We start from the raw sequence: 57,671 nt of genomic DNA, 5'->3' as shown, positions 1-57,671 counted from the left end.
AGAAATTTAATCTCGTAGCTAGGCCCCAGATGCGTGTAAGTATTGCAGATAATTTATTGATAGGTATTGTAACAGGTGTTCCATTAATGAAAGAAGAAGAAAAGTTAAGCAGCTTTTTGCGGCTCATATGGGAACCAGGGCACCGTCATTGACATATCTTTCTTCTCGTCGTACGGAAAATCACACTATATATCATTTTCGAGTACATTTTTTAATTTGTCGAGACTCGTTTGTAGATCATCTCCAATGATCTCATCCATATCCATAAACAATAACATCACATTCATCGGATAGGGCATTTTACCATTAAAACCCCATTTTATCAGGGTTTGGTTGTTTGTTGCAGATGTTGTTGTCATGTATACCGGGGCTGATGATTCCATAGGCTCTTTAAAACGGATCTCACAATCAACCCGCTCTCCTTCTACGATCTTTTTAATTTCCTGCTCTCCTTTTCCGGCACCTTGATCGTCACTTTCCCAAGCATAAATAAAACCTTCAGTTCCATCTGTGCCTTGATATGTTTTTTTCATATCCGGATCCATCTGGTTCCATTTACTATAGTTATCTTGATTTTTTATGTACTTAATATAATCAAAGACCTCCTGTCGAGGTTTATTGACCACTACTTCACGTTCAACAGCATACTCCTTCTTAACAAATAATGCTGTAATAAGTACAACTACGACAATCCCTAAGATTGTAAATAGGATAAATTTTAGTATTTTCATCTTGATGGCTATTTTCGATACGGCTTGCATTTACCATACTCCGCATCATTAATTACGCTGCTTTTCTTGTTTTCGTCAGTTAAATGCATTTCTAGTTGCTGTTAGGAAAACAAGTTTTTATTATAATTGGTTTTTACGTTAGTTTAATACCTTATGCTAACTTTACATTATTACTTTGGGTTAAATTTACAAAAAGCGCTGCAAAAATTTTAATAAAAAATATCTAGGCTTTTAAATTCAGAAGTTATGAACATTTCACTAAAAGAAAAAAATGCCATCATTTGCGGCAGTACTCAAGGGATTGGACTTGCAACTGCCCTTGAGCTAGCTAGCATGGGCGCTAATTGTTTATTAATTGCACGAAACGAGCAAAGGTTGAAAGAAATTATCAACCAACTGCCAAATGACCTTTCACAACAACACGATTACGCCGTAGCAGATTTCACCGACTTGATGGCTGTTAATGGTGTTATCCAAACGATCGTACAAGATACAAACATCAGTATACTAGTTAACAACACGGGCGGCCCTGCTCCAAGCGAAATGTCCAATACACCGTTTATGGCATTTGAAGAAGCATTTAAACAGCATCTATTATGTAATCATATTTTAGCCACTGCCGTACTTCCGGGCATGAAAAAACTAAATTATGGCCGAATTATTAATGTTATCTCTACATCTGTCAAAACACCATTGCCAAATCTCGGCGTGTCTAACACCATTAGGGCAGCCGTTGCATCGTGGGCGAAAAGTCTTTCGAATGAAGTGGGGAAATACAATATTACTGTAAATAATGTACTTCCCGGATCAATTGATACAACCCGCTTACATAGTCTTATTCAGGCGTCGGCCACCGCTCAGGGAACAGATGTTACAGAGATACAAAAGGAAATGACCAATATCATACCGATGAGGCGATTTGGATCAGCAGCAGAAATAGCTAATGTAATTGCTTTTTTAGCTTCCCCTGCAGCTTCTTATATGAACGGAGTAAGCATACCGGTAGATGGTGGAAGAACTCCCGCTATTTAATGAAGTGCGCCGCTAGTTGAGTGTATAATACCTCACATAATCTATTTGCATGGTAGCAGGAAAGACATCCTCGTCTATCCCTTGTTGACCTCCCCAGTTCCCGCCAACGGCAATATTCATCAATAGATGAAAGGATTGATCAAAAGGCCACTCCGCATAGCCCATATTACTGTTTTCAAATCGGTAAAATTGCTGACCATCTAACAGAAAGTCAATAAATCGCTCGTTCCACACGATGGTATAGACATGAAAAATATTGTAAGGATCTTCTACAGCAATTCCACAGGTTTTTTCCGTACCGATTATATGATTGAATCGGTCGGTATGTACACTACCATATACGGTATCCGGTTTAAACCCCACATGTTCCATGATATCAATTTCTCCGCTCTTAGGCCATCCACCATACTTCCGATCAGTAGGCAACATCCAGATGGCGGGCCACAACCCTCTTCCCTTTGGTAACTTTGCACGCACCTCAAGCTTTCCATATTTCATATCCACTTTGTTTTTGGTAACCAGCCTGGCCGAGGTATAGGGACGATTCTCCAGCTTTTTCTTTTGCGCTCGTAGTAACAACACACCGTCTTGTATCTTCGCATTAAATGTATCGGCTGCGGTATAATGCTGTAATTCATTGTTTCCCCAACCATGCCCACCAATATCGTAAGACCAAAAGTTACTGTCTGGTAAACCGTTAACATTAAACTCATCTGCCCATTGCAGCTTCCATATTGGCGCTTTCTGTTTCGACACGAGTGGTACGTAAGGTTTTTCAGCCATTAGCCAAAAACCGCCACATAATAATAACATAAATATTATAAGCGTATATCTCTTTTTCATTGGCTTCCTTTTATGACAGGACAGAATAATTTATAAAACCTGTTCGTTAAACAATTTTATAAGCGTATTTTCGGGATGCACACATAAACCAGGATGTACCTTAGACGTTTGCACAATCGTACTTCTAGTAGCCGTTAGCCAGCGAAAGCGATCGGCTAAGGGCAGCAGACCAATCGGTTCGGCAGTTTTCCCACCTTCGCAAATACGCTGAAAAGCATGTAGATGTTCTTTTATTTCGGATACATCTAAATCCTTACTGAAAATTTTCAGACGCGCTTCATCCAGCTCGAAAGATACTTTTAGGAATTTAAGTTTGCGGCAATAAAGAACCACTCCAACATTTAGAAACTCTTCTCGTTCTACACGCGGTACCACACGAATAACAGCATATTCAAATACACTATTCGTTTGCATCTCGCACTCCTTTCATCAAAACTTCTACATGCAATATACGCGTTGTCAGGAAGCTAATATATGCCTTCCGGTGCTCAGCTGCCGATTCAAACGGCGAATCGTGCATTAACCATTCATCTGGAATAAGCTGAACGATATCGTTGATAATTGCTTCACTCAACATTTCCTTACAGCTTTTATCTGCTGCTTCTACCTGAGTTGCCCACGGTAATAGTACGTGATCTTTAATTTGTACAAATTTTTTGTTTGCCTGTGTTTCCCAGTTTTGCCACGAATGATGAAAATACAGAGAGGCGCCATGATCAATAAGCCACAACTCCTTATGCCATAATAACATATTGGTATTTCGTGCTGTACGATCCACATTCATCAATAGATAGTCTAACCAAACAATCTTGGAAGCAATCAAAGGGTCTATAGAAACCACCAAGGGATCGAAAGTAATTGCACCCGATAAATAGTGAAGCCCAAGATTTAGCCCTACACTACCTTTCAACAGGTCCTGAATCTCCTCATCGGGTTCTGTCTGACCGAATTCATTCTCGAGGTTAGCAAATACAATTTCGGGAACTTTTAAACCCAAGGCACGGGCTAACTCGCCTCCTAACAATTCAGCAATCAACGCTTTCACTCCTTGCCCGGCTCCTCTGAACTTCAATACATATAAAAAATCATCATCCCCCTCTACAATGGCGGGCATAGACCCGCCTTCACGCAGAGGGGTAATATAACGGATAACATTTATTTTCCTTAACGGCATATTTATTGGTTTACTACGTTATCTATAGTCTGAAGCAGCCCTTCTTTTGGCGTGTCCAGAGTCAATTCCCAAAACATAATACCTCCTAATTTTTTATCCAACGCATATTTCGCCTTTTCTTCAACAGACTTGGGATCGTCACCCGTAGCGAACTGATTTAGCTTTTTATTGTACCAATAGGGTGCCTGCCCTTTATCATCCCAAAAATATTCCCATCCATTAGCTGATGTAAGGTTAGCGGTGTAAGAGCGAAAGTTATATCCTTTTGTATGCTCCCCTTTCTGATATAAGCCATTATTCGTAGCCGGAACATCTTTCCATACACGTGTGTAGAAAGCAGCACCTATTACTAATTTCTCTGACGGGATGCCAAGATTTAACAAGTAATTTACTGCTCTATCTGTTGATTCATCTTCAGGCCTTGTACCATACAAGGGAGTATGGTGCCCGGTAACCGTTGCGTACCCGTTCACCAAATCATAACTCATAATATTTACACGGTCCAGCAAAGGCATGATTTTCTCCCATTCTACCGACTCATCCAGGAACTTTTGAAACCCACCTGCTGCAAAACTCAGTTCATTTTCATCTCCGAGAACATGGCGAAGCTCACTTACCAAAGAGGTAAAATTCTGTTTATCCTGCGGTTGATAAAGGTGCCCAGGATGCCCTTCTATAGTTGGATATTCCCAGTCGAGATCAATGCCATCTGTGCCGAAATAGCTATTTATGTCTTTTACTGACTGTGCGAATATCTTCCTCCCCTCAGGGGTGGAAAAAGCCTCCGAACAAGGAGCGCAGCCACCCCATCCACCAAGTGACAGCATCACTTTCAACCTTGGATGTTGTTGCTTTAAAGCTACTAACTTTTCAATGGTTGCCGTATCCCTCGCATTATCAACATACAATTTATTGTCTTTTAGATGGCAGAAGCTAAAGATGATGTGTGTAAGTTTGTCGACTTCATATTCATTAATCTGTTCTCCATCGCCCATGTAATAAGCTATCACAGAAAAATTCTCGGCCTGCGCAATGGAATTGTGCTTCAAAAAGAGAATAAAAAGTAGCGTAAATGTAAGTTTTAGTGATTTCATTTTATTTATTTGTACGGTTTGTAAGCCTTTAAAGGTAGTAATTATCTCGAATTTATTGACAGCTATGCAGACTATTCTGTATTGCGTGTATCGCCAAGGACAGGCGCTGGCTTATCGTCGCGTTATACGAAAACAAAAAGATGTTACTTATTGGCAAACTAGTCAAGCCCCAACTTTGTTAAGGATTTAAGCAGATATTTAAAGCTAAACTGGCTTCAATAAACGTATGCCTTTCACCTGTGGGGCTGGGTCAGGTTATTGTAGAATGGAAGTCTTAGCATTTTGGTTTCATCAATTAAACCTTTAAATTGCATATACATTTGAAAAGCTTTTAACACACCTTCAGCATCTGATTAAATCGTCATGAAAGAAGAATTTAAGCCATTAAAACTCATGAAGAACGAAGCTAAACATCGTTTTGAAATGGAGGTCGATAACCTACAAACCTTTATTGACTATAAAGAGCGAAACGATAAAATTTTTCTAATACATACTGAGGATCCCGAAGAGCTAGAAGGACGAGGGGTTGCAACTGCGATTATTGAAAAAGCGCTCACCCATATTGAAGATAAGGGGTATAAACTAGTGGCGCTATGCCCGATGGTTGTTGCTTACATTAGACGTCATCCAGAATGGAAACGTATATTGGCTCTTCAACAGAATGATATCATATAAAAATAATTATTATTTCAAACGTAGAAAAGATCATCGAAGAAAGACCTGCTGATATTGGCAATTTTTTAGTAGGACGACTACAGCCCTTTACCTTTAAAGGCAAAAGGATAGTTGGACCGAACGGGCTATAAAGCAATCAGTGCCGCGGGAATTTGATCAAAATCTGTTATTTGAATATCGGCAGCTGTTGTTTCCGCTTCATTGAAGTCTTCTTCAATCCCTTCTACATTTATCCAAATTGTTTGACAACCTATTGCCTTACCCGGAACGATATCTTTTTTAAAAGAATCACCAACCACCACACAATCTTGTGCTAAAAGGCCTATGCGTTCGACGCCCAGTTGATAGATTTCTGGGTTAGGTTTACGTACGCCTACCACAGCAGATTCTACAATATCACTAAAATAGTGTATGATATTTAAATCATTTAGTACAGCATGGATATTTCCATAAAAATTAGAGACAAGTACAAGGGGGTATCGTTCGGCAAGTACTTCTAAAATAGGCTTTGCATGATTTATTGTTTTAAGTACTAACTCCATACAAATAGAAGCAATTTCGTCTATTTTATCCTGGTATTGCTCATCCAGTTTCAAAAAATCGAACTGTTTCGCTATTTTTAACCGCAGTACGTCGTCAAATGTATGAAAAGGCTTAATAATAGGCTGAATAGCTAGTGATCTTTCGCCATGTGCGTAGGCAAGTAAAAACTGTTCTTTTTCAACGTCCAATTTAGTGTTCTTATACGCTTCCCATATCACATTTGCCCAATGCCTCCCATTAGTATCTATTGTTCCACCGTAATCAATTAAAACACCTTTTACCATATTCTTTATTAAATCTCTGTATTCGTTTCAATTTTTTCCACCTGTTCTGCAGTTTTTAAAGCAGGCTTAGCTAGTTTCATTAAAAAAAGTCCGATAATAATCCAGACCAATTCCCTTATCCGCATAATAATACCAATGAAAATCCCTGCAGCACCTGGCATCCCAACGCTCTTTAAAGCTAAAGCAAGCCCTCCTTCCCGTGTGCCTAACTGCATCGGAAAGAAAAAAATCAGATTGGCAAATAAAGAGGAGCCGGAACTTACAATAAGCGACTGTACAACGGACATATTTAAATCAATGGCTCTTGCCGTACAGTATATTTCAATACATCCCACCACACGTGCTATAAATTCAAAACTGAGTGATTGCCAAAAGCGACCCCTGCGTTTTGCATAAAGTTCAGTAATCTGGTGATCAATTTCGCGTAAGCTATCCTGTCTTTCTGCAACAAAAGACCCAACTTTCTTTTTTAATCCGGGAATTTTCGCCAGCGCTTTAAATATACTTAAAGTAAAACCTTTTTTGTAAATCCTACCAAACCAATAACATAAAACAACGCCGGTAATAAACATGACGGAGCATCCTGTTATCATTATGGTATTAGCAGGAACATAAAGCAATATCAGGATAATGGAGGCTAACCAAAAAATCACATGGGAGAACATGTGCATGAGGCTATACAGGAGTACCGAGGAACTTGCCTTCTGAACACCTAAACGGGGTTTGAGTTCCATAATCCTGTAAGGTTCTCCGCCCAAGGCTACAAACGGAGTAATATAATTGATGACATACCCCGTTATCGTCAGCTTCAGCACCGACAGGAAAGGTAAATTGCTCGCCGGAATGGTCGGCTCTTGAATAATCGCTTTAAAAGCAATGGCATTTAATATATAAATTATGAGCCAGCTGCCGATAACCGGTAAAAACCACCAACCGGTTTTTTTTATATTCTCCCAGATGACATCCACGCCCAAGGCATACACCATGTAACACAATGTGGTCATGCCTATGACAAAAAAAAGAACCTTATATATTTTGCTTGCCATCTAAGCTTTATATTCGTTGATACGATTATAAAAATGAGTACTAACTTTCTCCTGTCTATTACACATGTATATAAGAATGGGATTCAGAATAAACAAATCAAAGAAGAAGTATATCCAAGCATAATCAATGATCAACCATAGAAAAAGAAAAATTACCCGTGTGTTAAATTGAACGATATTGGTGTATTTCATTAAGGGCTTGTTCTGCTCTCTAAAGTCTTTTATGAGACTGGCCGGTAAGCCATTGCTAAAATCGGCGCGGATAACCTCCAAAAGCCGCTGTAATTTTGGAGAAAAACGCTCCTGCATTTTTGTATAATTCAGATAACCTTTCAAGACAAACTTCATCCAAGCATTGTTTGACCAAGTTAACCGATCGTACTCTGCCTGCAAATCTTTACTATTGTCGAGCTCACTACCGCTGGTACCCTTAATAAAAAACAAATGCACATTTCGGTAGTAGTCAGCCATGGCAGATTGTACCATATGTGAAACTCCCGCAAGTATACCTAATACCCATATTGCTGCAGACCAACCTTCGTTCATAGAACGCAAACAGATAGCAATATGGATAGATGCAAACCAAAAATCGCCTGCAAAACCATCTAAAATTCTACCGAATCTACTCTTATTATTTGTTAAACGTGCCAGCTGCCCATCTGCGCTATCCAAAGAATTGGCAAACATCAACGAAAGCATTCCTATAAAGTTAATAGATAATGAAGGGTAATAGAAGAGAATACCTGCCGCCACGCCAAAGAAAATGCTGATGATGGTAACTGCATTGGGTGTCAACCCAACTTTCTGGCAAAATAAAGCTATGCGAAGCCCTATCGGACGATAAAAATATATATCGATCTTTTCTTCAGTGTCGTTGGATTTTAGAGAATTTTCAAAAACAGTTTTATCAGCTGCTTTACTGTTTTTCGCGTGCAATGATTCCATCAGTCTTATACTCAAATTTCTTTAATAGTAATTGTGCTATATACGGAGCCGCTGTATCTCTACAGGGAGCAAAACTAGGCCAATCATTCAGATCAATAATGTGTATGTTGCCTGCTTTATCGACGATGGCATCTCCACCAAACACATAAACATCTAAAACCTCCGCAGCATTTAAAGCAACCTGCCTCAAATATGCTTCATCAAAATTATTGTAAACTAAATTACCGTTGAACTGCTCATAATGCTCATATTTATGATGATTGTGCTCATATGGATAAAACCAATAGAAGAAATCCGTATCTCGCACACCATAAAATTTAACGAGGTCGCCGATCAAATGTTCGGAAAGAACTGCATCTGGAATTTCTCTCAGTGCATATTCTCTCAAAATTTCTTTCCCTTCCTGTCTAGAAGAAGCAAAAGTTACATCTTCTTTATGAATAGCATGAAAATCACCTCGTTTAATCCACACCCCTAACTCAGAAAATCCATCAAATAAATTATCCTCAACTTTATCTGTAGATACAATCTTGCTTTTAGGGTATGGTATCTGGTGTTGAATCAACAAACTAGTCATATTTGTACGGAAACAATTCTCCACCCCAAAACCAGAATTAACTACAGGCACTCCGTCCCGTTCTAGTTGTTGAAGTTTCTTGACGGCATCTTTATTACGTGCCATGGAAACAATACCCATGCTTTTGGTGACATCGGCTCCAGATAAAAACGTTTCCTCGTTTAAAATAGTCACTTTGCAGCCCTCTTCCCTGAGTGCCTGCATAGTTAACTGAAATATAGCTTCATCATTGCCAATGTGGTTCGGAGAAAAAGTTTTTCCCCTTTGGATTCCTATAATCTCTATATTTTTCACGTTGTTTGGTTAAGACATTTTCAACTCATTCAGCCATGCTTCAGCCGTATGCAGGTCGGTCAGATGATCAATGTCTATTATTTTTTCAAATGTAAATGCTTCAACCTTTAGCTGTTCTTCTAACAATAGCCGCTGATAATTACGCATACGCTCTATATTACTGGCGATAGCTTTTTCAACACAAAGCAATGCTCTTTTACGCAATGCATAAACCCCTCCGGAAACCAAGATATTTTCACTTCCCTCTTGATTTTGCTTATCAGTAAAAGCAGTAATTTCCCCTTTATGGTTTATTTGCACATAAAGTGGGCTTTCATCTTCTACAAATGGTGTAACGGCCATTAATGCATCTAAATCTTGACGCTCGTTAAAAAATTTCAAATATGCGGCAAAATCCTCTTTTTTAAAAATAGTGTCTACTGTAGTGACACAAAGTTCGTCAAACGAGGGGATTTCTTTTAGCAGTTCATGAAAACTATGCAAGGAGCTCGCTGTTGTCTTTTTAATAATTCGTATACGCCTCTCGGAACAAAAACTGTACAGGTAATCGGCTAATGCTTCTGAGTCTTCATTTATAATGATATTAACGGCATTTGCACCATAGCTATCAAATATATCCATTAATCTTTCGATCAAGGTCTCCCCTTGAAGCCTCGCCAAGGGTTTTGGAAAAGGATAGCCACTTTTAGCCAAACGCGACCCCTCCCCCGCAGCTATTATTGCAAAATCCATTATTTCTTATAAAATTATTAAACCGCACAAATCTAGAAAAAAAAGATGAAGGTACACCTGTGTTGGTATGCCTTAAACATAATCATGTTTGTTTTTTCACAAACTATCCACTAATTCTTGATAGTAATCAAGGCCTAAATGTGTAATCAGATCTTCGCCCATAATATGTCTCAACGTGTTCTGCAATTTGATCAGCTGCTTAAAGATGTCGTGCTCCGCCTTTAATCCGGGAGCTGTTTGCGGAGATTTTAAGTAAAACGACAACCACTCCTGGATACCCGACATACCGGCACGGTGAGCTAAGTCTAAAAACAAAGCTAAATCTAACACAATAGGTGCTGCCAATATAGAATCTCTACAAAGAAAATTGATTTTTATCTGCATAGGATATCCCAGCCAGCCAAATATATCGATGTTATCCCAGCTCTCTTTATTGTCGCCATGTGGCGGATAATAATTAATTCTGACCTTATGGTATAGATCACCATACAGTTCTGGATTAATTTCAGGATTTAATATCTCTTCCAACACGCTCAATTTGGACACTTCCTTTGTTTTAAAATTTTCGGGATCATCCAGTACCAAACCGTCTCTATTTCCTAAGATATTGGAAGAAAACCATCCTTTTACACCTAATGCACGAGCCTGCAAACCGGGTGCAAGAATAGTTTTCATTAGGGTTTGTCCCGTTTTAAAATCCTTGCCAGCAATTGGCACCTCCATGAGTTGTGCTAATTCAATCATCGCCGGGATATCACAAGTTAAATTTGGTGCTCCATTGGCAAATGGCACATGCGACTTGATAGCAGCATACGCATAAAGCATACTAGGAGAAATACGTTGGTCGTTATTGTCCAAAGCCAGTTCAAAAGCATCTAACGTTTGAAAAATATCGCAGTCGTCAATATATTTCTCCGTTGAACCGCACCATATCATCACCAAACGGCTACAGTCATTATGTAACTTAAATTCTTCAATATCTGCTAAGAGTGCATCAGCCAACTCCCGACGGTGTGTCTGTTCCTTCACGTGCACGCCATCTAAATTCTTAACAAAATTCTTATCGAACACCGCCTTCATAGGTTTAATTGCCTCCAGCTCATCTTTCACTGCATGCAACAACAAAGGTTCCAACACCTTAGCGTTAGTTGCAGCTTCAAAAACATTATCTTTATAAATATCCCATCCTCCAAAAACAACATCTTTCAGGCCAGCCAACGGCACGAAATCCTTAATCAATGGATACCGATTTTCTGTTCGTTTCCCCAAACGAATATTACCCATCTGAGTAAGCGATCCGACAGGCTTTGACAAGCCTTTATTAATAGCTGCAACACCTGCAATGAAGGTCGTAGCAACAGCTCCCAAACCAGGAATCAATATACCCAGTTTGCCTTCGGATGGTTTAATAGTATACGCCATGTTTTGATAATGAGAATTTAGAATGAATAATAGTTGCTGCGGTTAATTGAATATTGATACCACTTAACAACGTGTTAACAGAACAAATTACCGATTAAATCAACATTTAAGCAAGTAATAACTTTATAAAAAGGGTCAAAAAGTCAAAAATAGAGTATTTTGACATAAAATAAACAATAGCTTGTATTCATTAATACTTACGAAAAGCATTTACCTTACACAAGAATACGCATTACTTCTGTTTAACAACAAAAAGAGATCAGTTACAAAAGTCAGCTAAAGTTTGATCATTTAAAACCAATAAGGCACACTCCCTTATTAGTCTGCATTTTTTATGATGGGATTCGTGCACCGATATGGCATCATTAATTAAGAAAAACATTGCTTTAACTTCCTTTCCCTATTGTAAAGGCACCTTTATTGGACATGCCACTATTACTCCCGGAGTACGTTCGCCGGGCTGGGTTTCTCCATTTGGAATTACTATATTACCCCTCCACAACACAGCTGTAGTTGTAACCGGGAAACTTGAATTTGAAGCTGTAGATATCGTGTCGACGCTGCTCCAGGCATCTGTGACTGTATTGTATGCCAAGACTTGGTTAGAAAAGCCCGGATGTACGCTTCCTAATGATTCCGTATTTGTGGCCAACGCTCCATCGTCGCCGCCGAAAACAAGCAGAAGACTTTCTCCTGCAGGATAGGCAGGACCAGGAGCCGCTGCAACCGGTACCGGCGAAGAAGCTCTTCGTTCCCAACCTTTTGTAGGTATGTAACGGTAAGTATCCTGTAGATAAGTTCGTTGTATTTCTCCTACTGCATTTTTTTTAAGTGAAACCCCACTGAATACATAAAAAGCGCCGTCTCGGGCACCGGCAACAGCCAGCATACGACCTACTCCGGGTAGCGGATCTAAGGTTTTCCATTTCAATTCGTTACCGGGGGCCTTTAAATCCAATACATATAAATCGTTTACTGCCTCAAACACATCCGGCCCTACTGTGCCTCCGCATACATACAATTTATCACCAAGCAATGCACCACAGGCGTTGGCTAAAGGTTTTGGTAGATCTGGTAAAGTTTTTTCTTCAATTATACCCTTTTTATAACGAAGTAAAAAAACATTAGCCGAATGCACTTGTTCATTACCACCACCTATACAAATTAGTGCTCCATCATAATCCACAGAAACTCCATATCCCAGTGGCCGTTCAAGCTTACCAACCTTCTTCCATTTGCCGGTAGGTCCTTCCAACACGTAGATCTTTTGGTGCCACTTTTTTGCACCTCCCCCAGTAATTCCTCCGTCTGGAAAGTTTGCACCACCGGCCAATAGCAGACAATTATTCGATACACCAGCAAAGGCGCCCGCAAAGCCATGCTTATCTGGAACGGCTGGTAATTCCGACCACTGAAAATAGTTACGGCTAGATTTCTCCTGTGCTAATAAATTCATCCCTCCAACGATGAGCATAAATATTAGTGTATAAGGTTTTAGGTACCGCATATTCTTCAACTTATTGGTTTCCGTTTAAATTCGAAGACCTGTTTTTAGTAAATGAAAAAAACCTAGGTTGTCTAACTCATTCTTCAGTGTTTCTTTTTGTTCGTCTCTTAACCCCTGAAGTGGCAATCGACACCCCCCCATATCTAAATCAAACATCTGCATAATAGCTTTCTGTGCAGGTATTGGCGAATACTTAACAAATGCACGTATCATCTGTACTAGATGATATTGCAATTCCTGGGCTTTCTCCAATTGCCCGTACTTATAAAGATCCATCATTCTCAAATAAAGAGGCGCAGCAAAATTATATGTGCTACCAACAGCTCCTTTAGCTCCCAATGCCAATGCAGGCAACAGCATTTCATCGTAACCAAACAGCATGTCGTACTTCCCCCCTTTATAGTTCAAGCATGCTTGATATTCATATAGCGTAGAAGCGGTATATTTTATACCAGCTAGATTAGGAATTTTCTCTTCTGCCAATTCCAAAAATTTGACCATATCCATTCCTACGCCAGTTAGCGTGGGGATATGATAATAATAAAAAGGAAGTGTAGGTGCTGCATTCGCTATTTGGGCCATGCAATCCACTAAATTTTGTGTATCCACGGGCCTAAAATAGAAGGCTGCAACGGCGGAAATAGCATCTGCACCGATCTGCTCAGCATGTATTGCGAGCTCCCTTGCTTCAGCGATAGCGCTATGACCTACGTGCACAAAAACCTTCAATTTATTTTTTGCTGCATTAACGTATCTTTCGGCAACCAACATCCGTTCTGCTAAGGTTAAATTTGGCCCTTCACCATTTGTTCCACAAACAAAAACACCCTTCAAGCCATCTCTATATAATTTATCGACAAGGCTAGGAATATCTGAAAGTTTTAGACTTCCTTTGCTGTCAAAATTAGAGAATGTTGCGGCAACTAAGCCTTCCATTTTTTCTATCTTCATATGTGTGCTATAAAATTTAGTGAGACGTTAGTGATATCCAGCTGGGTTTCACCATCGAATTCACAGTGTAATGCATAAACCCGAAAATATGCTGTGCTGCGTAACACACCTTTTGCTTTTCGGTATAGCGAATTAATTAACCATAAAATAGAAAAGTATTTCTTCATTCAGTTATATAAATATTGGTTAATATTGTAGTTATGTACTACATAACAAAGGTAAACACAATTTCAAGAAATACAAGGATATAGGCTTATATTTTTCAATACGTTCTACAATGAATTGTTTTTAATATGCGCCAACCAAGCGAAGTGAGGTTCTAAATGAATCCGCATGCCTTTTCTAAAATCATCGACCGTACCATTAATTAAAAGCTGTACCAAATCTGCATGAGACACACCTCCGGGTTTATAATGGTTTGCTTCAAATGCAACAACATAATCAAACAGCGGCAACAACATATTTTGAAATCGCTTTAAAGTGTCGTTGTTTGTCATAGCATATAGCTTGCCATGGAAAGCTATTTCCGTCTTAATCCTAAATTTCTCACTGGTGGACTTTTCTTTTGCAACTATTCGTTTTAACTCATCAATATCTTTCTCCGTCTTGTACATAAATAACATATCCGCCAAGCCCATTTCCAACACCAGTCGTAAGCCGAATATATCATATAGAATACTATCGCCCATAATCAATGGGTCGAGCACCTTTTCAAAGGAACCCAAAATATCTGGTTCTGCCAATACCATTCCTCTTTTCTTCTTTGTTTCGATGAGTCCCAGTGCTTTTAGCCGACTAAGTGCTTCGCGAACAATATTGCGACTAACCCCCAAAGAAGCAGCTATCTCTAACTCTTTTGGCAACAGATCTCCCGGTTTAAAAGCCTTTTTCTTAAAATATTCTCTTAATTTGAGTTCGACCTGATCAGCCATGGTTATATTGGTCAGTTTGGGTAGGTCAAAATTCAGACCTCTAGCATTTGTTTTTGAGTTGTCCATGTTGCAAGATGCAAATTTTAACAAACATTATGTAGAACAAAAGAATTTTCTTTACCTATTTCTTTGCTTTAATCGCCAAATGGTTATACCTAAAATAGCATAGATCCTGAAGTATCCTCAACAGAACGCCTTATCACGTGTATCTATACCTTCCAAGCACTGCTGAAAAACAACGTTCCTTAGTTGTGAAGAAAATTCAAATCATCAAGAAAATTCGAAACGTCTTCATATTTCCAAAAGATTTATTGAAAATCGGCCAACACTTTCACTCAGACGCTTCTAAGTAGGGTTAAAAAATTTTTATTATTATAATGTACACAGCGCCATTTTATATGATTAGGCCACCTTATTATGAACTTGAGAAGAGCTGCTTTGTTGAAATCTGTTCTTTTTCCTAAAAATGTGTTTATTTTTAGGAAAAACATAGATAAGAGCAAATAAATGAGTAATACCGAACTCCAATATTTCTGCATTTTTCCCTGAAGGGATAAAGGATATCGAAATAAACAATACTAAACAAGCTATTATTTGATACGTACGTGGTAAAGGTATTCCAGCATAATCAATAAACTGTTGCCACTTTGGTTTTTTATGATATAGCCATGGCAGCAAGATAAGATAAAAAGCTAGGCATACTATAATCAGTTGGGAAAAAACAATTTTATTGATTTTTTGGCCTCCAACTACTAAATTATGTAAGTTAGTTTCTTGCTGTGCATTATTTTCAAGAAAAAAAGCCGAGCTCTCAACATTAAAAACTCGTTGTCCCCAACTAATCTCTTCCCCAATCACAAATGCCGCAAACAACACAGATAATGAAATTATTATGACAAATAGTTTACTACGTATAAAACGCAGGTTTTTTATATAAGTTATACCAACAACTATTATAACAAATAATGGCACTAAAGTAAGGTTTTCTATTATCCCATCTTCCACGGCATAAATTTCTTCAAACCAATCTACACTGATATTAGCTCCAATAACACCTACCGCTACACCAATAAAAGCAAATGTAACTACAGCTATTTCTAAGCTATTTAGCTTATCACTCATGATTTCAGTACTAAAAATAAGATAACTAATTTTTAATTACAGGAAACGGCAAATTCGTTTTCTGTTGGTATAACAAAATACACACGGATCAAAACTAAATATTAGACTATAAAAATAAAATAGTCAGTAAAACAAATGACATTCATATTAAATTAATGATTTTTCAGTCAGGAGAATCCAACATAAATCGAGTATTCGTGTTCGAAACACAATAAATCAGCATATATACGTTTAATAAGTTTAATAGAATAAGTTATTTGAAAACCACAAAAATTTAGAAAATGAGTATTTTAAAAAATAAAGGTGTGCTGGCAGTTGCCATAGCATTTTTTGCAGTCTCTACCAGCAGCAGCTTAACATTTGCGCAGGACACTCCTGCACCTCAAGAGCAAATGCCTGCACAAGCACCTATAAAGGAAGATTTTAAGAAAGAAGAACTACAATCGTTTGTTAAAGCCAACCAAAAAGTTGTTGCTATACAAAGGGCTAGTGAGGAGGAAATGATAAAAGTAGTTAAAGACGAAGGATTCACCGTTGAACGATTCAATGAAATTGCCGAATCTCAGCAAAACCCAGATAAAAAGGTAGAAGCTGACGAAAAAGAGCTGGCTTCCTTCAATAGCGCAGCCCAAAAAATTACGGGTATGAGTCAACAAGTTGATAGTCAAATGCAAGAGAGCATTAAACAAGAGGGGCTCGATATAGAGACCTATCAACAAATCATCATAGCCTATCAGAGTAGCGATAAAGTAAAACAGGAGATAGACGAGTTGCTTCCTAAACAAGAGGAAAATCAACAACAATAAAACTATTTGTGAAAAGGAGCTGTCTAAAAAGCCCTATTAATAGAAGATCCCCGATACTGAAAAAGTGTCGGGGATTTTTATTTTTTGTCCTAAAAAACAGTTATTTTTAGGTGCACCCAAACAATATGGCAAACATACTATTCAAAGCATTACCGTCCAACAGTCCGAGCCTGTTTCCGGAAGATATTTTTGCAAAGATCCCAGAGAACCACCCGGTACGTCTGGTAAATGCAGTGGTTGACAGACTGAACATCGACCACATCATAGGACAGTACAAAGGTGGCGGCACGAGCAGTTTCCATCCGCGTATGATGATCAAAGTGCTGTTCTATGCCTATCTGGGCAACATCTATTCGTGCCGCAGGATAGAAAAGGCCTTACAGGAGAATATCTATTTCATGTGGCTTTCGGGCCACAGTGCACCGGATTACCGAACGATCAACCACTTCCGTGGCAAAAGACTTAAAGTGCATATCCATTCCCTTTTTGCCGATGTTGTCCGTTTGCTTGCCGAACTGGGCTATGTAAGCCTAAAGGTCCAGTACATAGACGGTACAAAGATTGAATCGGCGGCAGGCCGTTACACTTTTGTATGGAAAGGTTCGGTGGAAAAGAACAAAGCAAAACTGGAAAATAAAATACAGTCGGTCCTCTCGGACATTGAATCACAGATAAAACAGGACCAATCGGAACTGGGCAGGGATGAAACACCCAAACCTATTAAGAGCAATGAGCTCAGGGACAGACTTTCTTTACTGAACGAAAAGCTCAAAGCAACAGCAAAACCTACCCAAAAACAGCTTAAAAAGCTGCGGGAAGAACATCTTCCAAGGCTGGAAAAGTACGAAAAGCAACTGGCTACACTGGGGGAAAGGAACAGTTACAGCAAAACCGATGAAGATGCCACCTTCATGCGGCTGAAAGATGACCACATGCAGAACGGGCAGCTCAAACCGGCCTACAACACGCAGATCAGTACGGAAGAACAGTTCATCACCCACTACAGTATCCACCAGACAAGCACCGATACCACCACATTGGAAGACCATCTTGATAGCTTCGAAGATCAATATAACAGGCAGAGCGATATGGTGGTGGCCGATGCCGGTTACGGAAGTGAAGAGAACTATGAAATGCTGGAATCAAAGAACATAGAAGGTTACGTGAAATATAATTACTTCCACAAAGAGCAGAAACGCAACCAGAGGAACAATCCTTTTCTATTACAGAACCTGTATTATCATAAAGAGCAGGACTTCTATGTGTGCCCGATGGGACAGAAGATGGAGTTTGCCGGTAAGGGAATACGCAAAAGCACCAATGGATATAGTTCCCGGGTGAGCTATTACAGGGCCGAACGCTGTGAAGGCTGCCCGCTTCGGGGGCAGTGCCATAAAGCGCAGGGAAACAGGATCATCGAAGTCAACCACCGGTTGAACGAACTGAAGACCAGGGCACGCGAACGTCTAACATCGGAAACAGGAAAGTACCACCGGAGTAAACGCCCCATAGAAGTGGAGGCGGTCTTCGGACAGATGAAAAGCAACAACAGATTCAACAGGTTAACCATGAGGGGGCTTGAAAAGGTCGATATTGAGTTCGCCCTGATGTGTATAGGGCATAACCTGAGAAAATGGTCGAAAAAGCTCCTGAAAACAACTTCGTCAGGCCCAAACAACGAACCTAAATACAATAATCCCCTTATTTATGACCCCAAATGGATAAACTACTGCTATCAACCATTGGTCGCATAGAGTAACATCCTAAAACCGATAGACTCTACAGGTAGATACAAAACGAAAGAAGGCGCCCTTTTTAGACGCCTTCTTTTTTTATCTTACCCCTACCCGTTAATCCGGTTTTTCGAAAAAAATCACCTCATACCTTCCGTTTTTCCTGAGACACCGCCATTGTTCCAAATGTGTAAGTGACAAGCTGCTTATTTTTGCCAGGAACTTTGTAGACCAAGCTTATAGCTTACGACAAAAAATTATTTTATCTCGACAAGGAAGCAAACTAGCATTACGCCCGTCATGATAAATTATGCGCAGTGAAATAAAAAACACAGGACTTCAAACATTTATTATTGCAAAAAAAGGTCTTCAACCGGGGAGATTGAAGACCTTACTAACCAATTATAAACCTAAATTATGATGCCACAAAGATAGTGTACAAATCACACAATAACAATTTTTTTTTCACTTTTCCCCTAAGCACTCACTAAACAAATATCTTCTTTGGTACAACGCGTATATAATTTTTCAAGAAATTGGCTCCTAAAGAGTCTTTCATTATAAATATTTATAATCCAACAGGTAATCAACAAGTTAATAGTATCTGTTGTAAGGTCTTCGTATAAAATCTCCACTTCCATATTATCCATCGCGTAAGTTATTTCGCGCATCTCTTCCCTAATAATCGTTTTGATAGTTTCCATTGTTGCTTTCCGATCTACTTTAAGATTTATGCTCGTTTTGCTGTAAGATCGGCTTAAGGTCCAGTTAACCACTCTACCGGAGAGCAAATCTCCATTAGGAATGATCACTTCTGATCCTTCCTGGGTGAGTAGGGTACTGGCGCGAATACCTATTTGCTGCACCTTTCCTTTTTTGTCAGCTAATTCGATATAGTCGCCTACCCTAAATGGCCGCTCAAAGATTAAAATCACTCCCGAAACAAAATTATTAATGATATTCTGCAAACCCAGTCCCACACCCACGCTCAAAGCACCCACTATAATGGTTAATTTATCCAGACCAACCCCCAGGGTACTGATGGCAAACAAGAATCCCAAAATTATAATAACAAGCTTAAATAATGGTAATAGGTTCGCATGGTTTACCCCATTGGAATCATATTCCTGTATGCTGGGCTCCTTAAAGAACAGATTAATGTTTTTCTGAAGCCAGTTAGCTATCGCAAGAACAAGGACGCAAATAGTTAAATTTCCAAAGTTAAATTGGATGCTTCCAATTCGCCGCGGTGCATTCAAAAAGCCATCGATAAATTCTATCAGGGATTGCAATACTCTTAAGTTATTCGCAAGAACCACAATAAGTAATGCTAGGCATAGAAAGCGAAGCAGGCTATCCAAACTTTTCAATGTTCTACTCTCATTAAATCTCTTGAAAAAACCATTTATGAGTCGACTTTTTTGAAATTGTAACCTCAAAGCGTTCTTCATCATTTTTGAAAATTCAATCAAGCAAAAGGCTTGTAAAAGAATTACGGCGCCAGCTATACTCCAGTATCTGGAGTACTCCACATAACCGATGACATTCAATATAAAAGCAACGGTATTGGTTAACAAGAAAATCGAGAAAATACTGTTATTGATGTAGCCATGGGTTTCACGCTTTTTCAATCGACGTCTGCCAGCATAACTTAAATACAATGCAGAAAGATTTAACACAAGAGAGGCAATTCTTATGACGAAGCCTTCATTAACAAGTGAATTAATCGATACAACCAGAACATAAAAAAATATAATAGCAAACCACCAATTTCTTTGCTCTTTACTTAATGTTTTGTATAAAATAATGCTAAACAGCAAAACAATCAGCAACTGTGTCAACTGAAGAAGTATGCTCGGTGTTGATGCAGAAAATAAGGGAAGTAATGTAAAAAAGAAAATAAGTGTTTTGACAATAGCTATCCCAGGGTTATAAAAAGGTATTTTTATCTCACCTTTGTACCGGTAGTCATGTATGGTCTTGCCATTTTTGTATATCCAGTAAAAGAAGCCAATACTCAACAATATCAAAAAAACTCTACTTGTTCGTTCCGTCTGTTGCAAATACTTGTTTACTGCTTTTGTTTCAAGATAAGTGCTTTGTAAGCTTCCCATCATCCTATCTTTACTAAATGTTCTTGGCGTCGCCCAAATAGCATTCGCGCCCCTCCTATTCTGCACAGTACGCTGCTGTTTCGCGTCGTTGGCCAGCATTAACACCATATCGCTGGTAGCTTGCCAAACACTGTCAGACCTGCTGATCAAACGCTGGACAGAGTCGAGCTTTTGCCGCGCTTGCCATTCCGATCGTGTTACTTCCATATTTAAGCTAGCAAGCTCATTACGATAAACTGCCGCTATAGAATCATCTGCATAGCTAAAAAGACTATCTGTTGCTAATTGGTGGTAATCTCTAACGGCACTTGTTATACTACTCTGATAATTTTTTATGGTGTTTCTGAAGCCTTGTAACCTATTCAACCGCTCTTTTCCTGCTTCCGCGTAAATCCTAAAAGTATCTACAGCGGTACCATCTCCCAAACTATCCAATGTTTGGATAGTTTCTTTATTAGCCGATTCGTACCCCGATAGTTCTTTTGCTAAAAAGCTAACATTGATATTTGTAAGAAATTGAGGGTTTAGCTTCTTATAAGTTTCTTTTGCCGAATCTACTCGTAATGCAAATAAACTATCACTTCCTAATCCAGTGGAAAAAATTGTATCCTGGGCTGCATAGGTACTAAAACCCAATAAATTAAAAATCAATATCCAAAAAACCGACCTGATTTTTTCAATAAACTGTTGCTTGTAAGTCGCTCTCCACATGTATATTATCATTTGTCTTTCACCTATAAATAGACAAAGATATAACTCCCAATTCAGGATATGGTTTTACCGATTAAGAAAACTTCTCAAAATCAATGGACACTTTTGTTATTCCCTCATCCCAAATTGCCGTTCCTCCATAAGACGATCTGATGTGAGCGGTACATCAATCTGTTAAAAATCACTAACGTGCGCTAAATATATTAAACCAGTTTAAAATTTCCGCATCATCGATGGAATACACGGCCGTAATGAGGATGATCAAAAAAGCAAAAAGTATAAAAGCGGAATAGTCTGAATCCTGGTTTTTTTCAGTAAAAGAAATCCCACTTTTGACACGTCTTTTTATATGTTTTTGGTTATGGTTTATGCGTCGGTTATACATAAATGTAAGTTTATCTGTTTATTGTTTAATTTCTGACTTCCCACATAAAATTAACGCAAACCCTTTCTATATGCAATTACCAATACGAGGATGATAATTTTTTGTAAAATACTACCCAGAATATCACAGATTTTAATAGTTTAAAGATAAATTTCTACTTTAGTGGGACTTCATATTTTAATTCATTAATTAAGGCATTTCGAAAAAGTATGATAAAATCCAAATTTGGTTTTTTCAGTTTTATCTCGGTTCTGTTGCTCGTGTTGCTGCTTTTTATTATATATAATTTCCTTTTGTCTATTTTTTCAGGTACTCATGAAGATATACCCATTTTTGCATGGATTTCCTTCCCTCTAGCTGTTTACTGTGTTTATGGATAGGATACGGCGAGATGCGCACAAAAGCATTAAAAATAACGATTGAAAAAGATACAATATATATAAGAAGGTTCTATGGGTTAGGTAGTTCAAGCTATTTCAGTCTCAGTTATTTTGATGGCTACACTACCTCTATACTTACGTCAAGGGGGGGGAAGTTATGAGTACTTATATTTAAAAAAGGGCAGAAAAAAAGTAATAAAACTTTCTGAATTTTACCACAGCAATTATAAAGAAATCAAATCGTATATCATGCAGCATAGTCACAACCTAGGCTTCGAAGAGTTCAGTTTCAGGCAAGAGGTAAAAGAAATATTCTTATAGATCAATAAAACCTTTGCGATTATATAAAAAATATCCATAACTCTTGAAAATAAATATTTTAAACCGATATTTAGCCTAAAATTATTAAAAATGAAACGTTCCATACTTCTTGTAAGCTGTTTATTTTTGCTTTTTAGTGCTTGTTCTACCGTATCGAAACAAAATGCTACCAACGCACCCCTTCATTTAACCTGGCAAGTTACCAGCAATATCAATGATGAAGGGTCGCGGGGGCACTCCTCGCTAACGGTTACGAACACAGGCGAAACAGCGCTCCCGGCACAAGGTTGGCAATTATATTTCAATATCGGCAATTTAGCTATCGCTGACGATGATACGTCTCATGTACAAGTTGCCCAGATTAATGGTGATGCATTCAGGCTATTTCCCGATTCCCTTTTTAGAGGCCTGGCCAAAGGTGATTCGCTGACCATCCAGCTTGTTTCACGTAAAATCCGTAATCTCACGGACTTCCCTGCAGGCTTCTACCTTGTTCTTGACGAAGATACTACACAAGGGATCGACTTACCTTTCTTGTTAGATACGCCTAGCTATGTTAAGCAAGAGGAGGTGGGTCTGGCAGCATACATATTTGAACAGAATCAAAAAATCAACTCCATTGATAGTACGCATTTACCGTTGCTTTTTCCTACCCCAACATCGTATACAAAAAAAACGGGGAAATTCTCGATAAGCGATCAGACACCTATTTACTGCGATACGGCTTTTCTTCCTGAAGCAAATTATTTCGTAGATGAGTTGGAAGAAGTTCTTGGCAGTAAGCTTTTAATTAATCAAGAACTCACGGAAACCGGCATACACATTACAAAAAAGGAACTACCCAATACGGAAGCTTACGAGCTTGATGTTACCCCCGAAAAAATAACGATTGGCGCTACAGGCAACGCAGGAGTTTTCTATGCCCTCCAATCACTTAAAGTGTTACTACCACCCAATACCTGGCAGCAGGGCCAAAGGCAAATTGAGGTGCCCCAAGTTGCGATCAGAGATCAGCCCCGCTTTTCGCATCGTGCTTTTTTATTAGATGTAGCGCGAAACTTTCAATCCAAGGAGCAAGTATTCAAAGTATTGGACCTGATGGCACTCTATAAGCTTAATGTGTTCCATTTTCATATAGTGGAAGACGAAGGCTGGCGGTTAGCGATACCTGGGCTTCCGGAGCTTACCGCTGTTGGCGCCAATAGGGGGCACACTTATGACGAAAAAGATCATCTACTACCATCTTACGGGTCGGGAGCTACGGCTGGGAATTCTCCGGGAAGCGGTTATTATACCCGTGAAGATTATATTGAGATTCTCCGTTATGCAACGCAACGCCATATCAAGGTCATCACGGAGATTGAAACACCGGGGCATGCCCGGGCAGCCATAAAGGCAATGGGAGCCCGATATGAACGACTGGTAAAAGAAGGGAAACAGCAAGAAGCCGAGCAATATTTGCTACACGACAGCAGCGATCGCTCGGTATATCGGTCTGTACAGGGTTTTGATGATAATGTCATCAATGTGGCGTTGCCCTCCACGTATACCTTTCTAGAAAAAGTAACGGACGAACTTATTTCTATGTACGAGGAAGCAAAGGCACCACTTGAGAGCATTCACTTTGGTGGAGACGAAGTGCCTGAAGGCGTGTGGGAGAAATCGCCAGTTGTAAAAAAACTCATGGCCAGCCAACCTAACATTCAAACAAACGAAGACCTTTGGCATTATTTCTTCGACAAGCTGAACCAGATGCTCACTTCAAAAAAAATATATCTTTCTGGATGGGAAGAAATTGGTTTAACCAAAACAACGACAGCTGACGGAAATAAAAAAATGGTCGTAGAGCCGCGTTTTGCCAATAACAATTTCCATGTTGACGTATGGAATAACCTTTCCGGTAATGAAGATCTGGCTTATAAGCTGGCCAATGCCGGTTACCAAGTAGTATTAACCAATGTTACCAATATGTACCTTGATCTAGCCTATAACCCAAGCTTTTATGAGCTTGGGCAATATTGGGGTGGATACGTTGATATAGAGAAGCCTTTCCGTTTCATCCCTTACGATTATTATCGCAACCAAACAGAAGATGAGCGTGGGAACTCCTTGCCTCACGGGCATTTTGTGGGAAAAGAAAAGCTAACGGCGACCGGAAAAAAGAACATTGTTGGTTTACAAGCACCTTTGTGGAGCGAAAAAATTATCGATGCTGATCGTTTGGAATACTTACTTTTACCAAAAATATTAGGTTTAGCAGAACGCGCCTGGGCTCCGGATCCAGAATGGGCCAACACGACAGCAGGTAACGACGAAAGTTATCGGCAAGCTTGGTCGGTTTTTACCCACGCTGTTGGGACGCGTGAGTTGCCTAGACTTGACCACTATAAAGGCGGATTCAGTTATCGCATTCCAACACCGGGGGTCAAAAGAGCTGGGGAAATGGTTCAGGCGAATACGCAGTTCCCCGGATTAACAATACGTTATACCACAGATGGCTCTGAACCAACCATTAATAGTACTGTCTACACCGCCCCCATCCCCTTTCAAGAGTATTTAACCTTCCGGGTTTTCAATCAGCAAGGTAGAGGAAGTAGAAGCATTAGGCTTTAAAATACCAATCCCTCACAGACACCGTACATGCTGTGAGGGATTAAATTAAGCAGAAATTTAAATTAATCCTTTTCTTTGCAGAAAAATTTGTTTTTTTAGTTTCTTAAAAGTAAAACAATAAATGATTCACCAGACATATATATTTCCTGCCGTTAAAGTCGTCAGGAAATGTATTTACCTCTTAATAACTACACTAACATTGTGTGTATCATGTGAAGTAAGCGACATCACTCCTGATAGTTACTGGCCTCGGGCGGGGCAAGGCATTGAAGAGGTCGAAAGGTTTTGGGGCAGACCTGATGATACCGAAACTTTCTACGAAGACGGTTTATTTATCACGACCTACTATTATTATCAACGAGGTGCGTATATTGACTTCATTGATAACTATGTCGACTACGTGGGTAATCTCTAATGCTATTGTATAAGAAGTGGTTCCAATATCTTCCAAACATTTTCTGCTATAATTCTTTGTCCGGCAGCCGTAGGGTGGATACCGTCCTGTTGGTTAAGTTCGGTGTTACCTCCCACTCCATCCAATAAAAAAGGGATAAGCGTCATTTGGTATTCTTCTGCCAACCTTGGGAAAATCGCTTGAAATTCTTTTGCATAAGCTGTACCCATACTTGGTGGAACCATCATCCCTGCCAATAAAAGTTTACAATTGGGATTCGCCTCCTTTACTTTCCTGATAATACTTGCCAGATTTTGATAAGTTGTTTTTGTTTCAATGCCTCTTAGTCCATCATTTGCACCAAGTTCAAGCACAAAAATATCCACCGGTTGCTTTAGTAGCCAATCAATACGTTCATTTCCGCCGGCACTGGTCTCTCCACTGAGCCCCGCATTGGTCACCTCATAGGGCAACGCCAAGGAATCTATTTTCTCTTGAATGAGCGCAGGAAAGGCTTCTTCCTGACTATCCAGTCCATATCCTGCCGTAAGGCTATTGCCAAAAAACAGCATGTATTTTTGCTCTTCAGAAGGTTCTCGCATTTCCTTTTCACTTGTATCTTTTTGCCCGTCCTTACTGTTTTCATTACGGTTGTTGGTACAGGATACTGTAAGCAATGTAACAATTGATAATATAATAGATCTTAAGTGCATAATTAAGGCTAAATTAAGCAATTAATTTGACTACCTTCTCATTTATAGAACAATGCTCAGTGTAAAAAATATTTCAAAGATTTACCAAAGTGGTCTTAAAACCTTAACAGTGTTAGATAACATCAGTTTTGATGTTGCTCCTGGAGAAACTGCATCGATTGTTGGTCCTTCGGGGAGTGGAAAAACGACCTTGTTGGGACTTTGTGCGGGCCTTGACCGCTACGACAGTGGTAGTATTACTTTAAATGGGACATTGTTAGATAAACTGGATGAAGACGGGTTGGCAAAACTTCGAAACTTACATATTGGCTTTGTATTTCAAAATTTCCAATTACTACCTACTTTAACTGCACTCGAAAACGTGATGGTTCCGATGGAGCTACAGGGTGTTTCCAATGTTCAGAAACAAGGTTTAGAACTGCTCGATAAGGTTGGGTTGTCCAATCGTGCTGACCATTATCCCACCCAACTTTCGGGCGGTGAACAGCAACGTATTGCCTTAGCGAGGGCTTTTTCCAATAGGCCTAAAATTCTATTTGCTGATGAACCAACCGGAAACCTAGATACTGAAACCGGACAAAAAATTGAACAATTACTTTTTGAATTGAATAAAGATGCAGGTACTACATTAATATTGGTTACACACGACCTGGATCTAGCAGCTAAAACGGAACATGTTATCCGGTTAAAGGGAGGGGTATTAGTGTGAGTGGAAAATGGATAATCAAAATGGCTTGGCGTGATAGCCGCAAAAACCGTTCGAGGTTATTGTTTTTCATTTCTTCCATTGTATTAGGTATTGCCGCTTTGGTCGCTATTGCAGCTTTTGGCGACAACCTAAAGCAAGAAATCAACGATCAGGCAGCCAGTTTAATAGGAGCAGATTTGGAAGTAAGCAGCAATAAACCGCTAACTGGCCCCGCTCAAGAATTGATTGATTCTTTGATTACGCTCAGCGACGCACATGCCGAGGAACAGCAATTTGCCTCTATGGTACGTTTCACAAAAAACGGAGGTACCCGTTTAGTGCAAATAAGAACTTTGGCAGGAGCTTATCCTTTTTATGGGCAACTGGAAACTTTACCTACCCAAGCGGCCAATACCTTTCTAACGGACCAAAAAGTACTGATAGATAAAACATTACTATTGCAGTTTGAGGCGGAGGTGGGCGACTCTGTACAATTGGGTAATCTAACCTTTCAGATTGCGGGATCATTGCTTAGTGAGCCTGGTAAAACAGCCATATCCGGTTCTGTTTCACCCAGTGTTTTTATGCCATTAGCATTGCTTGAACAAACGGGACTTTCACAAAAAGGGAGCCGCATCAATTATAAATATTATTTCCGTTTTGCAACTAACTACAAAGTGGATGAGCTAATAGAAAGTCTAGATGAACGGCTGGAACAGTTGAACCTCCGTACTTCTACCATTGCTACTACCCAAGAAAATACAGGCAGGTCTTTTGCCGATCTCACAGATTTTCTTGGACTCGTTGGTTTCGTCGCTCTGATGCTCGGCTGCTTGGGCGTATCCAGTGCTATACATGTCTACGTTAAAGAGAAATTATTAAGTGTTGCCATTTTGCGCTGTTTAGGAGTGAGCTCCCTTCAAGCTTTCCTTATTTATCTGGTGCAGATTATAGGTATCGGGTTAATTGGGGCGATATTAGGTGCTCTCCTCGGCACGCTAGTGCAACAAACATTACCTATTGTGCTTCAAGATTTTTTACCGGTAAGGGTAGATAACGCGGTCTCTTGGCGGGCCATCCTTCAGGGCATCATCATTGGCCTTTGCATGGCCGTGCTTTTTGCCCTCATCCCATTAATTAGTGTGCGCCATGTTTCACCTCTACGCACCCTCAGGGTAGATGATGATGAAGTATCAGGCGCTTTTAACGATCGTATCAAATGGGCAATTTACCTGTTGATATTGTTGTTCATCGCCGGATTTGCCCGCTTCCAGCTAAATAGTTGGTACCAAACGCTCTCCTTTATAGTAGGCATTATAGTAGCCTTCGGTTTACTTTACGGAGTAGCCATCCTATTAATCAAAGGGTTAAGGCGGTATACCCCCACTTCCTGGCCATATGTTTGGCGACAAGGCTTCGCCAATTTATACCGCCCTAATAACCAAACGGTGATGCTTATGGTGGCCGTTGGGCTTGGTACAGCACTAATAGCCTCACTCTTTTTCACACAAGGGCTATTACTCAATCGGATCATGCTATCTACCTCAGGGACGCAGCCCAATATGGTATTATTTGATGTACAATCGGCACAGAAAGATCAAGTTACAGCACTTACACGTAAGTTAAAGCTTCCTATAATGCAAGAAGTGCCTGTGGTAACCATGCAATTAACCGCCATAAAAGGTTACACTGCGGCAGATCTACGTAAAGATAGCACCATCGATATATCTTCAAGGGCATTTGGTGGAGAGATTAGGTCTACCTACCGCAATAAATTAACCGACTCGGAGAAAATTACCAGCGGCCGCTGGACAGGTAAAGTATTGAATGGAGATACCGCTCGTATATCGCTAGATAAACGTTATGCCGAACGCCTTGGCGTAATTGTGGGAGATCATCTACAGTTCAACGTACAGGGCGTGTCTATACCTACAATAATAGGCAGCTTACGCGATGTTGATTGGAACAGGATGCAGACCAACTTTAGAGTTGTCTTTCCTCTTGGTGTGATTGATGATGCTCCACAGTTCCATGTGATTATGACGAAAGTACCAAATGACCAGGCCGCTGCATATTTTCAACAGGAGGTAGTAAAACAATTCCCAAATGTATCCATAATTGATCTCGGACTGGTATTGAGTGTGTTAGACACCATTTTAGATAAAATAGGCTTTGTCATCCAATTTATCGGAGCATTTAGTATCCTTACGGGTGTTGTAGTGCTAGTAGCTTCGGTAATGATAAGCAAATATCAGCGCATACGCGAAAATGTATTGCTCAGAACGATGGGAGCCAGTCGAAAACAGATTTTTGCCATTACAGCCTGTGAATATCTTTCACTTGGTCTGTTAGCCTCATTAACAGGCATTATACTAGCCTTAATTGCTAGTTTTTTACTGGCCACTTTCGTTTTTGAAGCATCGTTCAGGCCAAATTTGATGGTTATACTGATACTGCTATGTAGTGTATCCGGGCTAACCTTGGCGATTGGCCTTTTTAACAGTCGGTCTACGTTAAATCAACCGCCATTAGTTGTATTGAGGAAAGATTAAAACAATCTATATTAAAAACTACTATTTAGCAGGAATTGCACAATCGGTTGGTCTGCCCCCGCCCAATGAAGCGTTTTCAACGCTGACCTGGGTAACCATTTAGCATCTATATGTTCGGTAAGTTCAACTTTCCTTATAGAACTCACACATAAATAAGCTGCTAACGTAATCATAAAATCAGGATATTGATGATTTACGACCGCAATTTTACGATCAACACTAATCGCTAGCCCAAGCTCCTCATCAATTTCCCTTATCAGAGCATCTTCTTCCCGCTCGCCAGACTCCACTTTTCCCCCTGGGAACTCATATTTATGGCGGAGGTAGTCAAATTTATGTTCGCCTTTTTGTACACAAAGGATTTCGTCATTATGTACTATAACTGCTGCTACCACTTTGTAATGCTCCATAGGCCCGATTGCTGATTTATCATTTGTAGTTAAACAATGAGCTTATTTAAGCTTTATCAATTTACCTTTATTTTCTCCCAGTTCTCTACCCCATTTAGCGATAGTATCTATAGCAGGGATAAGTGTTTTTCCAAATTCAGAAAGCGAATATTCTACCCTAATAGGAGGTTTTTCTCCATATACTTCCCGAGTTACCAATCCGTCTCTTTCTAATGCCTTGAGTTGGATGCTCAACATTTTTTCTGTAATATCTGGTATATACTGTTTAATTTCCGTAAATCTAAGTTTGCCAGACTTCAAATACCACAGTACCACACACTTCCATTTTCCACCAATGAAGTCCATTGTAATATCCAGGGCACAATGATAGGTTTTATCATTTAACTTAAAAGCCACATTTTTACCATCAATAATCATCTTGACTTTTTTTTTTGCACCTGTCAAAATTGACAGTTATTGTAAAGGTAAAAAAGGCATCTTAACTTTACAACTATAAAAAGTATAGTCAAAACAAAAACGAGAACTTATGAAAATTAAGCTTTTAGGAAACACTGGTTTAAAAATAACCGAGCTTTTTAAGGACCTAGATCACCTAAGCAGCGAAACTTTAGGCTTCCCCTATGACTTTATTGATATTGGTTTAAGTCAGTATGTAAATGGCAATTATGCAAACGATCTGAGAGCAGAAGCAGCTTATCGATTAAACAATTAAAAAACTATCTTATAAAAAATAGCATGAAAATACTAATCATTGGTGGTAACGGTACTATTGGAAAAAAAGTAACACAACGATTATCCGCCAACCATGAAGTCATTACGGCAGGAAGGTCCAGTGGAGATATTCAGGTTGACATCCGCTCAGAAGAATCAATCAAATATCTTTTTGATTCTATAAAAACTATTGATGCCTGTATCTGTACAGCTGCTTCGGGAACTATGGACAATTTCAAAACCCTAACACAAGCCAAATTGCATGAAAATATGCAAGGTAAATTATTCGGTCAGATGAACCTCGTTTTAATCGGTCAGCATTTCTTAAACGATGGAGGTTCTTTCACTTTAACATCGGGCATATTTGCCGATCATCCTGCAAAAGGGGTTACGGGTGGCGGCGTAATTAGTGGTGCATTACACAGTTTCATCTTATCAGCTGCTCTTGAGCTAGATAGAGGTTTAAGGGTAAATGCGGTAAGCCCGGGAATGGCGGAAGAATCCGCAAAAGATTTCGCATCATTTTTTCCCGATTTAACACCTATTCCTATGCAAAACATTGAAAAAGCCTACGTTAGGTGTATAGAAGAAAACATCAACGGTGAAATATTAAAGGTATACAAATAAACTCGGTTCATTTTATTTTTTCAGCTCTTCCAAAATACGAGCTACTATTTCCGCCCCAGGATCTGGAATATCTTTTAGATTCCGCGCGGAGAGATAAGAAGATCGACCCGATTTTGTCTTTGTAATTTTTTTTGTGTCCTCGGCCCCCTTTCTCGCGGCTTCGGCAATTTCTCCCAGAGACTTATCGGCCTCCATAGCCTCAAAAGCTGGCTGCAAAGCATCTATCATTGTGCGATCGCCTAAATCAGCTCCACCCAGTTCTTTCATTTTTTCCAGCCCCACCATCAAAGCCCCACCCAACTCTTTTTTATCAGGAAATGCATTTCCCGCAGCTGTAAACAATATCGATAGCAATACCCCACTTGACCCTCCTGCCTCGCGCGCCAAAAGCCTGCCTATACTTAACAACAGCTTCGAATTATCATTTAATGGTAATTTATTTAAAACAGATTTTATCTTTCTGCCTGCATGAGCAAAAGTTGTTCCGGCGTCTCCATCACCCACTTTATTATCTAATGCGTTCATTTCCTTTTCCAGTGAAATGAGAAGTGAACTAATTTTCTCCAACAGCTGTTTTACCGCTTTATTGGAAGAAGACTTGTAGGGAATAATTTCAGGTAGTTTAGGACTTTTTATTTTACCTGGCGTTGTAAAACGGCTTATGTGCCATGACGACGGTCCGACACGCTTCAACAACGTACGCTCAATCTCATCATTCAGCAACACAAGAGAAAGCGAAAATCCACTCATATTAATAGACGACATGATGGGCGCGGGACCAACGAGGTAACTTACCTGTTTAGCGAGTCTTGTTTTAGCAAATGCATGAATAAGGATATTCATTTCTATAGGGCTTACACTTCCCATATTATTTAATAAAAGCGCATATTTAGCCTTTGTCTTTGGCAAACTAGCCCTTAATTTCTGCACGGCCTTAGCAACCAACTTATCAGCCTGTTCATAAGAAATAATTTCTGCACCTGGCTCGCCATGAATACCCAAGCCAATCTCCGCCTCTTCGGATTTTAAGCGTGTAGGCTCCTCCTGATCAAAATGCCTGCTATCGGTTAGCGACAATCCAATAGACACCGTATGATTGACGACCTTTTGTGCACTGTCGACAATTTTATCTAAAGATTTACCTTCTTCCGCCAATTGTCCAGCCACTTTTTGTACAAAAACAGTTCCCGCCAAACCTCTCCTTTGCACTTCTTTACCTAACGCAATATCATCTCCTACGGTAATTGTCTCCACGCGAAGGCCTAGGGCTCTGGCTTGCTCAGCGGCCAGGCCAAAATTCAGCCGATCGCCGGTATAGTTCTTAATAATTAGCAAGCAACCTTTCTTTCCTGTTACACTCAAAATCGCAGATAGCACCGCATCTACGGATGGAGAAGCAAAGATATCTCCACATACAGCGGCAGTAAGCATCCCTTTTCCAACAAATCCTGCATGAGCAGGCTCATGTCCAGAACCTCCACCAGAAATGACGGCCACTTTATTTTTTTTCCAATCTCTGCGCACAACGACACGTACTTTTGGGAACGTATCTAATAGTTGTACATCAGGATTAGTTGCGACGCCCAACAACGAATCATTAACGACCTGATCTGTGTCATTTATAAAGGCTTTCATATATGATTATCTACGACTGTTTATTTAAGGGTAATTGTTTAACAAAGTCAAAAAAAGCATCTTTTGTTTTCTTTATCTCTCATTTATCCCTCACTACCATGTTTACCTAAGTCAATTGCAGCGCCTGGCATCAATTCAAATGCCTCTTTATTTGGCAAAAAAATTTTCGAAGTATATTTTCCTTCAGTGCTGATATTGTTTCCTTTTACCCGTATCCAGCTACCTTCACGTAGACCCACAACAGGAATATCGTTAAACACATGAAATTCGCGTATACGCGTTTCTCTTGTTTCACCATTATGTTTTGAGCCGGGAACTGGATCGAGGTAATGCGCATTGATATTGAAAGGCACCAAGCCCATGGTTTTAAAATCGGGCGGATATACGATGGGCATATCGTTGGTGGTTTGCATAGTTACCCCTCCAATATTGCTGCCAGCGCTGGTGCCCAAATATGGCGTACCATTTTCTATTGTTTCCTTTAAGATTTTCATTACACCAAGTTCGTGTAATGTTTTTACCAGTAAAAAGGTATTACCACCGCCAGTAAAAATACCTTGTGCCATATTGATAGCCTCTGCTGGGTCCTGAAAATCATGTAGACCTTTTACACGAATATTCAGTAAAGCAAAAAAGTTTGATACATTTTGCATATATAACTCGTAGGAGATACCTCCCGGACGAGCAAAAGGTATAAATATCAATTCCGACACATTGTTAAAAAGTGAGGTAATCTCCTCTTTAAGATAGGTCAGATACGCCTCACCATACAATGTTGATGTACTGGCCAAAATCACATTTTTCATTAATTATAATTTAATCAATTAACAGCATAAGGCAATGAATTACCTTAGAAAAAATTACTTCAGGCATCCTCTTTCAATAGATCCCATTTCTGCAGTTACAGCTATCCAATGCATTGACAGTTACCATCATCAGTTGGGCTAAATATTGTTCACCAAATATAGCAAATGCTTGTTGCTATGTATCATCTGAAACACTCCATTATGAATTAACATCATCTCTCCCGTTCATGCTAGAATTGTTTTTTCTTCTTCCGTAACAAGTTTCACTTCACGCCAGAATATTCGGGTAAAATAAGAAAAAACAAGATAAAGCAATTAAATTCTTCCCATTACAGCTTTTGATAATAAATTCTTATAAACGGCCTTAGAAGTATAATTAACTAATAAATCTCTAAACAAATTACACATTTAAATGTTATGCAAACATGGCTTTACGTAAATAATTCACGGCCAACAAAAATTTTGGTATAACCATCTGCTATCCTATGGCGGACTCATTAATATTTGTTTACTACAAACATCCAATAAGTCATTATGAAACAGCAACTATTTTTGACAGTTTTCACTTTAATAGTATTATTAGTTTCCTGTCAGAACAAGCAGGATCATCGATCAAAGACACCGGCAGATACAAATGCTATAACCCAAGAAAACTCCGGTGAGGGGGTACCTTATGATATAGTAAAAGGTTATTTTGTAAAAAATACCGTATCCGAAAAGAATTTAGAGAATCCAAAAATTGAAGATGAAGAAACGTTCAATCAATACTTTGGAGCGGCCACTACCATGGGTGAAGAAGGAAAACCAACTACCATTGATTTTACCAAGCAATTTGTAATAGCGGTTATTGAAGCAAGCACAGAGCACCTAACAACGATTGCACCCATTAGTTTAGCAAATACTGGTTCCGATCAGCTGACGTTAACCTACCGCGTCGAAAAAGGTGAAAAGCAATCCTACACTCAACGTCCGGTACTTTTACTCGTTGTCGACAAGATATATAACCAAGAGGTTGTTCTTGAAGAAAGCAAATAATAACCTGCTATCAAAAGTAACTTACTGTGAAAATTGAGTAGTCTAATCTCACTATGTCTGTTAGTACATAAACTGCCAACAAAGAATACTTTTTCTGTTTTTACAAATAGCTCTTTAAAAAATTTATTTTTGAAAAAGTTCTCCGTTAAGCAATAGTAAGGTCAGACATCTATATATTTTAATTATTCATGAAGATATACCAGCAGGATATACAATTAAGGGAAAGGCCAAGAGGCTTTCATTTAATCACCAACGATATTATCAGCAATTTCCATGAGATTAAACAGATAGAAACCGGTATCTGTCAGGTATTTATTCAGCACACCTCAGCTTCATTAACAATAAACGAAAACGCCGACGGCTCTGTCAGACAAGATTTTTCCATGTATTTTAACAAGCTCGTTCCCGAGAATGATCCTGATTACCGCCACGACTATGAAGGGGCTGACGATATGCCTGCCCATCTAAAATCATCGATATTGGGAAGTTTCGTTAGTATCCCCATTCGTCAAGGTAAACTGGCTCTTGGCACCTGGCAGGGTATCTATCTTTGTGAACACCGCAATTATGGCGGGAAAAGAAAATTGGTCGTTACGGCTTGGGGAATATAAAATGGTGCCGTACGGCTGAATCAGTACTTCGAAGGTTCTTTATATACATATTATCAGATCTTTAAAAGGGGCCTTTTTTGTTTACTTTTGTCGCAACTTTGGATGCACCGGGCATCTCACCCCTTTTGTTTTTCTCTGGTAATGGTTGGCCGGTATTACGATCGTACCAATCCGGAGTTAAACGCTGAGGCAAACTATCTCCCGTATCTTCCTGCCACCGCTTCAATACTTTTCTCAACTCGTCGATTTCACCGCCATATGCAGGGTCATCTATCAAGTTAAATTCTTGTAAGTGATCTTCCTTATTATTGAAAAATTCCTCTTTTGACCGGGGCTTCTTCAGTGCTTCTACCTGGTAATCATTCAACAGATGAAGATTATCTTTCAAGGCCTTTGCCGACGGACTCTGATTGGCATCGATAGGCCCCTCGTTTGCGTATTGTGGCCTTTCATTACGGATATAAAGAAAATCTTTGGTTCGAACCGCACGTTCATAGGCTTCGTAATCATGCCAATTATGCTCGGTAAAGATATATTGCCGAAAATCCTTGTCAGGCTCATCCAACAACGTGGCAAAGCTCTCCCCCTGAAAACTTTCCGCCACTTCTACTCCACTCAACTTAAGTAAGGTAGGCGCTATATCGATACTACTTACCAGTGCATCAACCGATTTTCCCGGATGCGCAATACCTTTAGGCCAACAGATCAAGAAGGGTGTACGGGTACCCCTATCCAGTAAACGCGTTTTACTTCCGGGAAAAGGACGCGCATTATCTGCCATAAAAATAACGATCGTATTTTCTGTAATTCCCTGGCCATGCAATTCTTCACGCAATTTGCCTATATGTGCGTCAAGACGGGTAATTTCATTATAGTAAGACGCTAGATCTTTTCGTGTTTCCTCCGTATCCAGCAGCGTTGGCGGTACACGCACCTCCTCCGGTTTGTAGGGCTTGCTAAACTGGTCGTCATCCGACCAGTCCCTGTGGGCATCATAAGGCGCTAACCAAAAAACAAATGGTCTATCTTTTGGTCGATTCTGCAATAAGCTTATCCATTGTTCCTCGCCCCCCTCACCGTTGATTTTTTTATCTACCAACAAGGTGTCATAAGCCCTACGGGTATTTTCGCCTTCGTGCCATTTACCGACTAAAGCCGAAAAATATCCAGCGTTTTTTAACAGTTCAGGAAAATAGCTAAGTTCCGCCGGAAGTTCGGTATGTAATTCCGCAGCACCTGTATTATGCGGATAGCGACCGGTCAAAATACTGGTGCGGCTTGGGCTGCAAGAGCTGGAAGTTACATAAAAATTAGTAAACTGAAGCCCTTCTTGTGCAAGCTGGTCAATATGCGGTGTGCGGATCGCCTGGTTACCGTAGCAACCAATATCATCCCAGCTGATATCATCTGCCAGCACAAATACGATATTTGGCTTTTCCTGTGCCGACTCTTTACAACCTGCCATTAACCAGCACAACAGTAAATAGCATATTATTTTTTTCATTATTTAACTAAGTACCATATAGCAATTTGCCAAATATAGCGTATAAAAGCAATAAAATAATACAAAGTCTACCATTTTTATATACTTTGTTATATTTGTTCTTTATTAGTTATAAATAAAATATATGAAACTCATTCCAGCATTCGCCTTTAGCCTACTTTTAACCATTAACTTTTTTTTGTATGCTCAACCTGCTCCTGAACGGCCCAATATTATCTTCATCTTGGCAGATGATCTAGGGTATGGAGATTTGGGTATATATGGACAGCAACTCATCCAAACGCCCAACATTGATCAACTCGGGCGGGAGGGTATTATTTTCACTGACTTTTATGCAGGCGCCCCCGTTTGCTCCCCTTCGAGAAGTGTACTACTTACCGGGCTCCATACCGGGCATACTACAATTCGGGGAAACGCAACCATAGAAGGAGGCATCGCGGGCAAAAAAGGTAAGCAAACCGTTTACCGTGCCAACTTACTTGACACCGACTATACCATCGGTAACCTTCTACAAGACGCTGGGTATACGACCGCTTTGGTCGGGAAATGGCATGTAGATGGTTATGATTCCCTGGCTACTCCATTACATCGGGGATTTGATGAATTTACGGGATGGCTGATTAACCAGCCCGAAACTTATGCCAGCACCTATTGGCCTGGAAAACGTTATAGAAACGGTGAATTAATAGCTATTGAAGAAAACGCTTCAGGTTCCAGAAACTATTATGAAACTCATCTTTGTACAGATGAAGCGATTGATTTTTTGTCGAGGCAACAAAATACTCAACAACCGTTCTTTCTAATGGTGAACTACAACAACCCCCATTCACCGCTGGACGCACCCGATCACGCCATTTATAAAGATAAAGATTGGCCAGAAGATATGAAGATTTATGCCGCGATGACGCATTATCTTGATCAGTCAGTAGCCAAAATCAAAAATCACCTCATTCAAAATGGCTTATCAGAAAACACCCTTATTATTTTCTGTTCGGATAACGGGCCAAGGTCTGAAGGTACTGAGCAATTAACTGCAGTGGCTGATTTTTTCGACTCCAATGGTGACCTTAGGGGATACAAGCGCGACCTGTATGAAGGAGGAATCCGTGTACCATTTATTGTATGGGCACCGGGTATTACCCGCCATCCTAATAAGAACACAACCCCCGCCTATTTCGCCGATATCATGCCCACTTTAGGGGAAATTGCGGGTGCATCAAACGCCTATCAAACAGATGGCATCAGTATTTATCCCGCTATCAAGGGCAGTCCTCAAGCTAAAAAGAGATTTTTATACTGGGAGTTTTTCGAAAGAGGTTTTGAACAAGCCGTGCGCTATGGTAAATGGAAAGCTATCAAACGTGCTAATAAACTAGCGCTTTATGACCTGGAAAAGGATATAGCAGAGCAGACAGACCTTGCTGCTAAATATCCCGAAGTATTAGAGGAAATCAATAGCTATTTGGCAAATTGTCGAACTGAATCACCTTTTTGGCCTACTAAATCAATACCTATCAACTAAACTATCATTTAATGAAACATCTATCGAGACTTTTTTCTTTAGTCGCTGCCCTGATCAGCTCCATGGCTATCCTTCAAGCACAAACGACGGCTAAAAGCATACAGCTTTCACTCAACGAAAATCCTTTCGGACCCACCAAAAGCGTACTGGAAAAAATTCAAGAGGAAAGTCAGCAAATTGCCCGTTACACAGCAGAAGAAGGGCAAGCTTTTATAGCATCCCTCGCCCAATACGAAGGAGTAGATACCGATCAGATTATTCCCGGCGAGTTATTAGCACAACTTGGCATTTATTTGGGGATAAAAGGAGGTGCCGGTGGTGAATTTATTTACACTGTTCCCGGATACCCGGTACTGGCAGAAGCCGCGGGCAGTGTTGGTGGCAAAATTATCGAAGTACCACTGAATGAGCATCTGGAAAATGACCTTGACGCCATCGAGGCACATATTACCCCGCAAACACAAGCCGTTTTTTTGGTTAACCCACACAACCCTTCTGGCACCGTTAATGATAAAGATCGTTTCCTCCAGTTTTTACACCGGGTATCTTCCCGAACGCTGGTTATAGTAGACGAAGCGTATTTGGAATATACAGATGATTTTGCCGGAAGAACTGCTGTAAACAACCTGAAAGCAGGCGACCAAGTAATTGTTTTCAGGACTTTTGCTAAAATGTATGGACTCGCGGGGCTAGGCATGGGCTATGCAGTAGCACCCAAAACACTTGCCAAATTCCTTCGTGAACAAGGATTGGGCAATCCTCATGAGCTCAACCGAATTTCCATTGCCGCGGCAAGCGCTGCGCTAAAAGATCAGGCCTTTGTTTCCCATGTCAAACATACCGTAGACGTCGAACGACAAAAATGGTTTGAATTACTGGAACAACTCGGACTTCGCTATACCTCTTCCCAAGCAAATTTTGTATTTTTCGACGCCAAAAAGCCTTATCAGGATACCTATCGCAAATTTGAGGAAGCAGGAATTCATGTCAGTCGTAGCTTCGCTCCCTACAATACCTGGATCCGGATAACCATTGGGCTGCCGGAGGAAAATGAAAAAGCAAGAAATGTGTTAAAAGCATTTCTTCAATAGTTGAACCTGCATGCAGTTTAACGCTTTATTAGCGAAATGATCCGATATAAAGTTTGGTTTCGTAATTAATCCGTATTTCTCCGTTTTGTTGATAACGGTCAAACAATAGCCGTAAGTCGCCGACCATCTCTTCATATCCTGCCTCATGATGCGAAGGCATATATGAAGACGATAGCAAACGTCCCTTCAAACCTTCAAAATCGAATATTTGCCAATTGGCAAGCACCTCGATGGCACAAGCTCCAGGTTCAAAAAAGGTTTGGATTTTTTGTTCATCAATATTTCTATGATCAACGCTCACGTAATCGATTCCATGCTTAACGATCAATTCATCATAATCCTTTTCAAAAGGTGTTTGCGTCAAGCGCTCATTCCATAATAAGATGACTTTCCCACTGGCAGCTAGGATACGCTGAAATTCCTTTTTTGTCTTCAAGCGGTCAAACCAATGAAAAGCCTGACCGGCAACTATCACATCTATGCTGTGTGCCTCCAATTCAGTATTCTCGGCCGTACCATCCTTCACCTCAAACTTTGTATAATTCGCCAGCAACTCGACTGATCTATCGCGCATTTCTTTATTAGGTTCCACTCCTATTACTTCATAGCCAGCATCCAAAAACAGCGCGCTCGAAATCCCGGTGCCCGACCCAATATCGGCTATGCGACTGTTATTTTTTAATTGGTATTTCTCCTGCAATAAAGAAATAATCGTAGGCGGATAAGAAGGTCTATATTTGACATAATCGTCTACCCTATTGCTAAATCTGTGCGTACTATTTATTTGCATTGCTATTCATTTTTATTGATGATAGCAATATAATGATATTACCAGGTAAATCTATTTAAAATGACAAAAAATGCCATCGAAAACTTATAGTTGATCAATTCTACTTTTACCGATAACCTTTCCGAAGGATTTCAGCCAGTTCTTTTACTGTCGATTGATATTTTTCATCGTTCGCCAGGTTATTAAATTCACCAGGATCTACCGCATGATCGTACAGCTCCACTCCGGCCTTTCCTTCATCCCATTCGGTATAACGCCAGCGTTCAGTCCGAACACTTCGCCCAAAAAAATCTGTTCGTCTCACTTGGGTATAAGCAGGCTTATCCCACGTTTCCGACGGGTTGTTCAATAGTGGCACTAAGCTTTTGCCCTCCAAATCGCCAGGAGCGCTTAGGCCTGTCAACTCAGCTAATGTAGGATAAATATCCAGCAGCTCAACCGTGCGCCCCGTCTTCTTGTCTGGATCAACTCCAGGTGCCGCTATTATTAAGGGTACTCGCGCGGAGTTTTCAAACAGGCTCTGCTTCATCCACTGCCCATGTTGACCAACGTTATATCCATGATCACTCCACAGTACGACGACCGTATTATCACTCAAATTCAAACTATCTAAAGCAGCTATTAATCGCCCTACCTGCGCATCCATGAACGATATAGACGCATAATATGCTCGTAAAACCTCCCTACGCTGTGCTTCGTTCAAACCCCAATGTGCCGGTTTAGTAAACAAAGCAGCTTCTGGGATATCCTCCAAATCGTTATCTTTTTCTTCAGGAAGTGGGATAGAAGCCGTCGGATAGTAATCAAAATACTTCTTAGGAGCAACGTATGGGCTATGCGGCCTATAAAAACCAACGGCGAGGAAGAAAGGCTTATCTCCTTTTTCTTGCAATAACTTAATGGCTTCCGTGGCCACCAAGCCATCGGTTTGTTCCAAATCACTTCCCTCGGCAATATGATAAGCAAGAGCACTTCCCAGCCCTCTATCTGGTGTCAAGTTAATCACTTTTGACTCTTCCGTCTTATCTCTTCCTTTGGGATTAATCCGAAGATTCCAAGATATCGAATCATCCAGGCCATTTGTTCCGATCTGTCCGGGAACGCCATAGTGAAAAATCTTTCCTACACGAGCAGTAAAATATTGGTTATTCTTAAATAATTGAGGTAAAGTGATCACATCCGGTAAATTTTGGCGAAAATGTGTCTGTAGTTCGTAGATACCGGTGACATCCGGGCGATGCCCGGTCAACAACGAAGAACGGCTTGGGCTACAGAGTGGAAATTGCGTATAGGCACGTTCAAAAGTAACACCACGTTTTGCCAGATTATCAATATTTGGTGACTTAACATAGGTATTGCCATAAACCCCTAGATCATTATTCAGATCGTCTACCGCTATAAACAGCACATTTAATTTACTGTCTTTCGCTTGGGAAAAGGCATTCCACGAATTTAAAGTAAAAACTATTAGCAGCGTTACCTGCAGGGGCTTGAAGAAGTGCATAACTGTCTTTTTTTATTTCTATGTATATTACAAATGTATGTTGACCTAACCTATGTTCATACCTATAAATCTTACGTAATGGGTGAAGAAATGCTACCTATTCGTAAACCAAACCTTAATACCCTTCTGTTATCAGCTCATGGTTGATAAATGCGCCCGCTACTGCCCCTGTTGAAACCGCCATTGCCAAACTCCTAAGCGGGGAAGCGTTATCGCCTGCGGCATAAATACCGGGCACATTCGTTTTCTGAAAGCCATCTACCGCAATGTGTCCAACTTCATTGATCGTACAGCCCAAACGTTCTGGTATTTTACAATGTTGTTCAAAAGGTAAATGCGCATAAAGTACTTTGAGCGTTATCGAGCTTCCATCTACTAATATAACCCGGTTAATATAACCTTCCTTATGCTCTACCTTTTTTACAGGTTGTTCAATAATCTCAACACCCATGGACGCGAATTGCTCCCGATGTATCGTGCTAATAGTAGAGGTACCATTAGTAAAAAGGGTTAATTTCTTTGTCCAGTTATGGATCAACCGCCCTTTCTCTAACGCCATATCGCCGTTTACAATCACTCCAGTCGGTTCATTTCTATATTCATAACCATGACAATAAGGACAGTGAATAGCAGTGATACCCCAACAATCTGCAAAACCATCTATTGCGGGCATTTGATCCCTGATACCCGTTGCAAATAGTATTTTTTTTGCTTGCATACGCCTTCCTGAGGTTGTTTCCAAATAAAAAGACGAATTCTCTCCTTTTACCATTTCTACGCGGTCTTTTGTATACTGTAAGGTTGGGTAAGCCAATACCTGCTTTTTGCATAATGCAGCAATATCGGCCGGCACTTGCCCATCTTGGGTAAGGAAATTATGTGCATGTGGCGTTTGGCGGTTGCATGGGCTGCCACTATCAACAATAAGCGCTCTACGTATAGCTCTGCCCAAGGCCATCGCTGCGGATAACCCAGCATAACTTCCCCCTATGATCGCTACATCATAACTGTTTTGTGTTTCCATATTCATTCATTAAAAAATATTTATCTATACTCAACATGTCTCATTTATGAGACATGTTGAGGCAATTTTTTTATAATCCAATTCCTTTACTGAAAGAAAACCACGCAAACTGCTTTAAATGTTGTTTAGCAACAGCTCCTGCAGTCTCTGCTTGAACGGTAGCATTTATCACACTGGTAAAAAAAATAAAAATCCATTCAACAGAGGTATGCTTAGTTATTGTTCCTTCATCTTGCAACTTGACAATTACCCTTTCATACTGCTCATACATAGCATCATATTCTGCACAATCTTTATTCTCATGCCTATGTTGGTGCCCCTCTCTGCTATGCAGTTTGTGAAAAAAAGCATACCTAACACCACAATCTACCGCTGCATATAACATCTGCTCCAGTTGCTCCAACGGAACTTCGGAGCTGTTCAACGCTTCGGCCATGGCTTTGCTACATCTCTTCCGCATATGCTGCCCGCATAAAGCAATGAGCTCGCTCCTATCTTTAAAATACCGATGAAGTGTTCTTCTGGTAATCGACGCTTTTTCAGCAACCCTTTCCAGCGGAGCAGATAAATCGTCGTTAAACACCAAAATGGCCGACTCTATAATTTTCTCTTGTGTATCTATCATTTCGTTGTTGACACAATAATAGGACTAATTTCTCATTTATGCGACATATTTATGTCAGAAAAAGATTTACTTTCTCTTTACGATTACAAGCTCAGCGGTAAACGGCCCCCGAAGAGTTGGAGCAAAATTGACACAACCAGTTCAATATCATGATCAAGAAGCTGCAACCGTATTTTCGAAAGAAACCTAATGGATCTTTACAGGTAGATAGATTGAAAAAATGTTATCTGGGTAAATGTTTTGTTTACCCAGATAACACGCTAAGAAAAGGTCTAATAGGTTAACTTATTAATTGAAGAGACATTTGCACCGGTAATTTCCAATCCACGTGTGGCTGTGGCAGTATTGGCATCGATGGTGTATACTACATACTTTTCTGCAGACTCACGTAAAACAAATCGTACCGTATGCCCATCATCCTCTGTAAAGGCTGGAAAGTCATACCATGGCGCTTCATACTCCGGCGTTCCATCTATATAGGTAATACCTTGCGCAAGTACATCAGCTATCGCTAGTTTCACCCTTGCCGGTCCGCCACCGTCGCGTTCAGGATCATTCGTTCCGTTATCCGCTTCCAGTGCTATCAAAAATTTACCATCTGCAATATATGTCCCGCGAACAATCTTTGCTCCTTCGGTTTTCTCTTCCACATTAAAAAAGTATTCTTGGTCAAAAGAATCTGTCCCTTTCGCAATTTTCATAAACGCAGAAGGATTTTTCGAGCCAAAAGCGCCAGACCATAGGTAGACATCGCCATTTTCAATTTGCTTTAAACTATTTTGGCAAAACCAAAATCCGCTTTGGCTAGAACGCCCGTCACGAATCACGGTTTTCACCGAAAGCTCGGGATAATTCACCACTGCCACCCAAGTACTATCTTTATATTTGGTATTTTGCCCGGCCACACCAGGCACTGAATAATAAGGTAAGTATAATTTGTCATCATCAACCTGGAAAACACCTGTAAATACAGCAACTTCATCCGTACCGGTAACTTTGCTAATATCAATCGTGTTCCGTTCTGCAAGCACTAGATTTTTTGCGTCGTAGCGCATAATAGTAGCATTGGGTTCAGCTTTACTCGTAGTAAGTGAAGTAAAAACAAACGCATCGTCGTCTACCTTACCATAGGTAAGTGCGGTAACAGCATTAATGGTGCTCCCTGCGGTTACCACTTTACCCTCATTATTTAGTTCGTATGGTGTTATAGGCCCCTGACCTCCCCAAACCAGTCCAAAGATTTTATTGTGCTGCGCGATAAAAGAATATCCATCTGCCTCGGCCCCGGTACCTGTAGTAGAAATAGATCCTTGCGTAACATCGTCGACCGGTACAATATAATTAGCAGACTCGTCTCCCGAACCTACCGAAGTTATCAGAAAGACATATTTGGAGCGGCCTCCATCATTTCCATCGTTATCATCTGGGCCATTGCTTCTCTTCGAGCAGGATGCCAGGATACCTCCTACCGCTAATGCGGCTAAACAATACATGTATTTAATTTTCATTGTGCTATGGATTAATATTTCATTTGACTATTATTGATTATTCAAAAAATAACGCAATTTGAGGTTGAACGACCTACTTGGCTTTTGTAAGCTAAAATTATCATACAGTAATTCATCCGTTAGGTTTCTACATTCCAAGGCAACATGATATTTTCCCGCACCAAATGAGTACACCGCATTCGCATCATGCGCCAATTGTTTTGGGATATCGGCCTTATTTGTTTCTCCCTGACTCGGCCATCTTAAGTAATAAGCATGCACATACAAAAGATTGTAGCCCAGAGAAAGCGTATTTCCATTTTTTCCTACGTTGTATAGCGTATAAGAAGCATAGGCATTGCCGTATAGAAAAGGCATATTAGGAATTCTATCACGGTATACAGGGCTTACATTATTAGCGTCTCCCTCATACATTGTATTGTTACGAAGATTTTGATAAGTAACATTTATCCCAGCCGTGAGCTTATCTTTGTATATATACCTTAATTCACTATCAAACCCTAAATTGGAGACATCCCGTAGGTTGGCATTTCGCAATTGAGCCACCCCGGTTCCTGTGGAAAGAACAGGTCTGATAAAATCCTTTGCGATACGGTTTATCAAATTTGCTTCCGCATATAAGCGATGGTTGTGATTAATAGTAAAAGCATAATTGGCTCCAAAATTAATATTATGACTCGATTCCGGCCTCAAGTTAAAATTTGCATCCACATTCACTATATCGCCAAATAGCTCCTCATTTTCCGGTAAACGAAAGCTTTTTTCATAAGAAAGTTTCAGTTGTAGATCGGGTAATAAAAAATACGTACTTGCCAAACCATAGCCCAAATCATCAAAAGTATTCTTCTGCTGGTAGTATATTTGATCGATTACCTGAAATGAGGTATTATGTTGATAGTAATGTTTAACAAATACCGTCGTGTTCCACCTTGAACTGGCATCCCACCGATAAGCTAGCCCGGTTATACTTTTCTGTGTTTTCCTTGGTTGTCGTGCGTTTTCATCTTCCGGTACCAGTTCATTTTCTCCTTTACGATTAAAAGTACTAAACTGGTTATTCAACACGAGCGAATGCCTCTCATTCAATGCATAACTCAACGCAGCGTTAGCTAAGCCAATATTATTCTTGAATTTATATAAAGTTCGGGACCGCTCTCCTCCAGCCATCCATTGGCTTGGGTCAGCCCCTTTGTATATCCAATCTCCCAACCAATTATATTGTTTAAAGGCAGTATCTATGGTTTGTTCCTCCCCAAAATTAAAGTTACCATTCAGTCTTAACTCCAGCCCTTTTACAAAAAGGTCTTTTTTGCTATACTTCACAGAGGGCATGATGATACTTCCCCTTCTTCTTCGTTCACCATACACATCATACATCCTGTTACCCGTTTGTATATCAGCCCAATTTTGACCAAGCGTAATACCGATCAGTAAGCGGTCGGCAAATTTTTTATCGACCAGTCCCATATTGGCGATAATAGTTTCATTACGGTAGGAATCATGAAAGCGTCGTGCCCAACCATTGTACGTGTAACCAGTTAAGAGGTTTTCAACGATAGGTACAAAAACTTTATAATTATTATCAGAATAGTTCTGAAACGCGTTTAATTGAAAGGTAAAACCCGACTTTGATGTGTAACCTGCGTTAATCGTTGATCGATGAGTGTTGAATGATCCATAAGAGTAAGAAACGTCGAGATAGTTGCGATGTGTTTGATTTGTAACAATATTAATTGCTCCTCCCAAAGCGTCGGCACCAAGTGAAATAGGAACCACGCCTTTATATACTTCTACTCTTTCTGCAAGGTTGACAGGAATATTATTTATCTGGAAAGAGGAGCCAAAATTGTCCATCGGCACACCGTCGATAAAAAACTTCACCTGTCTTCCCATAAATCCATTCAGGGAAAAATTAAAACTAGACCCTACTCCTCCTGTTTCGCGCACACGCACGCCAGACACTCGATCCAATGCATGTGATAAATCCAAGGTTGTGTTATGTAGCTGCCGTGCGTCTATTGAGGTAATATTGTACGCTTGCCTATTCGCGGTCTGATTGGCCGTTCTGCCAATCACCGACACCTCATCCATCTGGTTCAATTCATCTTCCAACAGTACATCAAACACATTTTTTTCATCTGGCTTGATTGAAAAGTCTTTTACAACTGATATATAACCTAACGCACGTATCTGTAGGCGATAGTTTCCGGGCGGAATACCTGTTATCTCATAAAACCCTCTAGCCGAAGTTACCGTGCCAAAACCTGTATTCAGCAAGCGAATAGAAGCAGCCTCTACAGCCTCTTGCTGTTTATTGGTAATACGCCCCTGGATGGATGATAAACCGCTGCCTTGCGCGAAAGAAAAAAATGTATAGGCGCACAATATGCCTACAAGCAAAATTTTGTTAATTTGCATTGCTTTTAAGTGATAATCGTGATTTAAAAGTAACTCAACACGTTGAGTTGGAGCTGTACAGTTGCAACCTGTACAGCTCTCTTTTATCTGAAAGCTTTTGTTCTATTTGTTTATATATCCATTAATAAATTTTCTTCAAATCTTATCGCTTCCTGGAGGATGTTCATTCGGATAAAATATACCTATGAGGTATAAAAAAAAACCTAAAAATTCGTTTAAAAAACAAGAAATCCTCTTGCTATTAAGTATAAGATTCGAGGCAAATATACATTTATTTAGAATAATTAAAAATAAAGACCACTAAATAAAAAGCTTACCATCATCACCAAGCCAATATCTACTCAGACTTGCATATCAAATAAAGTTTATCTAAGTTTGTGATGGCATATGCCAAGTACATAACCATTTAGCCATTTCCATATTTTCAGTTTCAGAACAAAAAGTGTAAATGACTAAGAAATTTCAGATTAGCTAAATCAATTTAGCTTGTAAAAAAACAAAAACAAACAGTATATTATGATCTATTTATTCAAACCAAAATTCGCCTTATTATTTCTTGGATTCTGCCTATGTTCTTCGTTATTATTGGCGCAACGGCTCAACGTCGCTAGCTATAATATCCGCAATGATAATAACACCGAAGACGCCGCCCAAGGTGATGGCTGGAAACAACGTTTTCCCATCATTACGGATATGGTTCGTTTCCATGAATTCGACATCTTTGGTACCCAGGAAGGACTTCACCATCAGCTGGAAGACCTCAAAGGCAACCTGCCTAACTATGCGTATACAGGCAGCGGTCGGGATGATGGCAAGCAGGCCGGTGAATATTCAGCAATATTCTACAACACCGAAAAATTTGAGTTGCTCGACGCAGGCGACTTTTGGTTGTCCAGCCAAACTGACCGACCAAATAAAGGCTGGGATGCTGTATTACCACGCATTTGTAGCTGGGCAAAATTACAGTTAAAAGAAAACGGAAAAACGCTATATTTTTTTAATGTACACTTTGACCATGTTGGCACGGAGGCCAGGCGAGAGAGTGCCAAACTTATCCTACAAAAAGTAAAAGAACTAGCGGGTAATCATACCGCTATACTTACGGGCGACTTCAACGTAGATCAGCACAGTGACAGCTACGAAGTATTGCAGCAGTCTGACATCATGCAAGATGCCTACGAAAGAGCTGCTTTCAAGTATGCAAGCAACGGAACGTTCAATAATTTTAATCCAAACAGTAAAACCGATAGCCGCATCGACCATATCTTTGTCACCACCGATTTTGACGTAACGAAATACGGTATATTAACTGATACCTACCGTTCAAACTTAACAGATCCGGAAGAAGCTTATCAATCAGGTAATTTCCCAAAAGAGGTAAGTCTGAAGGATTTTCGTGCTCGTGTTCCATCCGATCATTTTCCAGTAATGATTACCGTTCAAATGCCTTAATACCATAGCAGTTATACATCTATAAATACACCAAAAAAATGAATTCACCTAGATTTTTAAAAAAAACTTTGCTAACGGCATTATATGTAATATTGAGCGCCTGGGCCATAGCACAAGAGCAAACGGACCCGGTATCCCATGTCAGCACATTAGTAGGCACACAATCCAAGTTTGAGTTATCTACAGGCAACACCTATCCAGCCATCGCACTGCCATGGGGTATGAACTTCTGGGTTCCGCAGACCGGAAAGATGGGCGACGGCTGGGTATACACCTATACAGCCGATAAAATCCGTGGTTTTAAACAGACCCACCAACCCAGTCCTTGGATGAACGATTATGGCCAGTTCTCTTTAATGCCTATGACAGGCAAACCGATATTTGACGAAGAAGAGCGTGCCAGTTGGTTTTCGCACAAAGCAGAAGTGGCCGCGCCCCATTATTACAAAGTGTATTTGGCAGATCATGATGTAGTAACCGAAATTACACCGACAGAGCGGGCGGCACTGTTCCGTTTTACCTTTCCAGAAACAGATCAATCGTACATTACGGTAGACGCGTTTGACAAAGGCTCCTATATTAAAGTTATCCCAGAAGAGCGTAAAATCATCGGTTATACCACTAAAAACAGCGGTGGGGTGCCTGAAAACTTTAAAAACTATTTCGTCATCGAATTTGATAAACCCTTTACCTATCAGGCTACAGTAGATCAACAGGACATTAAAGAGGGACAGCTTGAAGCTACAGCAGACCACAGTGGGGCCATCATTGGGTTCGCCACGAAAAAGGGCGAACAGGTACATGCCCGAGTGGCCTCTTCTTTCATTAGCTTTGAGCAGGCTGCCATTAACTTAGAGGAGTTAGGTAACCACAATTTTGACCAATTAGTAGCCAACGGAAGAAAAACCTGGAACGATGTACTAGGGAAAATAGAAGTAAAAGACGATAACGTCGATAATCTCCGTACCTTTTATTCCTCCTTGTACCGATCGGTACTCTTCCCAAGAAGTTTCTACGAGATCAATGCTCAGGGAGAAGTTGTACACTATAGTCCGTATAACGGTGAGGTATTACCTGGTTACATGTTTACAGACACTGGTTTCTGGGACACTTTTCGTTCGCTGTTTCCTTTTCTCAACTTAGTATACCCATCAATGAACACAAAGATGCAAGAAGGTCTGGTAAACGCCTACAGGGAAAGCGGCTTTTTGCCTGAGTGGGCCAGCCCGGGTCATCGAAATACTATGGTGGGCAATAATTCCGCTTCTGTTGTAGCAGATGCTTACCTCAAAGGTTTACGCGGTTACGATATAGAAACCTTATGGGAAGCCCTCAAACACGGTGCAAACAATGTACATCCCTCTGTATCGGCTTCCGGCCGTACAGGCTACGAAGCTTATAATCAACTTGGCTATATACCGAACGACATAAAGGTTAGTCAAAATGTTGCCCGTACCTTAGAATATGCTTATGACGATTGGACAATTTATACCTTAGGCAAAAAGCTCAACAAGCCACAGGAAGAGATAGCTGTTTATGGACAACGGGCCATGAATTATAAAAACGTATTTGACCCGCAATACAAACTTATGCGTGGCCGTAAAGCTGATGGCAGTTTTGGCGAAACCTTCAATGGCACCGATTGGGGCAGGGATTTCACGGAAGGCAATAGTTGGCACTACAGTTGGTCAGTGTTCCATGATCCGCAAGGTTTAATTGATCTAATGGGCGGCAACGATGCCTTTAATCAGATGCTCGATTCTGTATTCATCATACCTGGTGCAGAGGGTATGAAGAGCCGGTCGATGATCCATGAGATGCGTGAAATGCAGGTAGTAAATATGGGGCAGTATGCCCATGGAAACCAGCCTATCCAACATATGATTTACCTATACAACTATGCCGGCCAGCCCTGGAAAGCACAGTACTGGGCTCGTGAAGTGATGGATAAGCTCTATGCTGCTACACCAGATGGCTACTGCGGCGATGAAGATAACGGACAAACTTCAGCTTGGTATGTATTCTCTGCCCTGGGTTTTTATACCGTTTGTCCGGGAACCGATCAATATGTAATAGGTTCTCCCCTTTTCCAATCAGTCAAATTGAATCTCGAAAATGGCAAACAGGTGTTGATAGAAGCGCCCGGTAACAATAAAGATAAGCGTTATATCAGCAGCGTAAAGGTAAACGGCACTGAACACACTAAAAACTACCTCCGCCATGAAGATCTTACGGATGGGGCCAAGATAACGTTTGAGCTAAGCGCTCAGCCAAACAAAAGCAGAGGGATAGCTGCAGCAGATGCTCCCTATTCCTTCAGCAAGGAGTTTTCGGCAAATGCCAATTAGAAAAACATGTTGTTAAAAGAAAAATCCCGGTAATTACCGGGATTTTTCTTCTTGTTGGCATACCAAAAAACGTAAGAAGCTTAGTTTATAGCAATATGTATTCGATTTAATATTTTCACGTACGTATGAAGCAGCGGTAAAGGGAGATCAACTTTTTTATTTATAAATGAAACCATTTAGCGCTAACCTTTCGGAACGATAGCCGTAGCTTCAATTTCTATCAGTAGATCTTTATGGACCAGTCCTTTTACCTCCACCAATGTACTTGCAGGAGGTTGCTCAGTATTGATGAAAGTATCTCTAACAGACCTCAATTGTTGAAGTTGACTTATATCCGTAACAAAAAAGCCTAGTTTAACCAAGTTATCCATCGTACCGCCAGCCGTTTCAATAATATTTTTAATATTCTGAAAAACCTGTTCTGTTTGTTTGGCAAAATTATCCTTGCCAATCAAAACACCTTTTTCATCAAATGCTACTTGTCCAGATAAAACAAGCATATAAGCATTGCCCAAATCAACCTTTACTACATGTGAATAACCATTAGGTGCAGCAACTGTGACAGGATTTTCAAAGGTTATCATCTCGTTATTATTATTTTGACTTAGCACTTCAGTAGTGAAAAACAGCCCCATCAATATTATTAGATATTTTATAGTTTTCATATATTCGATCTAAGCAACCAAAACATTTTCTTATGAAAGTCTTATCCACCCCACAAACAGTCACATTCACCCCATTTAATTGCGTTTACCTCTGCTATTGACTAACATTGTCGAAAATTAAACAGGTATGAAACTAAGACGCATCGAAGCAATTATCTCAACCGCTATTATACTTTTTGTGTTGATTATAATCCATAGTAGTGAAACCAGAAACTGGGAAGAACAGCGGTCGTATTTCCTGGCAGACCCTTTTAAAGCAAAGGGGCTACCCTTTAATTTCTATACAAACCACCTACTTCCTCTGCTATTATTTGCTTCCCTATTTTATGTGGCCTTCATTACCTTCAACAATTGGATCATTCCAAAATTTATCGCAAAACGCAGATACGAGCAAGCACTTATCGTTTCGATCCTTGCATTTTTCTTTATTTGGCTAGGTTTTGCTTTTTGCGAATGGGCCCGCAAAATGTATGAACACCACAGCGTTTGGCTGTACTTCAATAACCGCAACAGGGTCATTCCAGCTATCTTTTTTACGGTTGTTTTTTTAACGGCGTACACCCTTATCAAACAAGGAACTATATTCTTGTTAAAACAAAAGGGAAACCTCACAGCACGCATCGTCAAGGAAAGCCTCATCGCCATCATTGTTATCCTGTTGGTGTTTATTTTGCTGATGAGTGTCAACGCACATTTCGGACCTTTCTGGCTTATCATGTCTGTGTATGCATTTATCATGTATAACGTCGATTTACACGTGATATTACCTTTTTGCACCAAGAGAAACTACAATCTTAAAACCTACTTATTCGTTAGAGTCCCTGTATCATTAGTCGCTTACATACCTTTCGGATTGCTGTTTGTAGTTCCAACGTCCATCAACTTCAGCGGGTTTATAGTTGCGTGGATTTGTGTAAACCTGATACTTATTCCGATTACCTGGTATATGTACAAACAACAGGTAGGCAATCTCAGCAAATTGCTCAATTTGGAAACAGCTTTAGACAAGAGTACAGCCAACCTCGGCTTTTTGCGCTCACAGATCAATCCACACTTTCTGTTCAACGTACTGAATACCCTTTATGGCACGGCACTGATGGAGGAAGCAGAAATGACGGCATCTGGCATACAGAAATTGGGAGATATGATGCGTTTTATGCTGCATGAAAATATACAGGAAAAAATATTACTGGTCCGCGAAATCGAGTATCTGCAGCATTATATAGATTTACAGTGCATGCGTACCGCACGCTCGTCCAATGTCCTGGTAGATCATCGCCTGGCAACGGTTGGAGAAAATCATCAGATAGCACCAATGCTACTGATTCCGTTTGTTGAAAACGCCTTTAAGCACGGTATCAGCTTAAATGAAAACTCCTGGATCAAGATCAATCTGTATCTTGAAGCAGGTAAACTCTATTTTGACGTATACAATAGTATCCACAAGAAGGCCAGCAACGATCCCGAAAAAAGTAAAAGTGGTATTGGCCTAGTCAATGTACAGCAACGCTTAGCGCAACTATACCAGGGAAAACATGAACTCTCCATACGGCAAACCAATGAAGAATATTTTATACATTTAACGCTTGTGTTATAAGCTTTTTGCTTACAACGCTATTACCGTTTATCTTTGCAAACAACCACATCGCATGAACAAAACTATTTATAAAAGATGATCCGGGCCATCGCTATTGACGACGAACCATTTGCATTGGAAGTTATACAGAAACTTTCCGCAAAGGTCCCCTATCTTCAATTGGATGGCACGTTTACCAACGCGTTTCATGCGATTGAGCAGTTGCAAACCCAACCCGTTGATTTACTTTTTCTCGATATTAAAATGCCGGATATTTCCGGCATCGATTTTTTCAACAGTTTACAACATAAGCCGCTTGTAGTCTTTACCACCGCCTATGCCGAGCATGCGGTGACCAGTTTTGATTTAGACGCCGTTGATTACCTTTTAAAACCATTCTCACTTATTCGTTTTATAAAAGCCTGTAACAAAGCAAAAGAGCTATTGAATATACGCCATGTAACACGTTTAGAAGAAACTGATTTCATGATGATAAAAAGCGGTTACGACCTTTTGAAGGTGTTTCTTGATGATATCCTCTATTTAGAAGCCAGCGGAAACTATGTCACATTTGTTACTTTTAACCAAACCTTTACGAGCAGAATGACGTTGGCTGAATGCACAGAGCTATTAACCGGCAACCAATTTATAAGAATCCACCGATCATTCATTATTAACAAAAAAGCCATCGACAAATTAGAACGCCATCAGGTAAGCATACAGGGACACACGCTACCTGTTGCGAGTTCCTATAGAAAGGAATTCCTTTCCCAAGTACATAACAGCTAAGCATCTGTTGCTTTTAATCACTTTTTCAAAAAATGGCATGGATGTCCACCCGGGGTCATGCGGCAACAGTTTCGGTCTTCTATCACACAGGCATAATCAACACCGGTAACCGCTTATATATTTTTGCCTCTTCTGTAGGGTTCATGGTAAAAAGATGATCAAAAAAATGATACTTACGACGGGCAATTGCTAAAATTGTTTGTGTATTGTTAGACAGTAATTGCTGGATAAAATCTTCAGCATTATCATTTTTATCATTCTTGTAAACACGGATATCCGTTCTTATTCGCGGGGCGATAGTATCGGCAAAAAGTGTAGTCGCCGTTCGGGCATCCAATTCGGGCAGACCTGAAGCACATACATGCAATAACGATATCTGTGCGTTCATTAATGAAGCCATAACTTCCAACTGTTTGATGATGCTAAAATCACTATACCGAATATCTGTGACATAGACGATCTGTTCTATTTCCTGAAATGCTACTTGGTCGGGGATGAACAATATTGGACAATTTACTTTTTCAACAACAGCTCTAAGCTTCTTCCCAAATAAATGGCCTTTGATGTTTTTTCCGTCAGCAGCACCCATCAAAAGCAGGTTTACTGATTCTCGATCAATAATTTTCTTAACGGTATCCGCGAATGCACCTTCCTCAATAAAGTAGGTGACCTCCATCTCGTCGGTCGCCTCCTTCACCAAAGCACTATCCATTTGGGTTTTAAGCCGCTTCATATCCAACACTTTGCTGTCCGCGGCTACATGATGATCCACTATATGCAGTAAAACCAGATTGGCCTTCATTCGTTGTACGAATCGCAGAGCATATCGATAAAAATCTTCTTTATCAGCGTTCAGATCAGTTAATAAAAGTACAGTATTCATCGTTGCCATTTTTAGGTACATTCCTATGAGCTTTGGTAATGAAGGCTAATTTATCAACGTCCCAGAAAACACTCCATGATACCAGGCAGTTTAACAAATGATTTTAATTACAAATAACTTACATCCTTAATCACTAAGCATCACAAATATAACTCAGAAACGGTATAGAAAAAACAGCTAATTTAAACTTGGGAAAAACGTCTAGTATTCACGAATATCCAACAACAAAAAAGAGCGAAATTATTTACCTCTTTTCCATAAGTGTTATTTCCTGTACTTCACTCTTTCCGCTGATTTATCCAGTTTCTACCAATAATAGGTAAGTAACCGCTATCAAAAAATCGAAAGAGGTACACTCGTATTTTATTTATCGTTGAATGTTAGCGAGGCTCTTGGGTCGTAGTACCCTTTTGGTTATTTGCTGGTTCAATATCATAGGCCTGTAGGCCTTTAGGTCCTCTCCTGGTTTTGAAATTCACTTTGTCATCTACCTTGATATTTTCGTGGGCTTCAGAAATAAGGAAGAATAGTTGTTCACCATGTACATTGTTAATAAAACCCCAACCACGTTGATCGTTATAATACTTAACTTTTCCTTGTTGCACTTCATCTTCCTCTGCCATCTTAGGCGTACTGATTAAAATATCATCAGCATTGATTTTGTTTTTTTTCTGCTCCTGCGGCTTTTCGGTAGTCAAGTTTCCGTTCTCATCTACATACGCCAACATATCTTCCAACGATTTTCCCTTCGCAGATTGACTGCTCCTATTTTCCTTTCTAAGCTCTTTTTCTTTCTTCTTTTGTTCGCGTTTTTTCAGATTTTCTTTTTTTCGGAATGTTTCTTGACTTCTACCCATAGATTATTAACTATTTTAACAATAAATATACTTGAAATGACCGTGTTTACAATGAAAAGGAGACCTATCAGAAGAGGAGACCGGATACAGAGTAAGTGAGGTTTTGTACAAATATACAATAAATTTATTATACCTGTCCTATACGACCCAGTAATCGTTACAAGTAAAACGACAGATCTTTTCCAAAAGACGAGTTTTTAATATGCAATAAGGCTTTTGTTTTCAATTGACGAATACGTTCCGTGCTAAGGTTCAACTGAAACGAAATTGCTTCCAATGTTTGAGGTTCTGTGTTACTTAAGCCATAAAACATGGTAAGAATCTTTCGTTCACGTTCATTAAGTCTTTGAAGCATTAGATTAATACTCGCATAGAGTGAATCCTGTAGCAATTGTTCATCGGTGCCAGATTCTGAATTTGGCAGGGTATCCAGCAAACGCTCGTCTTCCGTAAATATAGATGGTGCATCTATAGAAACGTGTCTTTCAGCGTTTGAAAGGGAAACAACAACCTTATCTATGGAAACATCGAGTTCCAGAGCCAACTCCTCCACGCTTGGTCCCCGCTCTAGGCGCTGTTCCAGGACGGACTGCGATTTGCGCAATTTTATCAAACTGCTAATCTGATTTCCCGGAAGACGTACGGCACGCGATTGAATAGATATAGCAGACATAATGCTCTGTCTTATCCACCACACAGCATAGGAAATAAATTTAAAACCTTTCGTCTCGTCAAACCTTTTTGCAGCCTTAACCAGCCCCATATTTCCTTCATTTATTAAATCCTCCAACACCAAGCCCTGGTGCTGATACTGTTTGGCTACCGAAATCACAAATCGTAAATTGGCTTTTGTCAAACGTTCTAAAGCCGCGTGATCGCCTTCCCGTATACGTACGGCGAGTGTCACTTCTTCATCGGCATTTATTAATTCAAACTTGCTAACTTCAGTTAAGTATAAACTTAGCGATCGGTTATCACGCTTGGTAATCGAATCAAAAATCTTTAATTGTCTCATTCATATTTTACATTACTCACAAACAGTACTAAAACAAGGGGCATTCTCCTGTAAAAAGAATGCCCCTAATATTAATATCCGCTTAGGCTATCTTTACTTTGATAGCGCTTAAACCTTTCGGCCCTTGCTCCACGTCGAAAACAACGTCATCGTTCTCCCGCACTTCATCAATCAGGCCAGAAATATGTACGAATATTTCTTTTTCACCAGACTGAGGCGTGATAAATCCAAAACCACGCGTTTCATTAAAAAATTTTACTGTTCCTTTTTGCATAATGTATTACTATTGAGATTAAATACTTAAAAAGGTCAACAACCGCTTTTACGATAATTTCCTTTTCATTGTCTTATTTACTTTGGTGGATACTGTCTTATATGGTTAAATGCACGTTTCATTTAAACGCAACATCAGTTATAACTTTCCTTGATTATAATTTATTGAAAACAACGTGTTTGCAAAGAAAGAGTATATTGCAAAACCTATTTCAGGTATTTGTGAAGAGGATAACTGTAGTCCAGAAGCTACCCGGTAGCTCCATATCAACCAATTTTACCCTTCAATTATTTTTGGAGATATTTAGTAAAGATAAGCATTTAATTTAGAACCAGTGTATGCTATTTTATTTTCCTTTTAATTAAAGCTTTCTATTAAAAAATGTAAATCACTTTATTATTGCAAATGCAAAAGTAAAGCCTTATATTTAGACTTTAGAGATACAGTTAAGCATTCTTCAGGTTACTACTTTTCCCTATCACTACAGCAAAAGTAGGCTTTAAAAAAATTTTCTGCATTCTTTATTATTGTTTATTCAAGTATTCATTTTATGATTATTTTAGTTTTTTTTATAGGGTTATGGTATCTATCCCTTTTTTCACAGACTTTTTTCCAGCACCGCTATGCAGCCCATGGTTCCTTTACCATGAACAGGTTTTGGGAACGCTTTTTTTTCA

Annotated in this window: 52 protein-coding genes and 1 pseudogene (2 of these 53 running past the window's edge); 20 read left to right on the top strand and 33 right to left on the bottom strand. The window is 39.9% G+C overall.

All coding sequences use genetic code 11. The annotated features are described in order from the left end of the window. Positions 1–152 carry the final stretch of an HAEPLYID family protein gene (locus H8S90_RS16015; RefSeq protein ID WP_222852115.1) on the top strand. It extends 655 nt beyond the left edge of the window, so 152 of the gene's 807 nt are visible here — the last part of the coding sequence; its start codon lies off the left edge, out of view; the stop codon is at positions 150–152. 33 nt (positions 153–185) lie between these two features. Here the strand turns inward: H8S90_RS16015 and H8S90_RS16010 are convergent, their stop codons facing one another. Continuing rightward, entirely contained in the window at positions 186–731 is a 546-nt protein-coding gene (locus H8S90_RS16010; protein ID WP_187338857.1) for an SRPBCC family protein, read from the bottom strand. Between the two features lie 246 nt (positions 732–977). On the opposite strand from H8S90_RS16010, the gene H8S90_RS16005 reads away from it, so the two are divergent. Continuing rightward, positions 978–1,763: an SDR family oxidoreductase gene (locus tag H8S90_RS16005; RefSeq protein WP_187338856.1), complete on the top strand. Its 786-nt coding sequence runs from the start codon at positions 978–980 to the stop codon at positions 1,761–1,763. Between the two features lie 12 nt (positions 1,764–1,775). Here the strand turns inward: H8S90_RS16005 and H8S90_RS16000 are convergent, their stop codons facing one another. The 4 genes from H8S90_RS16000 to H8S90_RS15985 are packed head-to-tail and all read right to left on the bottom strand — an operon-like array spanning position 1,776 to position 4,874. Continuing rightward, entirely contained in the window at positions 1,776–2,606 is an 831-nt protein-coding gene (locus H8S90_RS16000; protein WP_255501628.1) for a family 16 glycosylhydrolase, read from the bottom strand. A 30-nt stretch (positions 2,607–2,636) separates the two neighbouring features. Beyond that, a complete protein-coding gene (locus H8S90_RS15995; RefSeq protein WP_187338855.1) occupies positions 2,637–3,020 on the bottom strand; it encodes a DUF3037 domain-containing protein in 384 nt (127 codons plus the stop codon). After that, positions 3,007–3,780 carry a HipA family kinase gene (locus tag H8S90_RS15990; RefSeq protein ID WP_187338854.1) on the bottom strand — a complete coding sequence of 258 codons (774 nt, stop codon included), beginning with the start codon at positions 3,778–3,780 and terminating at the stop codon, positions 3,007–3,009. Before H8S90_RS15990 ends, H8S90_RS15995 begins: the two co-directional genes overlap by 14 nt. Positions 3,781–3,782: 2 nt before the next feature. Next, positions 3,783–4,874 (bottom strand): glycoside hydrolase family 18 protein, encoded by a 1,092-nt coding sequence (locus H8S90_RS15985; protein WP_187338853.1) that lies wholly within the window; start codon positions 4,872–4,874, stop codon positions 3,783–3,785. A 363-nt stretch (positions 4,875–5,237) separates the two neighbouring features. On the opposite strand from H8S90_RS15985, the gene H8S90_RS15980 reads away from it, so the two are divergent. After that, complete coding sequence (locus tag H8S90_RS15980; protein WP_187338852.1) at positions 5,238–5,549, top strand: GNAT family N-acetyltransferase; 312 nt, start codon at positions 5,238–5,240, stop codon at positions 5,547–5,549. A gap of 125 nt (positions 5,550–5,674) precedes the next feature. On the opposite strand, the gene H8S90_RS15975 is transcribed toward H8S90_RS15980, so the two are convergent. The 10 genes from H8S90_RS15975 to H8S90_RS15930 form a co-directional block, all read right to left on the bottom strand. Further along, positions 5,675–6,376 carry an HAD family hydrolase gene (locus H8S90_RS15975; protein WP_187338851.1) on the bottom strand — a complete coding sequence of 234 codons (702 nt, stop codon included), beginning with the start codon at positions 6,374–6,376 and terminating at the stop codon, positions 5,675–5,677. 8 nt (positions 6,377–6,384) lie between these two features. Beyond that, complete coding sequence (locus tag H8S90_RS15970) at positions 6,385–7,422, bottom strand: lysylphosphatidylglycerol synthase transmembrane domain-containing protein (protein ID WP_187338850.1); 1,038 nt, start codon at positions 7,420–7,422, stop codon at positions 6,385–6,387. Beyond that, positions 7,423–8,367 (bottom strand): CDP-alcohol phosphatidyltransferase family protein, encoded by a 945-nt coding sequence (locus H8S90_RS15965; protein ID WP_187338849.1) that lies wholly within the window; start codon positions 8,365–8,367, stop codon positions 7,423–7,425. Continuing rightward, entirely contained in the window at positions 8,339–9,238 is a 900-nt protein-coding gene (locus H8S90_RS15960) for a hypothetical protein (RefSeq protein WP_187338848.1), read from the bottom strand. The genes H8S90_RS15965 and H8S90_RS15960 overlap by 29 nt, the downstream gene beginning before the upstream one ends. A 9-nt stretch (positions 9,239–9,247) precedes the next feature. After that, complete coding sequence (locus H8S90_RS15955) at positions 9,248–9,970, bottom strand: NDP-sugar synthase (protein WP_187338847.1); 723 nt, start codon at positions 9,968–9,970, stop codon at positions 9,248–9,250. Between the two features lie 96 nt (positions 9,971–10,066). Next, a complete protein-coding gene (locus tag H8S90_RS15950; protein ID WP_187338846.1) occupies positions 10,067–11,392 on the bottom strand; it encodes an inositol-3-phosphate synthase in 1,326 nt (441 codons plus the stop codon). A 400-nt stretch (positions 11,393–11,792) separates the two neighbouring features. Next, the gene (locus H8S90_RS15945) at positions 11,793–12,899 is read right to left on the bottom strand and encodes a galactose oxidase (RefSeq protein ID WP_187338845.1); all 1,107 of its coding nucleotides are present in this window, start codon (positions 12,897–12,899) and stop codon (positions 11,793–11,795) included. Positions 12,900–12,923: 24 nt separating this feature from the next. Next, positions 12,924–13,850: a dihydrodipicolinate synthase family protein gene (locus H8S90_RS15940; RefSeq protein WP_187338844.1), complete on the bottom strand. Its 927-nt coding sequence runs from the start codon at positions 13,848–13,850 to the stop codon at positions 12,924–12,926. A gap of 272 nt (positions 13,851–14,122) precedes the next feature. Beyond that, complete coding sequence (locus H8S90_RS15935; RefSeq protein WP_187338843.1) at positions 14,123–14,848, bottom strand: FadR/GntR family transcriptional regulator; 726 nt, start codon at positions 14,846–14,848, stop codon at positions 14,123–14,125. A 336-nt stretch (positions 14,849–15,184) separates the two neighbouring features. Continuing rightward, a complete protein-coding gene (locus H8S90_RS15930) occupies positions 15,185–15,904 on the bottom strand; it encodes a hypothetical protein (protein WP_187338842.1) in 720 nt (239 codons plus the stop codon). A gap of 281 nt (positions 15,905–16,185) precedes the next feature. Between H8S90_RS15930 and H8S90_RS15925 the strand changes: the two genes are divergently transcribed. Both H8S90_RS15925 and H8S90_RS15920 read left to right on the top strand, forming a co-directional pair. Next, on the top strand, positions 16,186–16,710 hold the full coding sequence (locus tag H8S90_RS15925) for a DUF4168 domain-containing protein (RefSeq protein ID WP_187338841.1): 525 nt from the start codon (positions 16,186–16,188) through the stop codon (positions 16,708–16,710). A 125-nt stretch (positions 16,711–16,835) separates the two neighbouring features. Continuing rightward, positions 16,836–18,359 (top strand): annotated as a pseudogene (locus tag H8S90_RS15920) (IS1182 family transposase); the annotation flags it as partial. A 560-nt stretch (positions 18,360–18,919) separates the two neighbouring features. Here H8S90_RS15920 and H8S90_RS15915 read toward each other — a convergent pair. Next, the gene (locus H8S90_RS15915) at positions 18,920–21,280 is read right to left on the bottom strand and encodes a mechanosensitive ion channel family protein (RefSeq protein ID WP_187338840.1); all 2,361 of its coding nucleotides are present in this window, start codon (positions 21,278–21,280) and stop codon (positions 18,920–18,922) included. Positions 21,281–22,444: 1,164 nt separating this feature from the next. On the opposite strand from H8S90_RS15915, the gene H8S90_RS15910 reads away from it, so the two are divergent. Continuing rightward, the gene (locus tag H8S90_RS15910) at positions 22,445–24,967 is read left to right on the top strand and encodes a family 20 glycosylhydrolase (protein ID WP_187338839.1); all 2,523 of its coding nucleotides are present in this window, start codon (positions 22,445–22,447) and stop codon (positions 24,965–24,967) included. 121 nt (positions 24,968–25,088) lie between these two features. After that, positions 25,089–25,382, top strand: coding sequence for a hypothetical protein (locus H8S90_RS15905; RefSeq protein ID WP_187338838.1), 294 nt, complete (start codon positions 25,089–25,091; stop codon positions 25,380–25,382). 2 nt (positions 25,383–25,384) lie between these two features. On the opposite strand, the gene H8S90_RS15900 is transcribed toward H8S90_RS15905, so the two are convergent. Next, positions 25,385–26,074, bottom strand: a complete 690-nt coding sequence (locus tag H8S90_RS15900) for an arylesterase (protein WP_187338837.1) — start codon at positions 26,072–26,074, stop codon at positions 25,385–25,387. Between the two features lie 40 nt (positions 26,075–26,114). Between H8S90_RS15900 and H8S90_RS15895 the strand changes: the two genes are divergently transcribed. Further along, the gene (locus tag H8S90_RS15895; RefSeq protein ID WP_370525703.1) at positions 26,115–26,783 is read left to right on the top strand and encodes an ABC transporter ATP-binding protein; all 669 of its coding nucleotides are present in this window, start codon (positions 26,115–26,117) and stop codon (positions 26,781–26,783) included. A 20-nt stretch (positions 26,784–26,803) separates the two neighbouring features. Then, on the top strand, positions 26,804–29,314 hold the full coding sequence (locus H8S90_RS15890; RefSeq protein WP_187338835.1) for an ABC transporter permease: 2,511 nt from the start codon (positions 26,804–26,806) through the stop codon (positions 29,312–29,314). Positions 29,315–29,325: 11 nt separating this feature from the next. Here the strand turns inward: H8S90_RS15890 and H8S90_RS15885 are convergent, their stop codons facing one another. Next, on the bottom strand, positions 29,326–29,724 hold the full coding sequence (locus H8S90_RS15885; protein ID WP_187338834.1) for a (deoxy)nucleoside triphosphate pyrophosphohydrolase: 399 nt from the start codon (positions 29,722–29,724) through the stop codon (positions 29,326–29,328). Positions 29,725–29,766: 42 nt separating this feature from the next. Beyond that, a complete protein-coding gene (locus tag H8S90_RS15880; RefSeq protein WP_255501626.1) occupies positions 29,767–30,168 on the bottom strand; it encodes a helix-turn-helix domain-containing protein in 402 nt (133 codons plus the stop codon). Between the two features lie 82 nt (positions 30,169–30,250). Between H8S90_RS15880 and H8S90_RS15875 the strand changes: the two genes are divergently transcribed. Together H8S90_RS15875 and H8S90_RS15870 are read left to right on the top strand one after the other, a co-directional pair. Then, complete coding sequence (locus H8S90_RS15875) at positions 30,251–30,436, top strand: hypothetical protein (protein ID WP_187338833.1); 186 nt, start codon at positions 30,251–30,253, stop codon at positions 30,434–30,436. A 23-nt stretch (positions 30,437–30,459) separates the two neighbouring features. Further along, positions 30,460–31,062 (top strand): short chain dehydrogenase, encoded by a 603-nt coding sequence (locus tag H8S90_RS15870; protein WP_187338832.1) that lies wholly within the window; start codon positions 30,460–30,462, stop codon positions 31,060–31,062. A 12-nt stretch (positions 31,063–31,074) separates the two neighbouring features. Here the strand turns inward: H8S90_RS15870 and H8S90_RS15865 are convergent, their stop codons facing one another. After that, a complete protein-coding gene (locus H8S90_RS15865) occupies positions 31,075–32,697 on the bottom strand; it encodes a dihydroxyacetone kinase subunit DhaK (RefSeq protein WP_187338831.1) in 1,623 nt (540 codons plus the stop codon). Between the two features lie 83 nt (positions 32,698–32,780). Next, a complete protein-coding gene (pepE, locus tag H8S90_RS15860; RefSeq protein WP_187338830.1) occupies positions 32,781–33,503 on the bottom strand; it encodes a dipeptidase PepE in 723 nt (240 codons plus the stop codon). A 534-nt stretch (positions 33,504–34,037) separates the two neighbouring features. On the opposite strand from pepE, the gene H8S90_RS15855 reads away from it, so the two are divergent. Both H8S90_RS15855 and H8S90_RS15850 read left to right on the top strand, forming a co-directional pair. After that, positions 34,038–34,538, top strand: a complete 501-nt coding sequence (locus H8S90_RS15855; protein ID WP_187338829.1) for a hypothetical protein — start codon at positions 34,038–34,040, stop codon at positions 34,536–34,538. Positions 34,539–34,726: 188 nt separating this feature from the next. Beyond that, entirely contained in the window at positions 34,727–35,149 is a 423-nt protein-coding gene (locus H8S90_RS15850) for a secondary thiamine-phosphate synthase enzyme YjbQ (RefSeq protein WP_187338828.1), read from the top strand. Between the two features lie 61 nt (positions 35,150–35,210). Here H8S90_RS15850 and H8S90_RS15845 read toward each other — a convergent pair whose 3' ends face one another. Continuing rightward, positions 35,211–36,653 carry a sulfatase gene (locus H8S90_RS15845; protein ID WP_187338827.1) on the bottom strand — a complete coding sequence of 481 codons (1,443 nt, stop codon included), beginning with the start codon at positions 36,651–36,653 and terminating at the stop codon, positions 35,211–35,213. Positions 36,654–36,777: 124 nt separating this feature from the next. Between H8S90_RS15845 and H8S90_RS15840 the strand changes: the two genes are divergently transcribed. Beyond that, positions 36,778–38,175, top strand: coding sequence for an arylsulfatase (locus H8S90_RS15840; protein WP_187338826.1), 1,398 nt, complete (start codon positions 36,778–36,780; stop codon positions 38,173–38,175). A gap of 11 nt (positions 38,176–38,186) precedes the next feature. After that, a complete protein-coding gene (locus H8S90_RS15835; RefSeq protein ID WP_187338825.1) occupies positions 38,187–39,266 on the top strand; it encodes a histidinol-phosphate transaminase in 1,080 nt (359 codons plus the stop codon). A gap of 28 nt (positions 39,267–39,294) precedes the next feature. On the opposite strand, the gene H8S90_RS15830 is transcribed toward H8S90_RS15835, so the two are convergent. The 6 genes from H8S90_RS15830 to H8S90_RS15805 all read right to left on the bottom strand — a co-directional run bounded on the left by H8S90_RS15830 (position 39,295) and on the right by H8S90_RS15805 (position 47,135). Beyond that, positions 39,295–40,056: a class I SAM-dependent methyltransferase gene (locus tag H8S90_RS15830; protein WP_187338824.1), complete on the bottom strand. Its 762-nt coding sequence runs from the start codon at positions 40,054–40,056 to the stop codon at positions 39,295–39,297. Positions 40,057–40,162: 106 nt separating this feature from the next. Then, positions 40,163–41,560 carry a sulfatase gene (locus H8S90_RS15825; protein ID WP_187338823.1) on the bottom strand — a complete coding sequence of 466 codons (1,398 nt, stop codon included), beginning with the start codon at positions 41,558–41,560 and terminating at the stop codon, positions 40,163–40,165. Between the two features lie 115 nt (positions 41,561–41,675). Next, positions 41,676–42,584, bottom strand: coding sequence for an NAD(P)/FAD-dependent oxidoreductase (locus H8S90_RS15820; protein WP_187338822.1), 909 nt, complete (start codon positions 42,582–42,584; stop codon positions 41,676–41,678). A gap of 70 nt (positions 42,585–42,654) precedes the next feature. Then, the gene (locus H8S90_RS15815) at positions 42,655–43,209 is read right to left on the bottom strand and encodes a TetR/AcrR family transcriptional regulator (protein ID WP_187338821.1); all 555 of its coding nucleotides are present in this window, start codon (positions 43,207–43,209) and stop codon (positions 42,655–42,657) included. A 272-nt stretch (positions 43,210–43,481) separates the two neighbouring features. Next, positions 43,482–44,717, bottom strand: a complete 1,236-nt coding sequence (locus H8S90_RS15810) for a DUF4374 domain-containing protein (RefSeq protein WP_187338820.1) — start codon at positions 44,715–44,717, stop codon at positions 43,482–43,484. 30 nt (positions 44,718–44,747) lie between these two features. Next, on the bottom strand, positions 44,748–47,135 hold the full coding sequence (locus H8S90_RS15805; RefSeq protein WP_187338819.1) for a TonB-dependent receptor: 2,388 nt from the start codon (positions 47,133–47,135) through the stop codon (positions 44,748–44,750). Positions 47,136–47,651: 516 nt separating this feature from the next. Here H8S90_RS15805 and H8S90_RS15800 point away from each other — a divergent pair. After that, on the top strand, positions 47,652–48,587 hold the full coding sequence (locus H8S90_RS15800) for an endonuclease/exonuclease/phosphatase family protein (RefSeq protein ID WP_187338818.1): 936 nt from the start codon (positions 47,652–47,654) through the stop codon (positions 48,585–48,587). A gap of 38 nt (positions 48,588–48,625) precedes the next feature. Next, positions 48,626–50,935 carry a GH92 family glycosyl hydrolase gene (locus H8S90_RS15795; protein WP_187338817.1) on the top strand — a complete coding sequence of 770 codons (2,310 nt, stop codon included), beginning with the start codon at positions 48,626–48,628 and terminating at the stop codon, positions 50,933–50,935. A 182-nt stretch (positions 50,936–51,117) separates the two neighbouring features. Here the strand turns inward: H8S90_RS15795 and H8S90_RS15790 are convergent, their stop codons facing one another. After that, a complete protein-coding gene (locus H8S90_RS15790) occupies positions 51,118–51,600 on the bottom strand; it encodes a RidA family protein (RefSeq protein ID WP_222852113.1) in 483 nt (160 codons plus the stop codon). Between the two features lie 127 nt (positions 51,601–51,727). Between H8S90_RS15790 and H8S90_RS15785 the strand changes: the two genes are divergently transcribed. Together H8S90_RS15785 and H8S90_RS15780 are read left to right on the top strand one after the other, a co-directional pair. Beyond that, on the top strand, positions 51,728–53,197 hold the full coding sequence (locus tag H8S90_RS15785; protein ID WP_187338816.1) for a sensor histidine kinase: 1,470 nt from the start codon (positions 51,728–51,730) through the stop codon (positions 53,195–53,197). Between the two features lie 75 nt (positions 53,198–53,272). After that, positions 53,273–53,965 (top strand): LytTR family DNA-binding domain-containing protein, encoded by a 693-nt coding sequence (locus H8S90_RS15780; protein ID WP_187338815.1) that lies wholly within the window; start codon positions 53,273–53,275, stop codon positions 53,963–53,965. 82 nt (positions 53,966–54,047) lie between these two features. On the opposite strand, the gene H8S90_RS15775 is transcribed toward H8S90_RS15780, so the two are convergent. The 4 genes from H8S90_RS15775 to H8S90_RS15760 all read right to left on the bottom strand — a co-directional run bounded on the left by H8S90_RS15775 (position 54,048) and on the right by H8S90_RS15760 (position 56,994). Further along, positions 54,048–54,848 carry a universal stress protein gene (locus H8S90_RS15775; RefSeq protein WP_187338814.1) on the bottom strand — a complete coding sequence of 267 codons (801 nt, stop codon included), beginning with the start codon at positions 54,846–54,848 and terminating at the stop codon, positions 54,048–54,050. A 380-nt stretch (positions 54,849–55,228) separates the two neighbouring features. After that, a complete protein-coding gene (locus tag H8S90_RS15770; protein ID WP_187338813.1) occupies positions 55,229–55,705 on the bottom strand; it encodes a cold-shock protein in 477 nt (158 codons plus the stop codon). Positions 55,706–55,862: 157 nt separating this feature from the next. Next, the gene (locus H8S90_RS15765; RefSeq protein WP_187338812.1) at positions 55,863–56,720 is read right to left on the bottom strand and encodes an RNA polymerase sigma factor RpoD/SigA; all 858 of its coding nucleotides are present in this window, start codon (positions 56,718–56,720) and stop codon (positions 55,863–55,865) included. Positions 56,721–56,802: 82 nt separating this feature from the next. Then, positions 56,803–56,994 (bottom strand): cold-shock protein, encoded by a 192-nt coding sequence (locus H8S90_RS15760; RefSeq protein WP_187338811.1) that lies wholly within the window; start codon positions 56,992–56,994, stop codon positions 56,803–56,805. Positions 56,995–57,544: 550 nt separating this feature from the next. Here H8S90_RS15760 and H8S90_RS15755 point away from each other — a divergent pair. Further along, a protein-coding gene (locus tag H8S90_RS15755; protein WP_187338810.1) for an acyl-CoA desaturase crosses the window boundary here: on the top strand, positions 57,545–57,671 show its beginning. 614 nt of this gene lie beyond the right edge of the window; only the first 127 of its 741 coding nucleotides appear in the window; it begins with the start codon at positions 57,545–57,547; its stop codon lies beyond the right edge, outside the window.

It is taken from the genome of Olivibacter sp. SDN3 (assembly GCF_014334135.1).
GTDB lineage: Bacteria > Bacteroidota > Bacteroidia > Sphingobacteriales > Sphingobacteriaceae > Olivibacter.
This window is presented reverse-complemented; position numbering and strand designations above follow the sequence as displayed.

Coding starts and splice junctions, on each gene's coding strand:
- H8S90_RS16010 (WP_187338857.1), bottom strand. CDS start 731: ATGAAAATACTAAAATTTATCCTATTTACAATCTTAGGGATTGTCGTA.
- H8S90_RS16005 (WP_187338856.1), top strand. CDS start 978: ATGAACATTTCACTAAAAGAAAAAAATGCCATCATTTGCGGCAGTACT.
- H8S90_RS16000 (WP_255501628.1), bottom strand. CDS start 2,606: ATGAAAAAGAGATATACGCTTATAATATTTATGTTATTATTATGTGGC.
- H8S90_RS15995 (WP_187338855.1), bottom strand. CDS start 3,020: ATGCAAACGAATAGTGTATTTGAATATGCTGTTATTCGTGTGGTACCG.
- H8S90_RS15990 (WP_187338854.1), bottom strand. CDS start 3,780: ATGCCGTTAAGGAAAATAAATGTTATCCGTTATATTACCCCTCTGCGT.
- H8S90_RS15985 (WP_187338853.1), bottom strand. CDS start 4,874: ATGAAATCACTAAAACTTACATTTACGCTACTTTTTATTCTCTTTTTG.
- H8S90_RS15980 (WP_187338852.1), top strand. CDS start 5,238: ATGAAAGAAGAATTTAAGCCATTAAAACTCATGAAGAACGAAGCTAAA.
- H8S90_RS15975 (WP_187338851.1), bottom strand. CDS start 6,376: ATGGTAAAAGGTGTTTTAATTGATTACGGTGGAACAATAGATACTAAT.
- H8S90_RS15970 (WP_187338850.1), bottom strand. CDS start 7,422: ATGGCAAGCAAAATATATAAGGTTCTTTTTTTTGTCATAGGCATGACC.
- H8S90_RS15965 (WP_187338849.1), bottom strand. CDS start 8,367: ATGGAATCATTGCACGCGAAAAACAGTAAAGCAGCTGATAAAACTGTT.
- H8S90_RS15955 (WP_187338847.1), bottom strand. CDS start 9,970: ATGGATTTTGCAATAATAGCTGCGGGGGAGGGGTCGCGTTTGGCTAAA.
- H8S90_RS15950 (WP_187338846.1), bottom strand. CDS start 11,392: ATGGCGTATACTATTAAACCATCCGAAGGCAAACTGGGTATATTGATT.
- H8S90_RS15945 (WP_187338845.1), bottom strand. CDS start 12,899: ATGCGGTACCTAAAACCTTATACACTAATATTTATGCTCATCGTTGGA.
- H8S90_RS15940 (WP_187338844.1), bottom strand. CDS start 13,850: ATGAAGATAGAAAAAATGGAAGGCTTAGTTGCCGCAACATTCTCTAAT.
- H8S90_RS15935 (WP_187338843.1), bottom strand. CDS start 14,848: ATGGACAACTCAAAAACAAATGCTAGAGGTCTGAATTTTGACCTACCC.
- H8S90_RS15930 (WP_187338842.1), bottom strand. CDS start 15,904: ATGAGTGATAAGCTAAATAGCTTAGAAATAGCTGTAGTTACATTTGCT.
- H8S90_RS15925 (WP_187338841.1), top strand. CDS start 16,186: ATGAGTATTTTAAAAAATAAAGGTGTGCTGGCAGTTGCCATAGCATTT.
- H8S90_RS15915 (WP_187338840.1), bottom strand. CDS start 21,280: ATGATAATATACATGTGGAGAGCGACTTACAAGCAACAGTTTATTGAA.
- H8S90_RS15910 (WP_187338839.1), top strand. CDS start 22,445: ATGAAACGTTCCATACTTCTTGTAAGCTGTTTATTTTTGCTTTTTAGT.
- H8S90_RS15905 (WP_187338838.1), top strand. CDS start 25,089: ATGATTCACCAGACATATATATTTCCTGCCGTTAAAGTCGTCAGGAAA.
- H8S90_RS15900 (WP_187338837.1), bottom strand. CDS start 26,074: ATGCACTTAAGATCTATTATATTATCAATTGTTACATTGCTTACAGTA.
- H8S90_RS15890 (WP_187338835.1), top strand. CDS start 26,804: ATGGCTTGGCGTGATAGCCGCAAAAACCGTTCGAGGTTATTGTTTTTC.
- H8S90_RS15885 (WP_187338834.1), bottom strand. CDS start 29,724: ATGGAGCATTACAAAGTGGTAGCAGCAGTTATAGTACATAATGACGAA.
- H8S90_RS15875 (WP_187338833.1), top strand. CDS start 30,251: ATGAAAATTAAGCTTTTAGGAAACACTGGTTTAAAAATAACCGAGCTT.
- H8S90_RS15870 (WP_187338832.1), top strand. CDS start 30,460: ATGAAAATACTAATCATTGGTGGTAACGGTACTATTGGAAAAAAAGTA.
- H8S90_RS15865 (WP_187338831.1), bottom strand. CDS start 32,697: ATGAAAGCCTTTATAAATGACACAGATCAGGTCGTTAATGATTCGTTG.
- pepE (WP_187338830.1), bottom strand. CDS start 33,503: ATGAAAAATGTGATTTTGGCCAGTACATCAACATTGTATGGTGAGGCG.
- H8S90_RS15855 (WP_187338829.1), top strand. CDS start 34,038: ATGAAACAGCAACTATTTTTGACAGTTTTCACTTTAATAGTATTATTA.
- H8S90_RS15850 (WP_187338828.1), top strand. CDS start 34,727: ATGAAGATATACCAGCAGGATATACAATTAAGGGAAAGGCCAAGAGGC.
- H8S90_RS15845 (WP_187338827.1), bottom strand. CDS start 36,653: ATGAAAAAAATAATATGCTATTTACTGTTGTGCTGGTTAATGGCAGGT.
- H8S90_RS15840 (WP_187338826.1), top strand. CDS start 36,778: ATGAAACTCATTCCAGCATTCGCCTTTAGCCTACTTTTAACCATTAAC.
- H8S90_RS15835 (WP_187338825.1), top strand. CDS start 38,187: ATGAAACATCTATCGAGACTTTTTTCTTTAGTCGCTGCCCTGATCAGC.
- H8S90_RS15830 (WP_187338824.1), bottom strand. CDS start 40,056: ATGCAAATAAATAGTACGCACAGATTTAGCAATAGGGTAGACGATTAT.
- H8S90_RS15825 (WP_187338823.1), bottom strand. CDS start 41,560: ATGCACTTCTTCAAGCCCCTGCAGGTAACGCTGCTAATAGTTTTTACT.
- H8S90_RS15820 (WP_187338822.1), bottom strand. CDS start 42,584: ATGGAAACACAAAACAGTTATGATGTAGCGATCATAGGGGGAAGTTAT.
- H8S90_RS15815 (WP_187338821.1), bottom strand. CDS start 43,209: ATGATAGATACACAAGAGAAAATTATAGAGTCGGCCATTTTGGTGTTT.
- H8S90_RS15810 (WP_187338820.1), bottom strand. CDS start 44,717: ATGAAAATTAAATACATGTATTGTTTAGCCGCATTAGCGGTAGGAGGT.
- H8S90_RS15805 (WP_187338819.1), bottom strand. CDS start 47,135: ATGCAAATTAACAAAATTTTGCTTGTAGGCATATTGTGCGCCTATACA.
- H8S90_RS15800 (WP_187338818.1), top strand. CDS start 47,652: ATGATCTATTTATTCAAACCAAAATTCGCCTTATTATTTCTTGGATTC.
- H8S90_RS15795 (WP_187338817.1), top strand. CDS start 48,626: ATGAATTCACCTAGATTTTTAAAAAAAACTTTGCTAACGGCATTATAT.
- H8S90_RS15790 (WP_222852113.1), bottom strand. CDS start 51,600: ATGAAAACTATAAAATATCTAATAATATTGATGGGGCTGTTTTTCACT.
- H8S90_RS15785 (WP_187338816.1), top strand. CDS start 51,728: ATGAAACTAAGACGCATCGAAGCAATTATCTCAACCGCTATTATACTT.
- H8S90_RS15780 (WP_187338815.1), top strand. CDS start 53,273: ATGATCCGGGCCATCGCTATTGACGACGAACCATTTGCATTGGAAGTT.
- H8S90_RS15775 (WP_187338814.1), bottom strand. CDS start 54,848: ATGAATACTGTACTTTTATTAACTGATCTGAACGCTGATAAAGAAGAT.
- H8S90_RS15770 (WP_187338813.1), bottom strand. CDS start 55,705: ATGGGTAGAAGTCAAGAAACATTCCGAAAAAAAGAAAATCTGAAAAAA.
- H8S90_RS15765 (WP_187338812.1), bottom strand. CDS start 56,720: ATGAGACAATTAAAGATTTTTGATTCGATTACCAAGCGTGATAACCGA.
- H8S90_RS15760 (WP_187338811.1), bottom strand. CDS start 56,994: ATGCAAAAAGGAACAGTAAAATTTTTTAATGAAACGCGTGGTTTTGGA.